Below are 56,392 nucleotides of genomic sequence, written 5' to 3' on the forward strand. Positions count from 1 at the left end.
GCGCCCCGAACCGCAGGGACATGGGATATTGCGCTCCACCTTCGTGGACTGCATGGGTAACGGTGGATTGAGCGCATTCTCAAGGTCAGAAATGTCCTCAAGAGTGCCGAGTTCTTGCTCGCCCTTTTCACGGTCTCGATTCGACGATCGAGAGCGTCAGTCCACTTCTCGGCGATCCACTCCCGTTCGCCTAGGAGCCGCAGCACTTCTTGTATTTGCGCCCCGAACCGCAGGGACATGGGATATTGCGCTCCACCTTCGTGGACTGCATGGGTAACGGTGGATTGAGCGCATTCTCAAGGTCAGAAATGTCCTCTGAACCTTCGAAGCCAATGATGTAATGCCAGCCGTTCTGCTGGCATACTTGCGCCACATAGTGAGCACGATCATCTGACGTCACTCGGACAATGATCGGTCGTTGTTCTGAGCCAATCTTTGGCATGTTCGATCCTGTGATTGCGGTTAAGGGGCGGAGATTAACTCTGACGCCCGTTTCGTGCAGCATATAAGCCTGTACGGTTGGTTAAAACATTCGTAACCTCCCCGGCGCAGTTTTTTCAACTGCCGTTCTTTAGATTTCTAATTTAGTAGTACTATGCGAACCAGTCAATACGAAAGCTCGAAGACTAACGATGACGCTTTGGATGGCTTGGTGGGACGCGATCTGGTTACTGCGCCCGGCGTTCTCGCGCCTGCGCAGCTTCATGTGGTTCGCAACCGTCGTGGCAGGCTTCACGGTGCGCACCGAGTTGTTGGGCGTGACCAGCGTCGTGCGTGCACTCAAGCTGCGACCTGCTCTGTACAACAAGCTGCGTGACAGCTTGCACAGCAACGCCGTGCAACTCGATCAGCTCACGGCGCTGTGGACTCAGGCGGTGTTGCGCCTGTTCCCGGATCCGCTACGCGTCAATGGCCGGCGCGTCCTGGTCGGAGACGGCATCAAGGTGGCCAAGTCCGGCAAGAAGATGCCCGGCGTCAAGCTGCTGCATCAACAGTCCGACTCCAACAGCAAGCCCGAATACATAATGGGACACTCCATGCAGGCGGTCAGCATACTCGTGGAGGCCGCCCAGAGCGTCTTTGCCATACCGCTGGCCGTGCGCATTCACGAAGGTCTCGTGTGGTCCAACCGCGATCGGCGTACCTTGCTCGACAAGATGATTGCGCTGCTGGATATCGTCTCGGTGAAGGAGCCGTTCTACTTCGTCGCCGATGCCTACTACGCTGCTCGCAAGATCGTCAAAGGCCTGCGCGATCAGGACAACCACCTGGTCACACGCGTGAAATCCAATGCAGTCGCCTATGTCCCGTACCTGCAGCAAGGACCGCGCAAACGAGGCCGCCCCAGACTTTACGGTGACAAGGTCAAACTGAAATCGCTCCTGGCTGAACCCCAGTTCTCGAAATCAGCCGCCAGCCCTGTCTATGGCGAGCACGACCTCACCATTCAGTATCGTGTCCGCGATCTACTGTGGCCTGCGTGCGGAGGACGGGTGGTTCGCTTCGTGGCAGTGATTCACCCTTGCAGGGGTTCGTGCCTGTTGATGTGCACCGATCTCAGCCTCGATCCCATCCAGATCATTCGCTTGTACGGGTTGCGCTTCAAGATCGAACACACCTTCAAACAGGCGGTACATCGGATCGGCACTTTCGCCTACCACTTTTGGATGCAAGACATGAAGCCGCTTGGCCGCAAAAACCGCGATCAATACCTTCATCGCGAATCCCTCGAGTACCGCAACGCCATTAAGCGCAAGACACACGCCTACCACGCTTCATCCAGGCCGGCATTATCTGTCAGGGACTGCTTCAGTACCTGGCAGTGGTGTTCCCTTCACTCGTCTGGAGTTCATTTGCATCCTGGCTGCGCACCATCCGCCCCGGCATCCCCCCATCGGAATTGGTCGTAGCCAATGCACTACGCCAATGCCTGCCCGAATTTCTCGTGAATAGCACCAAAACCAATTTCTTTGCGAAATTCATCGCCGAAAGGCAGGACCCTGACAACTTCGAGATGTTCCGCCTGGCCACATAGCATCAAGACCGCGCCGAACGCGGCACTCTCGAGATTTAAAATGGCGAAATGAAATTGATATGTGGATTAGCGGAGCGCACATATTTAGCGGTAAGTAGCTCCGGGGGGATTTCGCCCGGAGGCTCTCACAGCGGCGTTCATTCTCAACAAGAAGAAGCCGCCGAAGAGCTCACTGCGTCTAAATGAGGTCGTGCGCTTGGTCGCCATGCTCGGCGGTTGTCTGGCCCGCGAAGGCGATGGTGAACCCAGCGTCAAAATCATCGGGCAAGCACAGCGTCAAGGATTTCGAACGTTCTCGCGTCGTCGCCCGCCCATGGTCGACCGAGAGACCTCAATCAAGACAGGTATCGAGTACTCGCCGAACGAAGCGATCGCATCACGTGGACCTACCGGCTCTTTCTCGACCAGCAGGCGAAGGCGGCGGAGCGCATTCCCGGCGAGGGCCTGTGGGTCAATCCTGACTGCGGGCTCAGTGCGCGGCAATGGGATGAAGTGATTCCCGCGCTGCGCAACATGGTAGCGGCGGCGCGGACGCTGCGTCAGGGACTCGGTTCATCACTTACGCAGTGAGCTTGTTGCGCCCCGCCACCTTCGCGCGATAAAGCGCGACGTCGGCGCGTTGCAGTGCGTCGTGAAAGCCGTTTTCGTTCGCCCCGATCTGCGATACGCCGATGCTCGTCGTCCATTCGGGCATGCCTTCGGTGACTTTGCGGCACGCCTCGTGGATCTGGTTCGCGCAGGCCTGCGCATTCGCCGCGCGCGACGCGGGCAGAATCGCGACGAACTCATCGCCGCCGAGCCGGCCGAACTCGCCGCCGAGCGATTCGACTTCGTCGCCCGCGAGCCGCGCCAGTTCGATCAACACGTTGTCGCCGGTGAGATGACCGTGGCGATCGTTGATCTCCTTGAAATGATCGATATCGATCGCGAGTACGGTGGCGCCCGGCGCGGCGAGACGCGTCGCGTAACGGCCGAATCCGGCGCGGTTCCAGACGCCCGTCAGCGGATCGCGCAGCGCGGCGTCGCGTAGGCGTTGTTGCGCGCGCTCGGCGGGAATCGCGAGCAGGCCGAGATTGAGCACGCCGAGAAGCAGTTGGTCGGAGAGCGTCGGAATCAGCGCGAGCAGGTTGAGGCGCGGAACCGTGAACAAGTAAGCCGCGAGCGTCACGGCGTAGCCCGGCAGATAGCCGAGCATCGCGAGTCCGGCGATGCGTCTCGCACGGCTCTTCTCGCGCCGCCCGCTCGACCAGAGCGTGATGCCGGTGATGGCCGCGGAAACCGCGACGCTGATCGTGTCGCCCGCATGCGTGATCGTCGATACGATCGATGCGCCCGGACCGTGGCCGCCGAGCGACGCCGGCAAAATATGCATCGCCGCGCAGCCGATGACCGGCGCGAGCATCCACGCGTGAAACGGCGGCTTGCCGTCGAACGATCGCAGGCCGGAGATGATCAGCATGTTGGTGCCGCGAGCGCGCCGAGCAGCAGCCCGACGAGCACGAGATTGCCCCGCGAGTACTCGAACCCGACGAGCACCGCGGCATACAGGAACGCGCTCGCCGACCAATGCACGAATTGCGGCTCGATGCTTCGTCCGAAGCGCACCAGCGCGAAGACGAGCCCGAACGCCGTGCTCGCGAGCACGCTGCAAAGGCGGAGTGTTTTTGTGTCAGGTGTGTGGAACATGGCAAAGCCCGCCACGCGCGGGGCAGGAACCGCCGCCGTCATGGACGGCGGACGGCGGATCGTCGAAACGCACCGAAAACAATACGCCGTTCAACGACATCAATCCGAAAGGTTACGTGCCCGTCCTCGAACTCGACGACGGCAAGCGTCTCACCGAGAACATCGCGATTCTGTGTTGGGTCCCGCAACGGGCGCCATCGCTCGCGCCCTCCGGCGACGACGGCAAGCTGCGCCTGATCGAAATGCTCGCGTTCATATCGACGGAAATCCACAAGCAGTTCGGCCGCGTGTTCAGGCCAGCCGCCGACGCGGAAGCCACGGCGGCGCGCGAGAAAATCGGTCAGCGCTTTGCACTCATCGCGACGATGCTGCGCGGCGATTATCTGTTCGGCAACGAGGTCAGCGCCGCGGACGCGTATCTTTTCACGATGCTGACATGGGCGCGCAAGATGAACGTCGATATGCCCGCCGAGCTGCAGGCGTTCTACCACCGCATGCGCGAGCGGCCCGCCGTCAAGCTCGCATTCGAGCACGAAGGGCTGGAGTGAAAGGATCGGCCCCGGAACGCGGCTTGCGCGATACGAAGCGTGAACCACTGATTTCCGGAGACACGTCATGCAAGCGACCCGCAAACTCGCGATTTCCCTTTTGATGCTCGGGCTCTCGGGCGGCGCATTCGCCGAGGCCGCGCAGACGCAACCCGGCGTGAGCCACGGCCCGTCGAGCGCGCAGAACGCGGCGGGCAACACCGCCGCTTCCCCGTCCGATGGCGGTCCGTCGGGCGGCCAGTCCGGCGTCGGCGGCACGGCGAACGGATCGAACGCGGCCGGGAAAGGTACGAACACCACCACCACCGGCTCCGGCGGCGTGCAGCCGCGCCTGAACGGCAGCGGCAGCACGAACGGCAAGACGAGCCCGTCGACGAATGGCGGCGGCGCGCAAGGCTGGTGAGGCCAAAGAGCGCGCCGAGCGCCGAACCGGGACCGGCATTTGCTCCGCCCGACATAGAGGCGTGCGTTCCGCGCGCCGCTTCATCGCATTCCGGAGGCCATCATGCAGCAGGACAAACCCGTGCCGCACGCCACCGCCGACGACATGGACGAACCCTTAGGCCGCGACGAATCCGCGCCGCCGTCCTCGCAAGACACGAAGCAAGCCGAGCTCGACGCGCGAACGAAGCGCGGCCACGAGGCATCGGAAAACGCATTGCCGTCGTCGCAGGAAAAGAACCCAGTGCCGCCCGGTTCGAACAAACCGTGATTCCGTGGCAGGCCATCGTCGCGGCCGCGCTGATGGGCGCGATCGTCTGCTACACGCACTACGAAATTCCCAATTTCACGCGCGGGACGGGCAAGCGCCGCACCGCGCATTTCGTGCTGATCGTGGTGGCGCTCGCGTTCGGCGCAATGGGCGCGTATACGCTCGAATTGCCGATACCCGCGTGGGTCGTGTTCGTGCTCGGCTTCGGCGCCGTGCATGTGCCCGCCGCCGCGATTCTCGCCCTCAAGCGCCTGCGCGGCGCGGGCATGTCGTGAACCACATCGAGAGGCACATCATGTCGACCGAAACTTACGTTCGCAACGGACATACCGTCGAAATCACCATCGATCACGATCCGACCGGTCAATGCACCTGGGCCTACACGATCGACGCCGACGGCTTCACCGAAATGCGCGACCGCCCCGTCGAAAACTTCGACATGGCGATGGAAGCCGCGAAGACACACGCGAACGCGAAGGCCGACGCGCTGCCGGCCAACGACGTGTCGGAGTGATCGTGGGAATGCTTAGACCCGTTCCGGCGGCGCACGATCAGGCGGATCGCCGATAGGACGCGGCGTACCGTCCGGCGGAATGGAATCGGGATCGCCGTCGGGCGGCGGCGCCGGATCGGGGTCGACGTCGGGAATCGGTCTTTGCATGCCTTGGTGGGCGTCGGGATTCATAGCATCTCCGTGCAGAACAAAGCCCGCATTCCGCGTGCCGCCATCGTTGTCAGGGCACTAACGTCGACGAATCCACGTCGGACAGCTTGCCGAGTTCGTCGCGCCGCGTGTCGCATGCTTCCCGCACGCGCCGTCCATAACCGACCCAGATCGCGAACGATATGACCGACAGGCTTCCGAGCGCCACGAACGCGGCCGAAAAGCCGTACTGATGCGCGATCCAGCCGCCGAGCATCGGGCTAAAACAGGCGCCCGCCACTTCGACGCCCAGCACCGCGCCCTGGCCCAGATCACGCGGCCGCTCCCATGCAGCAGATGCACGACGAGCGCGGGCACCGCGACGCTCTGAAATCCCGCGCCGAGGCCGTCGAACACCTGCACCGGCAGGACGCCCCACATCAGCGGGACGAACGCCGCCGTGACGGCGCGCAGCGGCAGCGTCGAGCGTGGCGAGGATGATCCACCAGAACCCGAAGCGGCGGATCGCGCGGCTCGCGTAGGCCGCCGCGATCAGCATGACGATCTGCGAGATGACGATGTTGGCGGCCGTCACGTGACTCGGATCGGCGGCATGCGTCGATGCGACCGCGAGGCTGTAGAGCGGCAACATCGCGGAATTGCCGAGATTGAACGCCGCGAGCGCCGCCGACAGCACGAGCAGCGACCGGTTGTGCAACAGCACGCGCAGGGCGTCGGGGTGGATATCGGAGGCGTCGTCGGCATCGTCTTTCGCAAAGCCGCGCGCGTAATGCCGATGCACCGAGCCAGGCGGAATCCACAGCGCCGTGAGAATGCAGCCCGCGCCGAACGCCGCGCTCAGCGCGAAGATATACGGCATGCCGAGCCACGCGCCGAGCCAGCCGGAGAGCGCCGCCGCTGCGATATTGCCCGCATGATTCGCCACCTAATTGCGCCCGTATTGACGGTCGAAATTCTGCCGTCCGACGATGCCGAGCGTGAGACCGGCGAGCGCCGGGCCCATCGTCGCGCCCGCGATGGCTGTGGCGATCTGCGAGAGCGTGACGGGCCAGAAGCCGTGGAACAGTCAGATGATGATCGCCGAGACGATCGACAGCGCGCTCCCGGCCGCGACGATGGCGCGCCTGCGCGAGGTCGCATCGACGAGCGCGCCCGCGGGCGTCGTGACCAGCATGCCGACGATGCCGCCAATGGTCAGCACGGTGCCGATGCGGTCCGTCGTCCAGCCGTGCGATTGCAGATAGATGCCGAGAAACGGGCCGACGCCCGCTTCCACGTCCGCTGCGAAGAAGCTCACGGCGAGCAGCGGACGGGTCGCCTTTACGTTGTGTATTTGCATAAGTGCGAGTTAAAGCGCGACCTGCAGGCCGAGTTCCACGACGTCTTCGCTTCGAAGTCCATATACTCCGCGCTCGATGCCGAATGGAACGACATCGAACCGAAGAGGCGCTCGCGCCAGCGCCGCATTTGCCCGTGCGAGCAGCCGGGCGCCGCTTCGTCGCGTGGCAGGAAGTAGGCCGTGTGCTTCGGGTCGAAGCGCCAGTCGCCAAAGTGGCCGTTGAGCGAAGCGAGCAGACGCGGCAGATTCGGCCGCTCGACGAAGCCGTGTCGCGAGATCACTTCGTAGCAGCCCGCGCCCAGATCGCGCACTTCGATGCGCGTGTGCTCGTCGACGCGCGGGGCCGATTCCGAGCGGTTCGCGAAGATCACCGTCGTCTGGTGCAGCACGCGGTTATGGCGCACGTTGCTCGTGAGCGCGGAAGGCGTCGCGTCCGGCGTGCTGCCCGGATAGACCGCGGTGCCCGGCACGCGCGCGGGCGGCTCCGCGCGTTGCAGCGCATCGCGCAGAAAATCCGCGAGCGGCTTCGCGCACGACGCATGATGTCCGGCAAGCTCCAGCCCGCGATGCCATGTCGCCATCAACACGAAGAGCAGCGCGCCGATCGCCACGGGAAACCAGCCGCCCTGCGGAATCTTGTGGACGTTCGCCGCGACGAGCAGCGCATCGATCGCGATGAACGGCACGCTGAGCAGCGCGACCGCGAGCCACGGCCAGCGCCAGATGTTGCGCGAAACGCTCACCATCTGCACCGTCGTGATCAGCATCGTGAGACCGACCGCGATGCCGTATGCCGAGGTCAGCCGGTCCGAGCTGCGAAACACGAGCACGAGAAACATCACCGCGCCGTAGAGCAGCGCGTTCACTGCCGGCACGTACACTTGCCCGCGATGCGATGCCGATGTCTCGATCACGCGCAGGCGCGGCAGAAAGCCGAGCTCGATCGCCTGACTCGTCATCGAGAAAGCGCCTGAAATCACGGCCTGCGATGCGATCACCGTCGCGAGCAGCGCGATCGACACCGTCGGAATCAGCGCCCATGAAGGCGCGGCGTAGAAGAACGGCTGCTTCGCCGCGCCCGGCTGATGAAGAATCGTCGCGGCCTGCCCGAAGTAACCGATGATGATCGCCGGAAACACGACGACGAGCCACGCGATGCGTATCGCGCGCCTGCCGAAGTGACCGATATCGGCGTAGAGCGCTTCGGCGCCGGTCAGCGCGAGAATCACGGCGCCAAGAATCGTGAACGCGAGCCCCGCATGCGCGACCACGAGCGACGCCGCATAAACGGGCGAAAGCGCGCGCAGCACGTCCGGATGCTCCCCGATCCGATAGACGCCCACCGCCGCGAGATACACGAACCATACGAGCATGACCGGCCCGAACGATTTGCCGACGACCGACGTGCCGCGCCGCTGAAACAGAAAGAGCGCGATGAGGATCGCCACCGCGAGCGGCACGATGAACGGCTCGAACTTCGCGCTCACCTGTGCGAGCCCTTCCACTGCCGAAAGCACGGAGACCGCGGGCGTGATCATCGAATCGCCGTAGAACATCGCCGCGCCGAAGAGACCGGCCATCAGCAACAGATGCGGCACGCGCCGCCCCTGCTGCTCGTAGTCCGAGCGCGCGAGCGCCGTCAACGCGACGATGCCGCCCTCGCCTTCGTTGTCCGCGCGCATCACGTAGCACACGTACTTGCCCATCACGACGATGACGACGGCCCATACGATCATCGATAGAATGCCCATCGCGATGGCGGCGTCGACAGTGCCCGCTTCGCTCACGCCCTGGCGCAGCGCATAGATCGGGCTCGTGCCGATATCGCCGAATACGACGCCGAGCGCGCCCCGCATGAGACCCGCCAGCGCCTTTTCGGACGCTGGCGCGGTGCGGGTGACGTCGTGCGTTGCGCGCGATGAGTTCGATGTCGATGTCATCCATGTCCGTATGCTGTGAGCCGTGCCGAAGCCCCAGCAAGAGGTGTTCCGCGCTCGCGTTGGCATCGTCGAACTGGGTCTGAAGCTTGCTGCCATTCGAAACGTCTTGTTTATGGGAAAACATCATGGATGCCTCAGCGCATGCCCGCGAAACGATGGTCGAATTGTGCTGGCGCAGCCATGCGATGAACGCGGCGAACTCCGCATTGCGCCACATCCACGTTGGAAAACGCCTGAACGGACGTGCTTCGGGCCGCGCGCGCGGGCGTCCGCGCACGTGTTCGTCGATGATCGCGGCATCGGGCCAGTCGGCTTCGACCGCGACGAACCGAAAGCCATGCCGCTCGATGAGACGCCGCGTGATCGCGGCGCGCGCTTCGTAGAACTCGGCGGTGCCGTGACTCGCTTCGCCGAGCAGAACCACGCGCTGGTCGGCGAAGCGATCGAACGCGTGTGCGAAATCCGCCGCGTCGAGCGCGGGCAAACGCACCGCCGATGCGCGAATCAGTTCGGGCAACGAACGCGCGGCCGGCTTCGCCGGTTCGGGCCGATCCGCATCGTCGAGAGGCGCTCGCCCTTGTGCCAGTCGGAATATCGCGGCTCGTTGTTACGTCGTAGACGACTGGCGCGGTCATAAGCTGCGCCAGCCGCCGCGCGGATATCAATGGGTAGGCGTCGGCGCGGACTATCTGCTGGTCGCAGTGGCGTCGGGCATCATTGCGCAAGTCGTGATGTCGCAATAACGCCAGCAAGAAAAAGCCCGCCATCAGGCGGGCGATCATGCGCTCGGAGAGGGGAAAACAAGCGCACATTCAAAGCAGGGAAGCGGCGGAAAGAAGCATGCGTTTCAATCAACCGTAGCGGATAACTCTAAGGTTTCCTGCGAATCGATTCGGCAGCGTCGCGCCGTTCCGGGGGCCAAGCCGATTGCTCCGGCACGTTCACCGCCTTGATCGAAGATAAAACCCATCGCGATGTGCACAGTCTCCGTGGAACCGCATGCCGGGCAAGTGTCGTCCTCTCGTGCATCATCGGAGTAAATCAGCTTGTTGCAAGCCACGCACCTTACAGCATTTGCACTCCTGAAGTCACCATCCACGATGGCGTTTAATTTATACGTCAAAGCGCGCTGAGAGCCAATAGTCCATTGCGCTAGCCTTCCGAACATTCAGCGTCTGCATCATCGCACGATGCTCCACTCGGACTCCAAAGCACCCGCTGCCATCGCCGATTCGTTGAACGGCGGCACGCGTCGGACTTCGGGCGGACTGTGCCAGCGCACTTCGAATCGCTCCTCCATACACTTCGCTCCTTTCGCCGATCCCGCCACGCTGGTGAGGCGGCATCCGGCTGCGCGCATCGAATCGGTGAGCGTCTCTCGCGAGAATCCACCTCGCTCATAAGTCACGCGCAGTTCCGCGTGAATCTCGCAGGACAAGCGGGTTTCGACGGCCTTCATCAACCACAGCACGGCGATGCCCAGCACGAGCCCCGCGATGCCGAGCCCGAGCTGACCGGCGCCGAAGCACAAGCCCACGACAGTCACGAACCACAGCGTCGCCGCCGTCGTCAGTCCTTTGACGAGGCCGTCCTTGCGAAGGATCGCTCCCGCGCCGATGAAGCCCACGCCCGACAGTATCCCGAGCGGCAAGCGCATCAGATCCAGTTGAATAAATGAATCGGATGCCTTGCCCGCCTGCCCGAGCAGCGCATTGGTCATCAGCATGGCGAGGCACGCGGCGAGACACACGAGCAAGGTCGTGCGCAATCCGGCGTCCTTGCCCGCTTCGCTCCGGTTATAGCCGATCAGGATGCCGGCGAGCACCGCCAGCGAGATTCGAATGCAGACATCCGGCCATTCGTGAGAGGCATGTGCGCCATCGTCATCGATGTCACGCGCTGCGGCGGCATCACCGGCTTTATGCGCGTGGCCGCATTGTGCGACGCGTTCCTCGTCCCGCTCTCCGCGCATTGCGCGCCCGCGATGCATCTGCACGCCGCATGCGCCGCGCCGCGGTTGCGGCATCAGGAATGGTTTCACGATCACGTTCGCATCGAGCAAATGCTGTTCGACGGCGCGCCGCGTGCGATCGATGGCGCCATTGCGCCGGACTTGTCGCGTCCCGGCTGCGGGCTCGATTTCAGGCATGCGGATGCGCAGCGTTACGCGGTGTAGAGATGAACGACATCAAATCAGGCCATATCGCCATTGCATGCGGCATCGTTGCGGCGGGCGCCGCATTGCTCGGCACGCGAGCGAAACCGCGCGTGACGACGCCGGTGCAGACGCATATCGACACGGCCCGCACCTTCAATCGCAGCGCGGCGCTGCTCGCGCTGTCCGTGCTCGCCGATAGCGCCATGGAGCACTATCGCGGCTCCTTCGACAACCCCGCGATGTACACGCCGCTCGTCGTGTCCGCGTTGTCGCTGCTCGCGGGCGTGCATGGCGGACGCGATCACGAGCCGCAGCGTCATCCGGTGCGCAGCTCGATCTATGCGAGCGCGGCGCTCGCGGGCATCGCGGGCACGGGCTTCCATATCTACAACATCACCAAACGTCCCGGCCGATGGAGCTGGCACAACCTCTTCTATGCCGCGCCGCTCGGCGCACCGATGGCGCTGCTGCTGTCCGGCACACTCGGCGCGGTGGCGGAACGATTGCGCGATGAACCCGCGCACGAGCCGCGTCTTTTCGGCATGCCCGCGGGCCAGGCGCTCGCGCTCGTGACGAGCGCGGGAATCGCCGGCACGCTCGGCGAAGTCGCATTGCTGCATTTTCGCGGCAGTTTCCAGAACCCGGTGATGTACGCGCCCATCGTCATTCCGCCTGTCGCGTCCGCGTTGCTCGTCCACACGGCGATGGCCGCGCCCAGAGCGCGCTGGTTCACGCGGCTCTGGCTGCGCATGACGACGGCGCTCGGTTTCATCGGCGTGGGCTTTCATGCGCGCGGCATTGCGCGCAATCAGGGCGGCTGGCGCAACTGGAGCCAGAATCTCTTCAACGGCCCGCCCTTGCCCGCGCCGCCGAGTTTTTCGGCGCTCGCGCTCGCGGGCCTCGCCGCGCTGCGTTTGCGGGAGACCGAGCGATGACGCTGCCGCGCTATCCAGGCTACGACGTGACGACGAAGCGCGACACGCCATCGTGGGACGACATCACGCGCGAGGTCATCGACGAACGTCTCGCGACGCCGAAAGATCCGCGCTTCTTCGATGCAGTCGAATTGATCGCATTGCGTGCGCTCTGCGCGTGCATCGTGCCGCAGGACGACGAGCGCGAAGCCGCGCCCTTGCCCGCGTTGCTCGACGCCAAGCTCGTGAAAGACATCGGCGACGGCTTTCGCGATGCGCGCCTGCCGCCGATGCGCGAAGCATGGCGCATCGGCCTCGCGGCCCTCGACGCCGAAAGCCGCGCGCGTCATGAATTGCCCTTCGCGAGCATCGAAAGAGACGCGCAACACGCGCTCCTGCATGACATGCAGCAAGGCAGTCTGCACGTCGGCGCATGGCGCGGCATGCCAGCCGCGCTCTTCTTCGCGATGCGCGTGCTGCACGACATTTGCGGCGCGTACTACTCGCATCCGCGCGCGTGGAGCGAGATGGGCTTCGGCGGCCCGGCGAATCCGCGCGGCTACGTACGCATGGTGTTCGACCGGCGCGATCCGTGGGAAGCCGCCGAAGCGAAACCCGGTCACGAAGACAAGGCGAAGAAGGAGAACCGGCGTGTCCGATGATCCGCAACGCGTGCCGCGCGGCAAGCACGGACGCGCGCCGGATGTCTTTCATCATGGCGCGTGGCTGCCGATGCGCGAGTACGAAGAAAGCGATGCCGTCGATTTCGCGATCGTCGGGACGGGCGCGGGCGGCGGCACGCTCGCATGCCGTCTCGCGGAGAAAGGCTTTCGCGTCGTCGCGTTCGATGCGGGCGCTTGGTGGCGGCCGCTCGAAGAGTTCGCATCGGACGAGACGCATCAATCGAAACTCTTCTGGACCGACGAACGCATCTGCGACGGCGACGATCCGCTGAAGCTCGGCAACAACAACAGCGGCAAAGCCGTGGGCGGCAGCACCGTTCACTTCGCGATGGTGTCGCTGCGCTTTCGGCCCGAATGGTTCAAATCGCGAACGCTGCTCGGCTACGGCGCGGACTGGCCGCTCGACTGGCGCGAGATGTGGCGCTACCACGGCGAAGTCGAGAACGCGCTGAAGATTTCGGGGCCGGTCACGTATCCGTGGGGACCGAAGCGTCCGCGTTATCCGTATCGGCCGCATGAGTTGAACGCGGCGGCGCTCGTGCTCGCGCGCGGTTGCGAGGCGCTCGGCATCGACTGGACGCCGACGCCGCTCGCGACCGTTTCCGCGCCGCGCGGCGAGGCGCATCCGTGCGTGTATCGCGGCTTCTGCGTGTCGGGATGCGCGACCAATGCGAAGCAAAGCGCGCTCGTCACATGGATACCGCGTGCGGTGCGCGCGGGCGCTGAGATTCGCGATCTCGCGATAGTCGGGCGCATCGTCATCGGCGACGATGGACGCGCGCAAGGCGTCGAATACTTTCGCGAGGGACGCTGGCGCTTTCAGCGCGCACGCAATGTGGTGGTCGCGGGCTATGCGATCGAAACGCCGCGCCTGTTGCTGATGTCCGCTACCGATCGTTATCCCGATGGACTCGCGAATAGCTCCGGCCTCGTCGGCAAGAATCTGATGGTGCAGTTGAATCAGGCCGTGTGGGGCACGATGGATGAAGAAGTGCGCTGGTACGAGGGACCGCCGTCGCTCTCGATGACCGAGCACTGGAACTACGAAGACAAGGGCAAGGACTTCTTCGGCGGCTATTGCTACATGAGCCAGGGGCCGCTGCCGGTCGCGTGGGCCGCCGTGCAGAACGGACGCGGGCTATGGGGACAGGCGCTCGTCGACGAAATGCGCAAGTACAACCATCAGGCGGGCTTGAAGATCGTCGGCGAGGCGATGCCGCAGGAACGCAATCGCGTGACGCTGGCCGACGAGAAAGATCAGTACGGTCTGCCCGTTGCGCGCGTCACGTATTCGCTGTGCGACAACGACAAGCGCCTCGTCAGGCATTCGCTCGATTACATGAGCATGGCGCTCGACGCAGCCGGCGCACGCGACGTATGGCGTCAGGACGACGATACGTGCCACCTGAACGGCACCGCGCGCATGGGCGACGATCCCGAACGAGCGTCGTGAATCCCGATTGCCGTAGCTGGGACATCGACAATCTGTGGATCTGCGATGGCTCCGTGTTTCCGACGGTGGGCGGCGTGAATCCGTCGCTCACGATTCAGGCGATCGCGCTGCGCACGGCGGACCGCATCGAGGCGCTCGCGGCACGAGGGGAGTTATAGCGATGAGAAAGCCAAAAGTTGCGGTCATCACGGGCGCGAGCGCGGGCGTGGGCCGCGCGACGGCGCTCGAATTCGCGCGGCGCGGCGTGGATGTCGCGATGATCGCGCGCGATGCGCAAGCGCTCGAACAGGCCGCCGCCGACGTGCGCGCGCAGGGCGTGCGGGCGTTGGCCATTGCGCTCGATGTCAGCACAGCCGGCGCGCTCGACGATGCCGCCGTGCGCATCGAAGCCACGCTCGGTCCCATCGACGTATGGATCAACAACGCGATGGTCACGGCCTTCGCCCCGCTTTCCTCGCTGTCGGAGGATGAATTCAGGCGCATTACCGATGTCACGTATCTCGGCTTCGTGTGGGGCACGATGGCCGCGCTCAAGCGCATGACGCCGCGCGATCGCGGCGTCATCGTGCAGGTCGGCTCGGCGCTCGCCTATCGTTCGATTCCGCTGCAATCGGCATATTGCGGCGCGAAACACGCGATACGCGGCTTCACCGATTCATTGCGCTGCGAGCTGCATCACCCGCGCAGCCGCATCCATGTGACGATGGTCCAGATGCCCGCATTGAACACGCCGCAATTCGACTGGGCCAGGAACGCGATGCCGCATGCGCCGCGTCCCGTCGCGCCGATCTACGAGCCCGAGGTCGCGGCACGCGCGATATGGTGGGCGGCGACGCATCGGCGGCGCGAGTTGTGGGTGGGGACATCGTCGGTGAAGGCGATCGTCGCGAATGCCATCGTGCCCGGATTGCTCGATGCGTATCTCGGCCGCAATGGCTATCAGGCGCAACAGGACGCCACGCTGCCCAACGACGGCAGGACCGGCAATCTATGGGAGCCCGTGAGCGCGCTGCATCGCGTGCATGGCCGCTTCGAAAGCGAAGCGAAGCGCACGAGTGCGTCGTTCTTTGTCGATGCGCATCGCGGGGTGCTGCTGGGCGCGGCGCTCGCGCTCGGCGCATGTCTTCTGCGTGGCATGCGCCCGCGCCGCTAGACATGGCAGCGCGCTTCGAAGATTACGCGCTGCTCGGCGATGGCCAGGCCGCGGCGCTCGTCGCGAAAGACGGATCGATCGACTGGCTCTGCTGGCCCGCGTTCGAAGCGCCACCGTGTTTCGCCGCGCTGCTCGGCGATACGTCGAACGGATACTGGCGCGTCGCGCCCGACGAGACCGTGCTGAAGGTGACACGGCGCTATGTCGCTGCGTCGCTCGTGCTCGAAACGACGATGCACACCGCGAGCGGCGTGATCGAATTGACGGACTGCCTCGCATGGGACGAGACGCCCGCGCGCCTCATGCGCCAAGTGCGCTGCGTGTCGGGGCGCGCCGCCTTGACGAGCGAATTGTCGATACGCCTCGCGCGCTTTGGCCGCGACGCGCCCATCGACGACTGGCGGCGCGACGCGGAGGCGATCCGGCAAAGCGTGTTGACGCACGGCTTTCATCGCGATGTCAACGCGTTCACGCAGTCCTACGACAGCGATCGCCTCGATGCGAGCCTTCTGCTGCTGCCGTTGCGCGGCTTCCTGCATGCCGATGATCCGCGCATCGTCGCGACGGTCGACGCCATCGAACGTCACCTGATGCGCGACGGTCTCGTGTTCCGCTTTCTCGACGCACGCGGCGCGCGGCGCGAAGGCGCCTTCATCGCGTGCAGTTGCTGGCTCGCGCAGGTAATGCAGATGCAGGGGCGGGAAGATGAAGCGCGCGCGTTGTTCGAACGCGTCCTATCGCTTCGAAACGATCTTGGCTTGCTGGCCAAAGAATTCGACACGAAACGGCAGCGTCCATGCGGAAACTTTCCGCAAGTGTTTTCGCATGTCGCACTCATCAACACGGCCTCTTTCTTCGATGACGAACAGCACTCGCTTCACGCGCTGTGATCATGCACGCTGATGCCGTAGGAAGAGCCGCCTTTTCGCAGCGCATCTTCGAAGAACGCGAGCGGCATCGGCGCGGGCATATCGTATTGCGGCCCGAGTGCCGCGAGCGCGCGATCGAAGCGCACGAAGGTCGCGAAGTCACGCGGATAACGCCGCTCATCGACGCCGAGAAAGCGCCCTTCGCGCTTCGGCTTCGCGAGCAGCGCACGCCATTCGCGGATGCCCGTCAGACCGACGCTTTCGGTGCCGTGCGAGAACAGCATCATGTCGATGTCATCGAACGATGCGCCGTCCAGAAAGCGGCGCAGCGTTTGAGCCGAAGGGTCGGTGCAGAACACCAGCCAGAACGGAATCGCGCGCAGGCGCAACGTCGTGTACGGGTCCATCAGCAGAAACGAATCGACGACGAGCCGCCTCGACTCGATTCCCATGCTGCGATACCAGTCGCGATAGAGATCCGCCGTCGCGAAGCTGAACGCTTCCGGCTCCGCGAAACGCCATTCGACGACGCGCCAGTTCTTCTCTTTCGCCAGCGCGACGATGGACGCGGTCAGCGCCTCGTCATAGCCCCACTCGGCTTCCGGCGCGCGTTGCGTCGGCGCGGGCGGGTCCCAGTGCGTGCGCTTCACGCCATAACGCGCGAGATAGCGCGCCACACGCGGCCCACCGTTGAAGTATTCATCTTCCGTCGCGCCGCCCAATGCGCCGAACTGGTAGAACGATCTGTCTCCCGTTCGCGTGACGGGCCAGTCGCGCGTGCATCGGCTGATATGAATGGTCGCATTGGGCGCGAGGCTGCGCAGCAGAAACTCGCGATAAGCCAGCGGCAATGCGCGCAGCTTCAGCCGGAAGTAGCTCATCGCGGAGAGCATCAGCCGGTCCTGATTCGGGTCCTGCATATGATGCACGGCGATGCGCGGATCGGCATGAAGCAAGGCATCGACGGAACGCAGGCCGTCATCGAAGCCAGCTCGCGCATCGTCGGGATCGCTGAACGGCGCGCGCACCGGGCACAGAAATGTCTGCGGCAGCCACGGCACGCCGAGCGCCGCCGCGACATGCATCAACGCGCCATTCGACGAGCCGATGAACGCGGCATCGTATTTGCGTTGTGGATAGAGCCCCGCGATCCATCCGCCGATGCCTTCGACATCGAGCCGCCGCGCCTGCCGCGCCGTGATGCCCTCCGACATGCCGCCCACCGTGTACACCCACTCGCGCGGACGCTTCGGCAGCAGATTGATCGGCGGCATCAGACTGTCGAGCAAAGGCGACTGGCTCGGGCTGCTGAAACGCTCGCCGTGCAGAGACGACGCGAGCGCCTGCACCATGCCGGCGGCCGAATCGAAACGGGCGATGCCGCGCGGCGGTCTCGTCATGTCGATGCACCGCCCTGAAGGAGAAACGGACGGATCGCGTGCGCGAAGCTATGCGGATACACGTAGTTGAGCGTGTGCGTGCCGCCGTCGATGGTCAGCAGCGCGCCGTTCGGCAAGCGCGCCGCCACTTCGCCCGCCCACGCGAGCGGCGCGACCGGATCGCGCGAACCCGCGACGACGAGCGTCGGCGCCGCGATGCGCGACAGCTTGCGCTCGATGCGATCGCGCATGAGCGCGCGCATCGTCATGATGGCGCGCAGGATGCCCGCCTTCGCGTAATCGATGCGTCCGATCGCCGCCGACGAGCGCGCTTGCTCCATCCGTCCGTTGCGCCAGTCGCGATGAATCTGAGCGACAAGCCAGCGCGCATCGCGATCGACGGTCGGGCCTTGCAGCACGAGCCGGTCGACCGCTTCGGGATAGCGCGCGGCGAAATCCGCGAGAATCTGACAGCCGTACGAATTGCCGACGAACATGGCGCGCTCGATGCCGCGCGCGCCGAGCCACAGGCGCAGCGCATCGGCGAGCTCGGGGACCGAAAGCGTGTGGCCGTGCAGCGCGCTTTCGCCGAAGCCGGGAAGATCGGGCGCATGCACGTCGAAGTCTTCGCGCAATGCGAGCGCGAGTGGCTCCATGTAGCGGCTCGATATCACGAGGCCATGCACGAGCACGACCGGCAGGCGCTTCGCATGGCCGTCCGCGCATGCCGCGCGGCGCGAGAACATGCGATAAGGCCCGGCCTGCGTGTAGCGCACGGTGATGCCCGCGCCCGCGCTTTCATCGCTCAATGCGGGCGTACGCTTCAGACGCGCCCATTCGACCGCGGCCCACGCCGAGAGCGCGCACACGCCGACGCTGGCGACGATGCGCCATGAAGGCCACGCGACTCTCACGCGGTGTGGTTTCATGCAGACCGCCTCCCGTCCCGTTCAATTCGAAGTCTTAGCAATAAAAGCGCCCGCTTCATTCATCTTCCCAATCGCGCCATTGCACATCGTCGTGCGCCGCGAGATAGCCGCTGACCGCCTCGCCGATGGTCGGAAACAAACGCTCTTCGCCGATCGTTTGCAGCACGCCATAACGCTTCAGGTTGTCTTTCACCGGCCCTTTCAACTCGGCGAAGCACAACGCGATGTCGCGCTCGGCGAGTTCCGTCTGCAAACGCTCCAGCACTTCGACGGCGGTGAGATCGATGTCCGTCACCGGCTCGGCGGCGATCACGGTCCAGCGCGCGGTGTTATCGGCGTCGTCGATTGCGCGCAGTACGTGCTCGCGAAAAATCTCCGAATTCGCGAAGAAAAGCGGCGCGTCCCAGCGGAACAGCACGAGACCGGGCACGCGCCGCGCCTCGGGATGACGCGATACATCGTGATAACCCTTGCGTCCGTCGATGCGTCCGAGCACGGCGTCATAAGGCCGCCACGCGCGCCATAGAAACGACAGCACGGCCAGCAGCAGCGCGAGCGCAATGCCGTTGACGACGCCCAGCAACGCGACGCCGGCAAAGCACGCGAGCGCCTGCACGAACTCGTTCTTGCGCAGGCGATAAAGCCGCATCACGCCGCGCACTTCGAGCATCGAAAGACATGCGGCGATCACGACCGCGGCCAGCGCGGCTTGCGGCGTGCTGGCGAGCGCATGCGGCGCGACCACGAGCAACGCCGCGACGACAATCGCGGCGAACACGCCCGTCAATTGCGTCTTCGCGCCGGCGGCTTCGGCCACGGGCGTGCGCGAGCCGCTCGCGCTTACGGCGAAGCCCTGAAACAGGCCCGCCGCGATGTTCGACAAACCGAGCGCGATGCATTCCTGATTGCGGTCGACCGTTTCCTTCGTGCGCATCTCGTAGGTGCGGGACAGACCACGACATCCGTGAACGAGACGAGCGCGATCGCCGCCGCCGCGCCCGCGAGCTGCCACCATTGATCGAGCGGCATCAGCGGGAATTCGATTGAAGGAAGCCCACGCGGCACGTTGCCCACGGTCGCGACGCCCGCTTGCTTGCCGAGGTCCATCGCTTTTACGAGCGCCGTCGCCACGCCGACCGCGATCAGCACGCCAGGCACTTTCGGCCAGAAGCGTTTGACGAGCAGGATCGACACGAGCGCGCCGATGCCGATGGCGAACGCCGTCATGTTCACTTTCGATGCGGCGAGTCCGCCGATCAGATCGTTCACCTGCGCAATGAACGATTCGCCCTTGCCCTTGAAGCCGAGCAGCTTCGGCATCTGTCCGACGATGATCGTCAGAATGATGCCGTTCAGGAAGCCGTATCGGATGGGCAGCGACAGCAATTCGCTGACGAAGCCGAGCTTCAGCAATCCGACGACGAGGCAGATCGCGCCCGCCAGCACCGCGAGCGCGCTGGCCGCCATGACCGCACGATGCGGGTCGCCCTGACTCAGCGATACGATGCTCGCGGCGATGAGCGCGACCAGCGCCGAATCAGGCCCGACGACGAGCAGGCGGCTCGGGCCGAAGATGGCATAAGCGAGCATCGCGGCGAAGGACGCATACAAGCCGTTCACCGCGGGAAGTCCCGCCGCCTCGGCATAGGCCATGCCCGCCGGGACCAGCACTGCGCTCACCGAAAGTCCCGCGACGAAATCGTAGAAGAGCCAGTGCGCCTCGTACGCGCACAACGCGGCGAACCCTGGGAACCAGCGAAGCGGATCAATCGCACTTCTTCGTGCATGGACGGCATCGACGCCGACGGCATCGATGGCGCGATCGACGCCGACGCCCGCGGTCAGGGCCTTGATCGCTTCGACAGGATCCTCGTTGTCGAAGTTGACCGCTTCTGCCCCTTGCGCGCACGCCATCGCGAGCCGGTCATCGAGCCGATCCACGACGATCACGCGCCCCGCGCCGAGCATGAAGGCGCTTGCCACTGCGAACTGCCCCACCGGACCCGCGCCGAACACGGCCACAGTATCGCCCTGCCTAATCTCCGCGAGTTGCGCGCCAAAGAAGCCAGTCGGGAAGATATCGGACAGCAGGATCGCCCGGTCATCGTCGAGCACCTCGGGCAGCTTCATCAAGCTTGCGTGCGCAAGCGGAACCCGGGCATATTGCGCTTGCAGGCCGTTGATCGGCCCGGTGGGTTTCGGGCCGCCGAAGAACGACGTGCCCGCCGCCGGGCCGTTCGGATTCGCGTTGTCGCATTGTGCCGTGTATCCGGTCCGGCAATAGGCGCACGCGCCGCACGAAATCGTCGACGGAATCAGCACCCGATCGCCGCGCCGGAAATTCCTCACTCCTTTTCCTACTTCCTCGATGATGCCGACGCCCTCGTGTCCGAGGATCGTGCCGGGCACCATGCCGGGAAACGTGCCGCGCACCATGTGCAGATCCGTACCGCAAATTGCGCTCGCAGTCAGGCGCACGATGGCATCCTGGTCATGCTCCATGACCGGGTCCGGCACGTTGTCGAGTGAGATATTGCCTATGTCGTGAAACACCACAGCTTTCATCGAGCGCTCCTGAGACGGGTGAGGCTTCGTTAAGCAATGGATGCGCCTACCTTCCGGCCCATTTCGCCAGTCGGCCAAAACATGTATTGGGATACGCGCTGTATGCATCCCACGTCGCGGCTAATCGGCGCACCGTCAAGAAAAAAGCGGTACGGATACCATATACGGAATTTAGTAATAACTCCGCCGGTCGCAGCCTGCGGAAGCTGGCGAGTTGTTCGTCGCCGTCACCTCGTCAAATGGCCGTTCCTTCGACCGCGAATCGTGATTAGAGGTCGTTCCGACAACGAAGCAGCGGCTGATCTTTCTGATGGCATCCCATTCGCTGAACCTAAACTGTTGTGCGCAGTACCGCACCGGACCGGACGAATCTTCAACTAATATCGAACAGGAAGCCCCCTATGTCGCATCCAACTACCCCGGTAGCGCCCGCGCCGACTCAGTCTCAGCCGAACTCGGATGTGCCTGACCTCGGAACGCCGGAGACAAAGCCCGATCAGCCGCAGGCACCGGAAGAATCCGGGGTGCTGTGATCAAGGGCGCAAGAAGCGACGAGAAAAGACCCGGAAATTGAGTCGTACGGGCAACCTGTCGGAATCAAAGCCAGCCAGGTGCTGTCGGCGGGGCACCGAATGATCGCAACGACGACCGTTGTAGGCTCAGTTCAGCCGAAGGCGAGGCGCACCGTCGAAGGTCAATCAATTCCAGAAACGAGGGAAGCACCCGGCAGTTGAACCGCCCCTACTGGGTATCCCTTGTCAATGATAGGCAGCCCGGTGGAGCGCCCACTGCAATCTGGATGCGCATCGGCCCCTTTTTGCCACACTTAGATCGCTGCGTAGAAGTGTGCGTGCGCGCGATACCGCGCATATTTGCCAGACCCGCGCGGCCTCAGCTACTCGATTTGTTACCAGGCTCACGCACCCGCGTCGAGTAGGTGCCGTTGCCGCACTTCGGGCACTTCGGGATCTCGTGGCCTTCGGTGACGTGCGTCGAATGGTGGCATTTTTCGCAACGAAAGTCGCCGGTCTTTTGCGCTTTCTCGCCTGTCTGTGCTGACATAGCCGTCTCCAATATGTGAATTTATGAGGATCTGCACGACCCCCATCCAATGCCAGCAACGAGCATTCCGACGGGGCGTCGACGACACTTGCGACCGCTCGGAACAGGCCTTAGACCGTGTACGAGCATCCGGGCGTATGAGACAAGGACTCACGTTTAGGGACAACGGCTTCACAACAAGACTTCGTCCGTTCGACAAGACATCCGCCGCGGGATCGCGGACAGACAGCAATCGACTCGTCACCGGTACAGCATTGCTTTATACCGGTGACCACCATCGCTGCGACCTCGCCATCGCGGATGCTGCGGAGCGAAGACCGATATCCCGACGTTGTGAAACCGAAAACGAACGGAAAAGCTGATGGCTGTCTGTCGCCAGCATTACAAAGGGGCCAGCTATGCCGCTAAAGAAAGGAACCTCGCGCGATTACTGCTTCGAAGAATATAAAGACAGAAATGAAACATGGGAAGCCGCAGAAACAAACGGTGGCCATCGCGCTCAACGAGGCTCGCAAGCCTGGCAATAAACGCTCAATAAGGGCAAGTAGGCCTAAAAGCCCAAGCAGGCCTAACTAGGCGCGCCTCTCCCGGCCGAAGTTCTTGTCGCCGTCACGCCTCACAAGAGAATCAGGCGGACCCGCGCGCGCGAGGCCGCGAGTCGCCGGACGCACTGCACCGGTCCTCTACGACGGACCGTAGCCGGCTCACGTCAGGATTGCCGGATCGGCTGTGCCAATCTTTTGACGCCTTCGGTGAAAACCAGTGGCCTGCCGATTGCTTTTTATCTGGCCTGTCGCCGACGCACAAGGCTTAAACGCATGATATCGCGCTCACTGAAGGCCACTCTTGCTGCCTCTATCAATGCGCTCACGTTTTCGCCAGACGAAACGGTCTCGCTTGTTGACGTCATCCGTCACCGGCAGACGTTTGCGCAAATGATCGACGCCTGGCACAGCGATACGGATGCGTCGATCGAGGCAATCCTCGCTGCGGCAGCCCGGTGCGCCGCGCTCGGCTGCAACGCCCCAATGGCAAAGGTCCTTGAAGTACGGCGCTCCGACAATGTTCTTGTTGTTAAAGCGCAGTTCGGCCTAAGTGAAGAGGCGCTTGGCCGGTCAGCAGGAAATGTGGACCCGGTCAACCCAGCGGGGGAAGCGCTAGCCAACGCCGAGCCTGTGATCGAGCCAACCGTTCGTCGATGACCGCAAGAAAAGCTGCCGCAGATCCTTCTTGACTACGGCGTCGTGACGTCAGTGAGCTTACCGTTGATCAACCACATTGGGCCCTACGGCATTCTCGAGGTGGATTATCGTGAACCCACTGAATTCGGTGCGTTCGAATTGTCGTTCCTTGCATCCGTCGCCGGCGCGCTCGCCGAAAGCATCGAGAAGTACCACGCGCGATCATCGCTAGCGGCCGATCGTGACGCCAAGGTGGATTTATTGCGGGAACAGCAGCACCGTATTCGCAATAACTTCCAGCTCATCGTCGCTATGCTTCAACGCAATGCGAGGCAAGCGGACGATCCCCAGGTCCGCAGCAGCTTCAGGGACGTCGAGCGCCGGGTCTTTGCAATGGCGTCGCTCTACGATCATCTCCTCGGTCTCGGTCAACACGGCGAACAGATCGACCTTGGCCGGTACCTTGGTTCCATGGCCGACAGCTTCCACGAGTTTTACGGACTGCGGGAAAACCGAATCACGCTGCAGGTAGACCTCGAGTCTGGCGTCCTGTTGTCGCCCGACATCTGCACCACCATCGGGACGGTGGTGAACGAACTTGTCGCAAACGCCGTTGAACATGCCTTTGGTGGGGAACGTGGGCGAATCAAGATAAGTTTGAGGCAGCAGGCCGAACTTGCGATCTGCGTGGTAGACGACGGCAAAGGGTTTGACGCGAGCGCATCGGAGAACGTAGGGTTACGGACAATTCGGCGGATAGCTATGAGCATCGGTGCAAAATTGGAGCACCGTTCGGAAGCCGGCCACGGCACAGCATGCGAGTTGACACTTCCTGGGCACGCTTTCAACTGAGAGTCTTATCGCTAATCTAAATACTATCCCTATGATGGGCAATCGTACAACGCGCCGATATGTTCAACGTGAGCAATGTGAAGAAGAAACTGGCTTACGGAGCGGATGTTGACCATTGAAGCCATTTGGTTTTTGATAGTCGGGGCCTTGATGGTCGTCATGGCTATCGGTCGGAAGATCGTCGAGCGGTTGCCAATGACCGGCGCGATGATCTATCTCGTCGTCGGGTTCTTGCTTGGTCCAGCATTCGTCGGATTGCTGAGAATCGACATCGAGCGCGACGTTGTGCTATTGCGCACGCTCACCGAGGCAGGCCTTGTCGTTTCGCTGTTCGCGATCGGGATGTATCTTCGCGTTGAGCTTTCGAATCCGCTTTGGAGATTGACCTTGCGGCTGGCCGGTCCTGCCATGCTCATCACCATCGCCGTTATGTTCTTCGCGGGGCATTGGGGTCTGGGACTTGCCGCAGGGCCTGCCTTGCTGTTGGCATCTGCATTAGCGCCGACCGACCCTGTCCTCGCCAACGAACTGCGCGTTGAAGAGGCCGGCGACGATGAGCCTCTGCGCTTCGCCTTGTCATCCGAGGGCGGGCTCAACGACGGCGCGGCGTCGCCGATGGTCTATATCGGGCTAGCGATTTGCGGCGTCGGAAGCCTCGGCAGCAGCAATCCGTGGACGTTCTCACTTGCGATCCTATGGGGACTGACAAGCGCCGTCGTCATCGGATGGGCGTTGGGCACAGGCATCGTCGTGCTCGTGACTTGGCTGCGCACGCGTTACGACCATGCGCTCGGCTTAGAGGGCTTTCTTGCACTCGGCCTCGTTGCTTTGGCGTACGGGGCGACGCTCATTGTTGACGGCTACGCCTTTATCGCAGTGTTCGTCGCAGGCGTTGCGCTGCGGCGCCGGGAGATGAAGGCGACCGGTGAGAAGCCGCCGAGCGAGGCGCTCGAGTCGGTGGAACGCGGCAATCGCGATGAGGCTGCAAAAGACCCCGAATTGGCTCACGCCTACATTGCGGAAAAGATGATGGGCTTTTCTGTGGAGATCGAGCGATTCATTGAGCTTGGGCTGATGGTTGTTATCGGTAGCGTCGTGTCCGCGCATTGGCGCGAATTGCTGCACTGGTCCGCGGTCTGGCCCGTTTTGTTCTTGTTCGTCGTCGCCCGTCCGCTGGGCAGCAGTCTTTCGCTGCTCGGCTCATCGATGGACCGCCATCAGCGGGTGTTATCGGCATGGCTCGGGTTGCGCGGTGTCGGCGCCTTTTACTACCTGTTGTTTTCCTGGGAAAGGGCTGGAGGCAGCACCGTCGCTGCAATTGCGCCGATCATCCTTTCAGCTATCGTCCTATCGGTTCTCCTGCACGGAACGTCGGCCACGGTGCTGCTTGATCGTTATATGCGCCGAAAGTAGAGAACCCGAGGTTGCGGAATGTGCCTTGCTTTTCACCGATGGAGTAACCCGGAGGATGACATGGGTGGACGACACAGTCCCGGGAACGAGTGCAGACATCGGGCACCTACAAAGTTTGCATACACGGCGATGCCAAGTCAGGCTTCGAAGTCGGATGCGTCTAAGGCGAACATTTTCCGCCGATCCCCGGCGGGGCCAGCGCCCACTACAAGCTGCTGTACTTGGCCGCGGGCTCGAAAGAGGAAAGCAAACTCGGCACCGATCGTAATTGATATCGTCGAAGCCGCTGGAAGCGCGCTATCTGAGGAGCCGAATTCTCACCAGAATTGGCTCGAGATCGGCCAGACACTGCTGCGCAAGGTGAGCCAAACCTTTCAGTACACCGGCCCGCGAGCGCCCAGACGGGCAGAGGACTCTTGCGCCGCTAATTTTTATCCGAATTGCGCGTGAGTTCGGCAAAGACCGGTTATGACCGCACCGCAGCCCGTTGACCGTTCCTTGTTTCAGCATTCCGAGTGACTCAAAGTGGCCGATCGGGTGAGGTCACCAACGGCCGCTTACCGGCATTGCAATCCGCAAATCTGAAACTGGCCTCCCGACCGGTTTGGAGCGTAGTCTGGCCGGAATGGGGTGAGTCGTCTAGTCGTCTGGCGCCGCGCGCTCGGCGCTCCGCGCGGTGACTCGGGTAAGACGCCGGCACTGCGAAGCGGCAACGACCGTCCTGCGAGCCGCGCCTGACGTGATAAATAACCCTATCTGTCCAGCGCTGTTTTTGGTTCAAACTGGGAAGCATGAAAACGCGTGATGATCAGCTCTGCACCCCGCGCCGGAGATGTGCCGCCAACGGAAAGGTGCATGGCTGTGGATTCGCGTCCAGGGATCGATAGTCGCCGTCTCGCCACTGCTGCGGGCGCTAGCGGCCCGCGAATAATTGCCCTCGCAGGTGGGCCAGTTCGCCCAAACGCTGCCAAGCTCGCGCCCACCTCATGGCCTGTTCGCGATCTGCCTGCGTTTTAGCTTGAATAAAGCGGTCCACCGCGCGCCCAAAGCGGGCTATCGCATAGGAATGACATCCGTGCGGCTCCCAAGCGCGCATGCCCGTCTCCAGTGTCCGTTCTTCATTTCTTCGACGCTCGTTCGTTGCCTAGGCAATGCGCCGTTCTATCAGCCGATAGGCAGATCGATCCCGATTGCTGCGCCGCACACTACTTTGTAACTGTCTATCCGTCCCGACGACCTGCTCGTTGTCTTTGCTTACTTACCGCCCTGGGCCTACGCTGCTTATGCGTGCCCTCTCTCACAGAGGGCAATAAAGGAAAGCCCACTGACAGGTGGTTAGACGCGCAGCGCATCAGCGGGGAGTCCCCATTATGGGTGAGTTTTCCCGGGAAGGAGGCGCATCTCAGCGGGCTACCGAAAGTGAAGCGATAAACGGCATAACGGCCTTGGAGGCGCCGCCCCGTTCGCGGACTGCCCGAACAAGTCATTAGAAGCCCTTCACTGCCAGGCGCAGCGAGAGAGAAATGGGATGTCGAAACAGCGGGCGAAAGGTTGCGTGCAACCCTTGTCGACGAAACTGCTCATCGCTCGGACGCCAGCGCACCACGGAGAAGCAAAGGTCGGTGTTTATGGGGCAAACGCTACTCGACGGCGCACTGTCCGTGATGCGCCTAGCCGAAAGCGTTTCGCGTCCGTACTCTAAGCCCGGGGACCTCAGCGGACAGAACGCGGCAAGATTAGCCATTCTAATCCTGATAATTCGTATTAACAGGCTTGGCATTTTCAATAGTTATCGTTAATGATGAAAGTGAAATGTCCTGCGTTTCTACGGACGGCTCTTCAATCAGGTCCGATCTGGCGGGGAAGGCCGATACCGGTGTCACACGGATAGTCCTATGCGAGGACAAGCCGGTACGCGCAGTCACGAAGAAAGGATTTGTCGCGCTCGTTCGGCGTGGCATATCGCTTGCCAAGAGACACATAGCACCCGAACACGCCACGACTCACAGTGAGAGAGTTGCCATGAAGCCCAACATTATGAACGCATGCGTTTGCACACTGATGCTCGGACTGTGCGGTGCGGTTTACGCGGCAGGAACTGGGACGACCGGCGTCGCAAGTGCAAGCGAAGGAACGCCAGTCGACACGGGACAGGGAAGCGGACGCGTCAGCGGTCAAGGATCGGCCGGCGGAATGCAGCCTCGCACGCCGGGCGGCGGCGCCGGCGGTGTAGCGGGTAGCGCTGGCGCCACTCAGCAGAAATCGTCTGGCGGCAGTCAGCCGGTCACTCCGGGCGACGCCACCCGGAGTGGCGCGGGCAAACAAGGAGCGCCCGCAACGGAATAGCAAGTCTTCGATGCGTGAGAAGCGTCGCTTTCCGCCCGCAGAAAGCGGGGCGCGAGCGTGACGCTGAACGGCACGTGCGGCGACACCGTCTGCGAGGTGGCGAGCGTTTGCGCGGGAAACCTCTAAGCGCAGGGCCGCGCGGCCGCGCCCTCGGCGTCACCGATGATGACGTCGACGCAGCGGGAAGCCGAAATATTGAAGGCTTTGGCCAGCTCCGGACGCGGAGCGGCTCGCGTCAATCTACGAGCTGACCTGCACGATCGCGCCGCGACGAATACGCCTAGATCGAAGTATCGGCATTCGGTTCGGTTTGGCGTCGGCAGCAACACACCACTTCCGGCGATAACCCTCGATTTCCGGAAATAAGTTATAGATCGCCCCGAAGAAACGTGGCGAGGTCTGTCAGTCATCCTTGCGCTTTTGCCGAACCTCATCCAGACCACGATCAATTTCATCGTGCGTACCGTCCGTCGGAGCCAGCTCGCCAGCGCGCTCGACTTTTTCAGAGGCGAGACGCAAGTAGGCAGCGGCGAGGTTTCTCAGCTCTTCTTCGGAGGCATCTTCAATACCGATAAGCTGGTTGCTTGCGTCGCGCTGTGAAGCCAGCAGTTCGTTTAGTTTGAGGTGCAAAGCAACGCTGTCTTTGTTGGCGCTTTGCTGGATCAAGAAGACCATGAGGAAAGTGATGATGGTCGTGCCGGTGTTAATGACGAGCTGCCAACCATCCGAGTAATGAAAAAACGGTCCGGTGACGAGCCATGCGGCAACGGTCAGCACGGAGAGCCCGAATGCGATCGGCGACCCAGCCCACCGGGTCACCGCACTAGCGAAGAGGTCGAACGCGCGTGTCAACGCGTTCGCTTTTGCGTAGCCGGGGCTTGACGTCAAGGGCACGGTTGCCATTGGATCGGCTAGGAAGGTTTTCAAATGCTTGTTCATTTCAATTGTTCGGCGCAAGGACAAGAACCAATCTACCCTGTCAGCCTTTCGTGACGCCTACATAGCGAAAGGCGCATCACGCGGAGTCTGTTGAAAGCCCGGCCAACGTTATATGCGTCGGGTTCGATCGCTAGGCCCGTTTGCGCTCTGCCAGGCAAATGCGTTGCGTTTGGAGTAAGGGCGGCCATATGGTCTCCGAGCTATCGCTTTTTGAGGCTCTTTTGAAAATGAAGTGGGTAACGGCTCTCAGCGGGCATGCGAGTTGAATGCAGAGAAGTCGAGTTTGCCAGCGATAAGAAACAGCACTGTCCGCATGGTTGCGAAGCGCGTGTAGCCACGAGCCTTGCGCTTGGCGGCCTGAAACAAGCCGTTGATGGCTTCGATAAAGCCGTTGGTCTGTCGGGTCTGGGTCCACGCAACGATGCCGTCAAAGTGTCGGCGAATCAATCGTGCGACCTCTTTCATCGGTTCGACTTTCGAACGCATGACGTTGGTGCACCACTGCCGCAACAATTCGGAGACGACATGAATTTGCTTGCGTTCGAGAATCTTGCGCAACTGCTCGCGATACAACCAGGCGCGGGCCGTTCGCTTGGTGGTGTACTGCCTGAGAAGGGCTTCGAGGTCCGTCAATTGCGCAAGGTTCAGCTTGTTGGCGTCCTTAAGCAGTGTCCAGCGCATCCCTTTAAGTTCTGGGTCGGCTTTCTGTTGTTGGCGCCGGACCGTATCAAGCGCCTTGGAGGCATGGGCGACGACGTGAAACTTGTCGAACGTCACTCGCGCATTGGGCAGATGTTCGCCGACGCCTTTGATGAACGCGGGCGACATGTCGATGCTCACGGAGCTTACTTGCTCCGGCGTGCCGTGATGTTGGCTAAGGTAGGCCGCAAAGCTCTCAATCGTCTTCGCGTCACGGCCGGGCGTGACGAATACGACGCGCCGAGCCTGCATATCGGCGACCAGCGTCAGATACTCGTGGCCTCGCCGGTACGAGGTTTCGTCGATGGCCACCGAGTTGACGTCCGACAGATTCGCCGACGCCAGCGCGAGTTCCACATAGCGCGAGCAGATGGCATGCACCCGATGCCACGACAGATTGACGATGCGCGCCACTGCGGCAAACGACATCTGCTGCGCCAGCATCAGCACCAGCGCCTCGAACAGCAACGTGAAACCGTCGAGTTGGCCGACCCATTCCGGCTCGACCAGCCGCACCGAACCATCGGGCAAGCGCACGCGCGGCACCCGCACTTCAAGATAGCACTCGTGCTGGAAGAAATTAAGGTGGCGCAACCGCTTGATTTGCGTGTCGTGAACTGGGTGCTCACCGGCGAGCCCGGGGTAGGCGAAGCGACTTCCTGCGACAAAGTCCACAGCAATCGTCAGCTGTCGTTTGGCCGTATCAAAGTCGACACCTTGCACGTACCACGGTGCCTTGATTCCCAAGGCGGCTTCAAAAAGTTGATTCGTCATTGTTCGCTTTGTCTTGCATGGCTGGTTGCCGCATTCTGCCGCAACCAGCCATGTCCCAGCTTGTCGATTCAAAGCGCCTCAAGGGTTCGCTGCGCCGGGCTCACGCCCGCCCTTGACCCGCACAACCACCCACTCTGACTTCAAAAGAGGCCTTTTTGACGATAATGCTGATCTGGCCATTGCGCTCGAGAATGGCGGCCTCGACATCGTGCAAGTCGAGGGCGTGCAATTCTTGTCGTACAGTCTCGAAGACATCGGTCGGCGTGGTCAGGCCCGCGGACAACTGCGCCTGATCAAAGTGGCCATTGCGATACACGATTCTCGTCCCGCCAACGAGAAATGACTCAAGCCTTGGGTAGCGCACACACAGCCACCCTAGCATGCGGTGAATCAAGACGATAACCAGTGAGGCGGCAAGCGTGGGGATCGCCGGCGAAGCACCGACTATCGCCCGGCTCAGTGTGGCGCCGAGCAGAATGGCGACGACATAATCAAACGGCGAGCGTTGCCCGAAAGAGCGGCGGCCGGAAATTCGGATCAAAATGAGCGCAGCAAAAAATATGGCAAGCGCTCGGGCGCCCATTTGCCACGGATTAAGGTCCTTTCCTTCTCCAAATACTGCGACGAGTGCATCCATTTTTTGTCTCCTTGAGACCGCACCTCGATGATGCAGGTTCAAGGCCCGCCGCGTGTGTTTCCAGAGTGAATCGAAGCACTGCGGCCCGTCGCACAATGGCAGAGAATGCTCCCCTCTGAACAAACAGTGCGCGATGTTGCGAGCGGACGCGAGAAATCAGGCCCGCACCGGCTTGTCGAGCAGCGGTCCATACCGCCCGTGCCCGTGGAAAGACAGTTCTTCACCGTCGATTCACGGATTCACGCAGCGCTGCAGAACACACGACGGTTGCCCCTCACGCCGCTCAGACGGACGGACATGAATCCCTCAGCGGCGAGCGTCTGCGAGAAAGCGCGCCAGCCACTCCGGCGCATTCCGTAGATCGTAGGTTGGCGGCCCCGTTCACGAAGAAGGAATGAAACCATCGTCAAAGCGATCTTCGGCCTGGGAGAAACGTAGGGATACCGATGTCTGAAGCGGTATATCGTCAGGGAACTATACCCGCTCATCCTCGCCGATTTGGCCGACTCGATGCGCGCGCTTGGCATAGGAGCGTCAACGCGCCGACCGAGAGCTTGTGGGGGTCGCTCAAGCGTGCCCGCATCCTCGGGTCATCGCTTTTCAACGCTTCGGGAAGCGATGGATGAGGTAGTCGACTGGTTGAGCTTCTACAATCAAGCGCGCTTGCACTCGACGTTGGGCTATGTCAGCCCGATGCAATTCGAGCAGGACTGGTACGCCACCCTGAACAAACGGGTGGCATAATCTCCGCTCAGTTAAGGGATCCGAACATTCGCGGGCAATGTCAATGAGCCTGACGCTTATGTGAACGCCTCGCGGGTTGTAAGGCAAAGTGGGTATGACATCCGACAGGCTTTGGCTGCAGGCTTTGACTATTCCAATCCATCAGTGTGCTGGAGCGCGTCCTTACGCGCTTCAGCTCGGCGGACGATCGCTCGCATGCGACGCACGTCGGCGGGGATGACGCGGCGTCGCGCCAGAGCCCACGGAAGTGCTGTGAACAACGCCAGCGCGTCGCCGCTAAAGGCGCCCTCGCGACGCATGACGGCAAGCGCGCGGAGTGTCGTGCGACATGCTTCGGGTAACGGTAACCGCAGCCAGGCGACCCACGCGGCATTGCGCGCAAGCAGACAACGACGCCTTGCGCTGTCGCGCAACGTTGAGGGGTGGTGGTGGACAACGAGGTCCTCCGCATAAACGATCGCATGTCCGCGCGTGAGCACGTCGAGCGCGACGAGCTCTTCCTCACCACCGATAAAGAGCCGCGGCTCATAGCCGCCCACGCGCCGGAACACCGCTGTGCGGAAGACGCTCGCGCCCGCCATGTACCCGATCAGCGAAGGCCCGGGCAAGTCCTGCACGCCCAGCGCGCTTGCCTTCATCAGCAGACACGTCTCATCGTACGCTTGCTCTTGGTCTACGAGCACGCGGGCGGTCAATACCGCAACCTTTGGCGCTGCATCGAGTATCGATATGGCACGCACGAGCGAGCCGGCCGTCCACCACGTATCGTCATCACAAAAGGCGACATACTCGGTTCGAACGCATTCGACGCCGAGGTTGCGGCCGGCCGCTCCAAGATTGACCCGGGACTTGATGACCTGTACGGACGGAAAGCGTTGTGACACTCGTTCGGCGGTGCCGTCTGCCGAAGCGTTGTCGACGAGCACGATACGCGGCTGATCGGGCAGCGCGATGAGCTTCGCGAGAGTGTCGAGTACCTGAGAGACGCGGTTGTACGTCAGCACCACGACGGTAATTCGCGTCGCGGCCGGCTGCCCGTAAAGGGCCGTCGTACGGGGGCGCGCGGTCATAATCCGTGAGGCCGAGCCACCAGCGGCGTTCCCGCGCGAAGATATCGTCATCATAGTGAGGGCCAAACGACTTCAACTGGCTTTCATAGCGGGCCACCGCTTCGCGCTTGAGAGGCACGCAGCGCCCGTCGATTGATCGCGATGTCGCCGCGCTTATCGGCGTCCCGGCAACATGGTCCGCCAACCGGTCCGCAAGACGCTGCTGTACGAAGCCATCCATGTGGCGATAGAGCGCGGCCTTGTAAGCGATGCACTCGAGCGGCGTCGCATCGGCCCCCGCGTTGCGGTAAGCCATATGACCGAGCGCGTGATCGGAGTGACAGAAGCCGAGCGGGACGACGACGGCATCGTCGAGCGGCGAAACGACGAGAACGTGTGACCGCGTTTTGGACATAGGCTTATTCGGAGAGCTACGACGTCGCTTACAAAGGCGATAGCCAGGCCCGGGTAATACATGTCCGCTCTTGGTAAACGCGCCCGCAGGAAACTATGGCCTCTTCAATCGCAGGTATCGAACAGGTCATGATTTGTCTCCAGCGCCATCCTCACGGTGGGTCTCTGAAAGATCGTCTTTTCGAACCTCGGCTTCGCGAACTGTAGTGCCTTCGTCATCGGTCTCCGAAATGTCGGTCTCGAACGTTTCGTCGCGGCCGGGCGATTCTTCCGGCGTGGGCTTCTGGGATGAGGTGCTCATGATCGATGCTCCTTTAAAAATTGATGACGGGCCTTGCAATGCGATATTACGTCGAGTGTCGGACGTCGAACCAGGCCTGCGCTCGCCTCCTGTGCTGCCTGTACGAGCGAGCGGGCTCGGTTTGCGTCGGTGGATTTTTCTTCCTGCAGCGTTTGAAACAACAGCATCAGCATTATCCTTGCGCAATAGGCTTGCAAGAGTCGCGAGGATGGCGCCGGTCGGATCTCGTAATGCTCGACCTTCTGCGCGGCGTCGATCATCGCGGCGTCGGCGACGGGTCCAGCAATTGGACGATCGGGTCCGGCGCTTTACCGACGTTGCGCAACGTTTGTTCCCTCACAACAAATGGATCAATGATTGATCGCTATGGAAGCATGCGCTCGAGGCACGCGCCAACTCGACTCGAACAGCGCGCATCGACCGGAGGCCGGCGGCTCCGTGCGCTTGTGGGCACCCGTACCAAAGAAGCGCGCGCCGGGCACTGAGATCAAGTAGCGCGCCGGCGTGCTGTTCCGTCGGGCCGTCGCTTTGGTCCGACTCGCGCTCCGTTTGGCCGGATAACCGTTCGCGGCATTGAACGACGTCGCGATTTAAGGCTGTGCTGAAGAAGCGGGGGTTTCACGGGATCGTCGTTGCTGATTCCACGATGCGAGAATGGCGACGCGCTCGCATCGATTTTTGGCCTTCAGAGGCTCGCTTTTGACCTTTCTCGTCCCGCTTTGATATGACCTTTCCGAATCCCCACAGTCGCTTCACGACCGCAAACACATGCTCCACGAAGCTCGTATCTTCGACTTATTGCGGTTCTTCAAGCGCTTGGCTTCATCGATTTCTCCACTGCGGTTACGCACACGCTCATTGGTGAAATCCTTGCTTTCGGGGCTTTGCTGGCAATCAGGTCCTTCTGGTTTGCGTACGCGCTGTCACCGTACACACGCTGCTCGTCGCCTGCAGCAGATCAGGGAGCGCATGCTTGTCGTGCACGTTCGCTGCTAGTCACCACGGCGCTGTGTGTCAGCCCCGTTTGGCTGTCCACCCCGATATGAATTTTCATCCCGAAGTACCACTGCTTTCCTTTTCGTGTCTGATGCATCTCGGGGTCTCGCGCCTTGTCTTTGTTCTTCGTCGAACTCGGCGCACCGATAATGGTGGCATGCACGATGGTGCCGGTGCCGATCTTCAAGCCGCGACCTTGCAGTATCTCGCCTACCTTGGCAAACAATTGTTCGCCGAGCTCGTTATGCTCGAGCAGGCGGCGAAACTTCAACAGCGTGGTGCCGTCCGGAACGCGCTCGCGGCCCAAGTCGATTCCAACGAAGCGACGCAATGCCGTGCTGTCCAGCAAGGCTTCCTCGCAGGCTACGTCCGCGAGATTGAACCAGTGCTGCACAAAATACATCCGTAGCATGCGCTCGAGTCCAACGGGCGGCCTTCCGCCCACGCCCTTTGGACGGCTCGACAACCTCGCACAAATGCGACCACGGAACGATCTTCTCCATGGTCTCTAGAAACACATCGCGCTTAGTCGGCCGACGGTACTGTTCGAAGCCGGCGCCTTGATCTGCTGCCATCGCTAGGGTCTTTTGTCTCATTCAAACTAAACGGCTTGCTACCCTGATGCGTTGCCATTTTTCAGCATTGCCTTAATTGATTCAGTCGCCCCATCCCATGTGGCTTTCGAATTTCGGTATATAGGTACACGCGTTCGCTTAAACGAAATTTGGTTCGTTGGTCGACGGACCGCAGATCGTTTCTGAATCCCCGCGTGACTTGCAACGAGTGGCACAACGAATGCTCAACTCCCGTCAATGCTCCAGTCGGCTATCCACCGTGGACACGCCGAAGGATCGTACGGGAGATCCTCGTGAAGATCGCTTTGATCAGTGAACACGCTTCGCCACTCGGCATAGCGGGGGGCGTCGACAGCGGCGGACAGAACATCTATGTGGCGAATGTCGCGCGCCAGCTCGTACGCATCGGTCACGATGTCGATGTTTTTACGCGCTGTGATCGCTCGCTGCTGCCCATCGTCTCGCGCTTCGAGAATATCCGTGTAATCAATGTGCCGGCGGGCCCGCCTGTGCAACTGCCGAAAGAGCAGCTGCTGCCGTACATGGAAGCGTTCGCTGTTTTCATGATCGACTTCATGAAGAAGGAAGCCCAGCCGTATGCCATCGTGCATGCAAACTTCTTCATGTCGGGCCTGGTCGGCCTGCGTATCAAGGACGCGCTTGGCGTGCCGCTAGTGACGACCTTTCATGCGCTCGGGCGGGTGAGGCGGCTGCATCAGGGCGAGTCGGACGGCTTTCCCGATGCGCGCTTCGAGATCGAAGAGGAACTCGTAAAGCGCTCCGACTCGGTGATCGCCGAGTGCCCGCAGGACGAAAACGATCTGATCCATCTCTACGATGCCGACGCCTCGCGCATTGATCTCGTGCCATGCGGCTTCGACCACGCGGAGTTTCATCCGCTCGACAAGGCGCGCGCGAGAGAGCGGCTCGGCTGGCCGCAAGCTCGCTTCAACATTTTGCAACTGGGGCGCATGGTGCCGCGCAAGGGCGTCGACAATGTCGTGCGCGCGCTGAGCATCTGCCGCAAGAAATATGGCGAAAGCGCCGAGCTTTATGTGGCGGGCGGGAACTCCGACGAGGCCAACGAGATCGCGACGCCCGAAATCGGCCGGTTGCGCGGCATCGCGCGTGAATGCGGCATCGCGGAGCATGTGCATTTCGTTGGCCGTCGTGGACGAGCCGAACTCAAGCACTTCTATAACGCCGCCGATGTCTTTGTGACGACACCGTGGTACGAGCCGTTCGGCATCACGCCGCTGGAGGCAATGGCATGCGGTACGCCTGTCATCGGCGCCGATGTCGGCGGCATTCGCTACTCGATCGCGCACGGCGAAACCGGCTTGCTGGTGCCGCCCAGAGATCCTTCCGCGCTGGCGCATGCGCTCGCCACGCTCAAGCGCGATCCCCCGCTCGCGCGCAGGATGGGCGAAGCAGGCCTCGTGCGCGCGAACGCTATGTTCACGTGGGCCAGCGTCGCGCAGGCACTGGCGCAGGTCTACGCGCGCGTGAGCGGAGACGAAGCACAGAGCACCGCGCGCGTGGCCATCGGCGGAGCCTCTCGATGACGAACGTTCATACGCCTCGTCCGGCGATCTGCTTCGACAAGGACGGCACTCTGCTCGACGATGTCCCATGGAACGTCGACAGGAGTAGGATGCGTGTCCGGCCCGGCGCGTTCGAGGCGTGGCGCATGCTGGCGTGGCTCGCCGTGCCGCTGTTCGTGATCAGCAAGCGGAACAGCGTCGCGCTCGGCAGCTTCGCGCGGAAGGCGCTCAATTCGCTCGAAGCGCGTCTTCATGCACCCACGCGCATCGGGGAGGGTTTGGCATGAAGCGCGACCCTGTCAATCCCGCGACACTGCCGCCCGTCGTCGAGGCGCACGCGCGTCAGAGCGCGGCGAACCGGCCGCACGAGTGGGGCGCGGACGTGAAGCGCATTCTCTGCATCCGTCTCGACAATCTCGGCGATGTGCTGATGACGACGCCCGCGCTGCATGCGCTGAGCGCGGCACAGCCTGGACGGCATCTAACCTTGCTGGCGTCGCGTGCGGGCAAGGCGGCAGCGCCCTTCATCGATGTGATCGACGACGTGATCGAATACGACGCGCCTTGGGTCAAGCAGGACGCGCCCATCGATGCCCTCACCGATCTGGCCATGCGCGCGCGGCTCGCTGCGGGGAAGTTCGACGCCGCCGTGATCTTCAGCGTCTACAGCCAGAATCCCCTGCCCGCCGCGATGCTCTGCCATCTCGCGCACGTGCCGCTGCGGCTCGCGCATTGCCGCGAGAATCCTTATGGCCTGTTGACCGACTGGGTGCAGGAAACCGAGCCGCAGCACGGCACGCGGCACGAAGTCGAACGACAGCTCGCGCTAGTCGCGCAGGTCGGCGCGAAAGCTCTCGACACGCGCATGCGTTTTACCGTGCGCGCCGACGATGCGGCGGCGCTCGCGCACAAGCTGCTCGCCCAGGATGTCGATGTGAACGCACCGTTCATCGTGGTGCATCCGGGCGCGAGCGCCGAATCACGCCGCTATCCCGCTGACCGGTTTGCGCAGGCGGTCCAGCATCTGGGCGAGCGGCTTCAATGGCCGATGCTGGTGACCGGCTCGCGCGGCGAGAGCGCATTATGCCGTGAAGCGTGCGGCTCGAGCCCTCACGCGGTCGATCTGTCCGGCGCACTCGAACTCGGCGAGCTCGCGGCGCTTATTCAGTGCGCCCGCGTGCTGATCTCGAACAACAGCGGACCGGTGCATCTTGCCTCGGCGCTCGGCACATCCGTCGTGGATCTGTACGCGCTCACAAATCCGCAACACATGCCGTGGCAGACGCCGCATCGCGTGCTTTATCACGATGTGCCATGCCGCTGGTGTTATCGCAGCGTATGCCCCGAGGGCCATCATGCATGCCTCGCCGGCGTCGGCGTGGACGAGGTCGTTTCGGCTGTGCTCGAACTCATGGAAGCCAGCCCTTCGCACATCAACCGGACAACGCAGGCTAGTTAGATCATGTACACATTGGGAATCAACGCGGTCTATCACGATAGCGCGGCGGCGCTCGTCAAGGACGGCGTCGTCATCGCGGCGGCGGAAGACGAGCGCTTCACGCACGTCAAGCATGCGAAGCGCCCCGTGCCGTTCTCGACCTGGCAGCTTCCGTTCGATGCGATCGACTATTGCCTGAAGGAAGCGGGCATCGAACTGGCCGATATCGATCACATTGCGTATTCATACGATCCGCAGCTCTTTTCGGGCATGCCGAAGGATCAGAACGAGAGCATCGTGCTGCCGCTCGTGCCGTCGGCGCACCCGAGCCGCAATCCATCGGAATCGCCGTGGGATCCGCTGTTCCTAAGTTATATCGTCAACGCAAAACGACAGTTGCTCGACGGCGCGCCGCATCATCTAAAACGGCGCTTCGTGAGCCGCGGGCGCGCACAGCGTTTCGCATGGCATAACGTCGATCATCATCTGTGTCACGAAGCAAGTGCGTTTCTCGCTGCACCCTTCGACGACACCGCCGTGCTCACGATGGACGGACGCGGCGAAGGTATCACGACGAGCCTCGGGCAGTTCGTGAACGGCGAATACACGCGGCTCAAGCAGGTGGAACTGCCGCATTCGCTCGGCCTGCTCTATGAAGCCGTGACGGACTATCTAGGCTTCCTGCACTCGTCGGATGAGTACAAGGTGATGGCGCTCGCCTCGTTCGGCAAGCCGACCTATGTGGATCATTTCCGGGAGGTCGTCAAGTACCGTCGCGACGGCAGTTATACCGTGGACGCGCCGCGTCTCGTCGAGCGCTTCGGCCCGGCGCGCGAACGCGGCGGTCCGCTCACGCAGCATCACTTCGATATCGCGCATTCGCTGCAAGTGGTGCTCGAAGAGACCGCGCTCGAACTCGCGAAGTGGCTGCATGAACGCACCGGGCTTCCGAATCTCGCGATGGCCGGCGGCGTCGCGCTCAACTGCGTGATGAACGCGCGGCTGCGCGATCGCGGACCGTTCAAGGAAGTCTGGGTCCAGCCCGCCGCGGGCGATGCCGGCACGGCGCTCGGCGCCGCGTTGTGGACGGACTATCGCGAGCGCGCGAAAGCAGGCGATCGCAGCCGCAAGTGGCGCATGGATCACGCGTATCTCGGGCCCGAGTTCGGCGACGAAGAGATCGAAGCGTTCCTCAAATGGACGCGCGCGCCTTATCGCAAGCTCACGAATATCGCCGAGGAAACGGCGGAGATCCTTGCGCAGAACCGCGTGATCGGCTGGTATCAGGGTCGAACGGAATTCGGGCCCCGTGCACTGGGCGCGCGCTCGATCCTTGCGTCACCGATCGATGCGTCGATGCAGGCGCGTCTGAACGAGATCAAGGACCGCGAGGACTTTCGTCCGGTTGCGCCCGTCGTGATGGAAGAGCATGCGGCCGACTGGTTCGTCGATGCGCACCTCGCGCCGTTCATGCTGTTCGTGTTCGATGTACGTCCCGAGATGAAAGCGCGCATTCCGGCGGTCACGCATATCGACGGCACTGCGCGCGTGCAGACCGTCAATCGCGCGCAACATGCGCTCTACTACGATCTGATCGCCGCGTTCAAGGCGCGCACGGGCGTGCCAGTGCTCGTCAACACATCGTTCAATACGCGCGGCGAGCCGATGGTGAACTCGCCGCGGGATGCGCTCGAATCGTTCTGGACCTCGCCGCTCGATGCGCTTGTAATTGGACCCTTCCTCGTCGAAAAGCCGGGGGCGTGCCCATGAGCACATATGCGGGTTTTTTCGAAGATGACGAGATGAGCGCGACCGATGCGCCCTCGCTTGCGCTCGACGATTTCATTCCGAATGTATCGGTCGTCGTGCCAACGTATCGCCGCCCCGCGATGCTCGAACGCTGCATGGGCGCGCTGGCGACGCAAGCGTATGATCCCGCTCGGTATGAAATCATTGTGTGCGATGACGGTCCCGACGATGCGACGAAGGCATGCGTGCAGCGTCTCGCCGCATCGCATGCGCAGAACGGACCGAGGATCCGCTACGTGCCGGTCACGGCGACGCAGGGTCCGGCGGGCGCGCGCAACGCGGGTTGGCGCGCGTCGCTCGCAAGAAACATCGCCTTCACCGACGACGACACCATCCCCGATGCGCAATGGCTCGCGAATGGCGTGCGCTCGCTCGATCATGGCGCGGACGCGGTATCGGGCCGCATCGTCGTGCCGCTGCCCGATCGTCCGACCGACTACGAGCTCGACGCCGCCGGACTCGCGCACGCGGAGTTCGCCACCGCGAATGCATTCGCGACACGCGCCGCGCTTGAACGCACCGGCGGATTCGATGCGCGCTTCACATCCGCATGGCGCGAGGACTCCGATCTGCAGTTCACGTTGATGAAGGCGGGATTCCTCATCGAGCGCGCCGAGGATGCGACGGTGCTGCATCCCGTGCGCCCAGCGCGCTGGGGCGTGTGCATTTCGCAGCAGAAAAAGAGTCAATTCGATGCACTGCTTTACGAGAAGCATCCTGAGCTGTTTCGCGCGCGCATCCGGCGCACTCCGCCGCTGCTCTACTATGCGATGCTCGCAGCGCTCGTCGTGGCGCTCGTGTCGTTCGTCGCGGGTGCGCCGCGCATCGCAGCCGTTGCGGCGCTCGCATGGGCCGCGATGACCCTATGGTTCTGCACGCAGCGATTGAAGACGACCGCGCACACGCCCGCCCATATCGCGGAGATGTTGTGGACATCGGCGATCATCCCCTACCTGTCGATTTATTGGCGCCTTCGCGGCGCGTTCAGATTCAGGGTGTTCTTCCTATGAACATCGGGCCGATCGAACGCATCGTGATCTTTCGCGCGCTGCAACTGGGCGACATGCTGTGCGCCGTGCCCGCATTGCGCTCGTTGCGACGCGCGTATCCGCAGGCGCACATCGCGCTCGTGGGCTTGCCTTGGGCCAGGAGTTTCGTCGATCGATACGCGCATCTGCTCGATGAACTCATCGTGTTTCCCGGCGCAATCGGTTTTCCCGAACAGCAAGAAACCGATGTGCATCTGCCAAGCTTTCTGCGCGTGATGCGCGAGCGGCGCTTCGATCTCGCGATCCAGTTGCACGGAAGCGGCGGCGTCGCGAACGACATCGTCGAAGGCATGGGCGCACGCTCGAACGCCGGTTTTCTTAAGCCAGGCGGATCCGCGCGCCGGGGCGTCTTCGTGCCGTGGCCCGACGACTTACCCGAACCCGCACGCTATACCGCGCTGATGGAGCACCTCGGCATCGAAGCGCATGATCTCTCACTCGAAATTCCATTGACCGCGAACGACGAGCGCGACTGCGATACGTTGATCGACGCCTGCGCGATCGAATGCGGGCGGTTGGTGCTCATTCATCCGGGTGCGCAACTGCCTTCGCGCCGCTGGCCCGTCGAGCGCTTCGGCGCGGTCGCGCGCGCGCTCTCGGATGCAGGCTGCCAAATCGCCGCCACCGGCAGCGTGAGCGAAGCGCCGCTCACCGCCCGCGTTGCGAACGATGCGGGCCCGCAAGCCATCGATCTCGCGGGACGCACGTCGCTCGGCGCGCTGGCGGCGCTGGTCGCGCGGGCGAGGTTGATCGTCTGCAACGACACGGGGCTCTCGCACGTCGCGGCGGCCATGCGTACGCCGAGCGTCGTGATCGCATCGGGCAGCGACACGCGCCGCTGGGCGCCGCTCGACCATGCGCGCCATCGCGTACTGGCGGACTGGCCCGCGTGCCGTCCCTGCGCGTTTCGCGAATGTCCTTATGGCCACGAATGCGCGCTCAATGTGAGCGTGCAGGCCGTGCTCGACGCGGCCTTCGTTCAGCTTGGGCCGATTGTCGCAGAGGAGACGCTTCACCATGCCCGCGACTAGTTCCCGGCGCCGCCTGCGCGTGCTCACGTGGCATGTTCACGGCAACTATCTGTACTACCTGAGCCAGGCGCCGCACGATTTCTATCTGGTCACGCGTCCCGGCTATCCGCCCGGATACGCGGGCACGGCGGGTGCGCTGCCGTTCGGCGCGAACGTGCATGAAGTGCCGGCGAGCGAAGTCCCGTCGGAAGGGTTCGATGTCGTGCTGTTTCAGCATAAACTCCAATGGGACGATGACCGCCTGGACCTCCTCACCGATGCGCAACGCCGCTTGCCACGCGTCTATATCGAGCACGATCCGCCCCAGGAAAACCCGTTCGACCAGCAGCACTGGGTGCGGGAGCGCGACACCCTGCTCGTGCACGTCACGCACTTCAACCGCCTGATGTGGGACAGCGGCGAGACGCCTACGCGCGTGATCGAACATGGCGTGGTCGTGCCAGATGGCGTGTGCTACAGCGGCGAACTCGAACGTGGCATCGCGGTGATCAATCGTCTGCGCCAGCGCGGCAGGCGACTCGGCAACGACGTCTATGAGGAAGCCGCCGCGCGCGTGCCGCTCGATCTCGTCGGCATGGATGCGCAGTCGGCAGGCGGCCTTGGCGAGGTCGCCAATCCGGACCTCGCGGCTTTCACCGCGCGCTATCGCTTCTTCTTCAACCCGATCCGTTGGACGAGTCTTGGGCTCGCCGTCGTCGAGGCGATGACAATCGGCATGCCGATCGTCGGCCTTGCCACCACCGAGCTCGCCGCCGTCATTCGCAACGGCGAGAATGGCTACGTCGATACCGATTTGCAGGCGCTTATCGACGCGATGCAGCACCTGCTGCACGATCCCGCGGAAGCCCGGCGTCTCGGCGAAGGCGCACGACGCACCGCGCTCGAACGATTCCACATTGCGCGCTTCGCCCGCGATTGGGACGAAACCTTGCGCTACGTGTGCAGCTGACCATCATCGACCATCATCACTGACAAGCATCATTCAGGGGACGCAAGTATATGAAAGAAACCTTCAGAAAACGGATTCTGGTGACGGGCGGTGCGGGCTTTCTCGGCTCACATCTGTGCGAGCGACTGCTCGCGCAGGGTCACGACGTACTATGCGTCGACAACTTCTATACCGGCACGAAGGACAACATCGCGCATCTGCTCGACAGCTCGAACTTCGAGCTGATGCGTCACGACATCACCTTTGCGTTGTACGTGGAGGTCGACGAGATCTACAACCTCGCCTGCCCGGCCTCGCCGATTCACTATCAGCACGATCCTGTGCAGACCACCAAGACGAGCGTGCACGGCGCGATCAACATGCTCGGGCTCGCCAAGCGCGTGCAGGCGCGCATTTTCCAGGCATCGACGAGCGAAGTGTATGGGGACGCGCGCGTGCATCCGCAGCACGAAGCGTACTGGGGCAACGTGAACCCGATCGGTCCGCGCTCCTGCTACGACGAAGGCAAGCGCTGCGCCGAAACGCTCTTCATGGATTATCGGCGGCAGCACGGCCTGTCGATCAAGGTCGCGCGCATCTTCAACACCTATGGGCCGCGCATGCATCCATCCGACGGCCGCGTGATTTCGAACTTCATGATGCAGGCGCTGTCCGGGCAGCCCATCACCGTCTATGGCGACGGCTCGCAGACGCGCTCCTTCTGCTATGTCGACGACATGGTGGACGCCTTCATCCGTCTCATGGACTCGCCCGATGAGTTCACGGGCCCGGTGAATCTGGGTAATCCGCAGGAGCTGTCGATGCTGGAGATCGCGCGGCGCATCATCGATTTGACAGGCTCGTCATCGGAGATCGTGTTCAAGCCCTTGCCGCTCGACGATCCATGGCATCGTCAGCCGGACATCTCGCTCGCGCGCGATACGCTCGGCTGGGCGCCCACCACGCCTCTCGACGACGGATTGCGGCGCACGGCGCAACATTTCCGGGGCATCCTCAAAGCTGCGGTGTCACGCGCCACGCACAGCGTCTAACGGCACTGATCGGAAGCGATGCCCCCGTTTCTTGGCCGGCCTAGGCCTTGGGGATTGCAGAATCAGCGAACTAAGGTTCATCTAGCATTTCTACACTTGGGTCGCGATCGGCCTTCTCGCAACGGTCCGGCGGTTAGAAATTAACCGAAAAGCGCCGCACGGACCGATCATTCAGTTTCACTCTCAAGGATAGAAGCAGGCATCCAATACCCAAGGCAATGCGACTAACCTCGCCACGATTTCCCGCAGTTGAGAGGAACTGGTAGCGGCAAGGCTCACTGTCATCTCCTCATAGCCATTCCGGCGGTCAAACGAGAAGACCACCTCTTCAACGCTCGACGGGTAGGACTGGAGTAGTTGCCAGACAGCGACCACTCGCAGTTGGCCGGTGGCGGTCCGCACTTTCAGTCGACGAACGTTTTTGGACGGGACACGCAACGCCCCCGCTGTCGCGTGGGAACTGGGCGTTCCGCTGACGGGAGGCACCCCAATCACCCCAATCAGAGCGCTGGTGGAAGACTTGCGGTTGTGCATGGTTGGCGAACTGCGACATGGAACGACTGCGACGCTGCTTGCGCTGCATCAGTCCTTGGGCGGCGGTCCGCCCGGCCGACCTGGCGGGGGGCCCGGCTCGGGCGTGCCGGGTGAATCCGGGACCTCGGGCGACGGTTCACCCGGTGGCGTTGCGGGCTGTTCATGAAAAGCAGGATCGGACATCGATCGCTCCGAAAGGAAAATGCCGTTTAAACAGGTTACGCCCCATGGACTCTCAGGTTAGAGATCGTCACCCGAGGGCGTCGATCCTGCTTTTCGTGTAGACAACGTCGCAGCATCGTCGTCTATTGCAATGTCACCGAGAGCGACAACGCCGACGAAACGCATTTCGCGATCAACCACCGGCAAGCGTCGAGTCTGTTCACGGGCCATCCTTTCCCGCACTTCAATCGCATCCTCGTCTCCGTAGCACCATCGCGGCGCTTCGCTTAGCAGGTATTCGACCGACGATTCAATACCGATTCCAGCAGAGACGCCCTTCAACACAATGTCCCGGTCGGTTAGCATGCCGACAAGCTTTTTGCCGTCGCAGACCGGCAAGACGCCGACGTTCAGTTCGCCCATGATTTTGGCGGCTTGGCGAATCCTTTCCATCGGGCTGATCGTCACGGGATCCCGGGTCATCACTTCCCTTATTGTCGTCACTTCCTCCTCCACGATGCGGGTTGGAGAGCCAACAAGGAAGCATTCGCTGTGCCGTTGCTCCACGTTCGAACCGATAACGGCTCCTGATCGCCGGCCGTCGTTCAGGCGGTTCATTGAAGGCGTAGCGATCGATCTCCGACGATGTACCGGATAGCGAATTGAGGCACGCTGAGATGCGGCCAGTCCTTCATGCACCTTCAGGGCCCGCGTCGCGCATGCCGTTCACGAACATGTCCTGCTAGATTCGCCGCTCGGCGCTATCGACGTCGGTTGGAGGCAGGTGCGTCGCGAGTCGGACAGCCGCCGCGGCATCCTAACGCGCGGCTTTCATCTACGTCGGAAGCCGTTGGGAACGAAAGATGCTTTATCGTGCACATCCGCGGTCGGAGCGATAAGGTGAAAAAGCTGCTCGAGATCTCTTTGGGCGTCGTCACGAGCGTCGGCGGCTTTCTCGAGATGGGATCGCTGTCGACGGCCGCGCAAGGTGGCGCTGCGTTCCGCTTCCAATTGGGCTGGTCGATCGTTGTCGGGACCGTATGCATCATCTTTCTCGCCGAAATGGCGGGCCGCTTCGCCGCGGTGAGCCAGCACACGATTGCTGACGGTATCCGGGACCGCTTCGGCATCAAGTTCTTCCTGTTGCCGTTCACCGCGACCTTTTGGTGAACACGCTGGTGCTGTCTGCGGAAATCGGAGGCGTCAGTGTGGCGCTCGAGATGATCACCGGGATCAAGCATCCGTGGTGGGCGCTGCCCGTCGCGCTGCTCGCATGGCTGGTGCTATGGCGCAGCACGTTCGGGCTGATCGAGAAAGGCATGTCGCTACTCGGCCTCGTCACGTTGGGTTTCGTTGCCGCAGCTGTCAAGCTCAAGCCCGACTGGCATCAGGTGGTGTCGGGTATGCTGCCCAGCGTGCCGCATCACAATCCGGCGAACTACTGGTTCACCGTGGTCAGCATCCTCGGCGCGTCGATAACGCCGTCACTGTTTCTCTTCTATTCGTCGGGGGCCGTCGAGGATCGCTGGGATCGCGGCTACCTCGGCGCAAACAGAGCGATCGCCAGTCTGGGCATGGCGTTTGGAGGCGGCATTTCGCTCTCCGTACTGATTGCCGCCGCCTGTGTGTTTCCCGCTTCTGGCATTACGCGGATCGACGACTATCAGCACTTACCGCTAATCCTCGTGGCGGTCTTTGGCTCCTGGGGCTTTGTGCTGTTTGTCGCGTCGCTGGCCTTCGCGTGCTTTGGCGCTGTCTTGGAGATCGCTCTGGAACAAGCATACTTCTGTGCGCAAGGGTTCGGCTGGAACTGGGGCAAGAACCGCAAGCCGCAAGAAGATCCGGCCTTCTGCCTCGTCTACACCTGCGCACTCGCGGTCAGTACAGTCCCGATTGCAGCCGGTATCGACCCGCTCAAGCTGACCGTATTCTCGATGGCGCTGACCGCGCTGACTCTACCGCTCACGGTCGTTCCGTTCCTGGTGCTGATGAACGACGAAACTTATGTCGGCCGTCACCGCAACGGCGCAATTTCTAATGCTGTGGTTATCGCGATCATTGCACTCAGCTTCGTGCTGGCAACCGTCACGCTGCCGCTGCAACTTCTCGGAGGCTCATGATGGAGCTCGTGCGAGATGTACTCGATAAGCAATTGGTCGATCGACACGGCGCGAAGATGGGCCGGGTCGACGGTATTGTCGCCGAACTTCGGCCGGGCCTGCCGCCTGAAGTGATCGCAATCGAAACCGGATCGGTAGCGATGGCGCGGCGCATCGGCGAGCGGGCCGGGAGTTGGGTCACACGGCTCGCCGTCACAATCGGCGGGCAGCAATACGCTCGGCCGTACCGGATTCCCTGGCTGCGTATTCGGAGCATCGAAGTCGATATCGAAGTGGACGTCGACGCAGGCGATACTCCGCTGGCCCATTGGCAGCGGTGGCTGCGCGACCACATCGTCGGGCGCATTCCCGGGGCATCCTGATGACGGAGATCAACCTCGACCTTGTGCTCGGCCGGCCGGTACTCACGCGAAACGGCGTCTTACTTGGACGCATAGAAGCGATTAACGTAGTGCCCCACGGGGACGCTTGGGTGATCAGAGAATTTCACATCGGTCCGGATGCACTGCTCGAGCGCCTTGCGGTAAGGTTGCTTCCGCGACTGCTGCGTGAAGCGGTGCAGCGCCGGGGCCGCGGGCGGCGCCATCGGATCGCGTGGCATCAGATCGACATCACCGATCCGCGAAACCCGCGGCTGACCTGCGATGAAGCGCAAGTCAGCCTGCACAACGGTGCGAACAATCGCGAAACCGCGCACCCGGGAAACATCAAGAATCGGCCCTAGCAGGGAACAAGCCTGCGTTACGCATCCGCTTCATCGGCAGGCCACCTTTTTCGGCCCCGGGTTTCCGCTCGTGTGACCGAACTAGGTCCCACCGTGCTGTGTCTCCGGCAGCATCTGGATTGCATTGGCGCAGATGCGCAAGAACGGATAAGTGTGGCCGATCGGTAAAATGACTGCAGCGCTCAGACGCGCGTGACGCGCTCATGGCCAGGAGGTCTCTCGGATTGGCAGCACCATTACTTCGGGGACCACGGTTTCCCCTGGTAACGTCAAAATGAAGTGAATCACTTCGGCAACGTTGGCTGGGTCTTGCAGGGTTGTAGGGTCGATATCCGGAAAGCGGTCGAGCAAAAAGGGCGTGCGCATGCCACCTGCGACGATAGCCGAGACCTTGATTCCAAACGGGCGGAGTTCGGCGTGCATGCTATGCGAAAGGCCGAGCAACCCCCACTTACTGGCGTGATATGCCGCCGCATTTGGCCATGCGCGCTTAGAGGCGGTCGACACGATGTTGACGATGTGGCCAGCGCCGGCAGCTTTCATATGGGGTACCGCATATCGGGAGACGAGATATGGGCCCCGCAGGTTTGTCGACAATACACGGTCCCAGTCGGCAACCGATAGCGTATCGAGCGCTTCTGTCACGTCAATGGCCGCACTGTTGATCACTACGTCGAGACTTCCGTATTGGCGCACAATACTGTGTATCGCCGACTCGGTAGCCGCTGCGTCGGTCACATCTAGTTCAAGCGGATGACACCGACCTTTAGTAGGGACGATCCCAGCTGCTGCGTCTTCTGCACGCTTGCGGCTGAGGTCGGCGGCTACAAGAGTCGCTCCTTCGCTCGCCAGCCGCCTGCAAAGCGCAGCGCCAAGACCGCTCCCGCCGCCCGTTACCAGAATTACCCAGTTCTGCAGGCCGTTCTCCGATCGAGTCAAACATTGCTGCGTCATCGTAGCCTCTCTTCGTTGGAACTTGAAATGCGAACCGACAACCGGGCTGCGGATTTTTCAGACCAGCAACCGGGCGATTACCGGCAGGCCCCCACTGCTGAACGATGGCCAGTGCCGGTCCGTCGACCGTCAAGCTCAAAGGCAGGCATGGCCGCCACCAATGGATGATCATCCCGATCGGATATCCCGGCCCCACCTGCCTTCCAAAGTTGCGAAATCGCGAGGGCTGAGGCAGGACGCCGTTCATTAGATGAGGCCGCGATGCCGAGCAGGACTTTCAGTGCGAAACGTACGCTCAAAGCTCTGGACGTGCGAGATCGCCACTGACAATTTCGTCACCGCGTCGACGCGCTGCGCCGAGCGCGTCTGCTGAGGTCTGAAATGGACCGATGTCATCGGCGCCGTCGAACGGATAGAGCAGTCGGCCATCCGTCGCTCTTACAACCTTCAATATCCCGTAAAATCCTGTCGCCCTGCTTCCGCGATACGAAGCATAGATGCGGAAGTCGTCCTGGCTGACGCCGGGCGCTGGTGTAATTGCTCGCGTAGAGAACAAAACCAGCTTTGGACGTCTTCCGGTGATATAGCTCATGCGGCTACCTCAATGTCTTTCGATCGGGGGAAGACCCGATGTGTGCTCGCATCCGGAACCCGCAGATCGTTTGAATTGGCTTTATCTCGGATCGCCCTGAAAACCATGGACCCTTCAAGCCGAGCATACTTTGTGCCGCACTCGTCTGCCTTGGGTGAATCCGTTACAAGGCTGAATGCTGTAGCGGTGCAGATCGTCTTTTGTCGTGGGTGGCGACCGACTGCCAGTCCCGTCTTCGGCTCCGGCCGGGACGGTGTCGCGGGTGCGAACCGCTCAGGGCCAAATGACACGCGCATTCGTGCGGCAGGTGCTGCCGGTGGCATCCCATTCCTACGTAATCTGGCGCACGCCTTCATTGCGCTTTCGTGTGCCAATTAGGATGGCGTAAGCGTCCCGGCAGGGACCGTACCACTGGGACGAAACGTCGCTGATGGTCCCGTGGGAAGCCGATGTATCCGACATGCTGGAGCCGGATCCACGGATGAGCCAAGCCGGCGAACCTCATTACTGTTGCCGCGAGCCAGCTCGGCGTGGCGCGCAAGACTGGCACAACGACTGCTGCGAGAAAGGAAGTCAACCGACTGTCAAGGAGGCAAGGATCATGGTCACCGACAAGTCTTCCGGCGGCCACGGCCCCGTGTTCATCGAAATTCAGAAAGCGTTGAAAGGCATCGCCTATCCGGCCGATAAGCAGACAGTCGTTGAAACCGCCCGCAAGGCCGGCGCAGACGAGGCCGTGATGTCGGCGCTCGAATCACTGCAGGAACGGCAGTTCGTGACGCCAGCGGACATTTCGAAGGCGGTCGGTCAAGAAGAAGATTGACGCGTTCTTCGCGCCGTCACGAGAGGAGCGTCGGTCGTTTCGTGACGTTAAGCGAGTGCACGCCGTCTGCACGCGTTCGTCATCTCGTGCGCGGCTCGCATGCCCCGCCCCGTCGGACGGCGCGAAGATGATTTGGCTGGGGTGGGCTCGTTGCTACAGAGCGACCCACGTACCAGCTTCGAAGACCCGCTCTAATTGGAAGGAGGATGCGATGAATATAGGCAACCAAGATGTCAGCGGACAAGGCGCAAATATCGTCGGCGGCGGCGTTGGCGAAGGCCCAGGTCCGCAGGTCATGGCGGCAGCGACGCTGGACGGCAATGAGGTTCGGTCTTCAGACGGCGAAGACATCGGAAAGATTTCGGACATCATGCTCGACGTCAGAAGCGGGCGGATCGCCTATGCGGTCCTTTCCGAAGGTGGCTTTCTCGGGATGGGAACGAAGCTGCACGCCATTCCCTGGAGCGCGCTCACGCTGGATACTGCCGAGAAGTGCTTCATCTCGATATGACCGCGCAGCAAATGAAGGACGAGCCGGGTTTCGACAAGGACCATTGGCCGGCAATGGCGGATGAGAAGTGGGGAACGGAGATTCATCGGTACTACAACCGTGACCCTTACTGGGGCCGTCGCGTTGGCGATGTAAGCGACACTCTATAGCGTCGCGCGGTTGCGCCGCGTTGCGCAGGCTCAGACGGCCCGGCATGACGGCCGGGCTGTCGGGCCGCTTCCTCGATGTCTTCTCCTGCCGCGCGTCAAACAAGATGAGAGCCGTGCGACACCCACTCGCCCGCGTCAATCAATGCCGCGCGTCAATCAATAAACGCTTGCCAGCGTCAATCAACATCGGCATCATCATTTCTGCCGCGACATCCTCAACTTGATTGTCGCGCGTCTCTCATCCGGATTGTCGCGCCACAGCGCGGCCTGAATGGAGCAGCACTGGCGAATCCATGTGGATGCGACTCTCGAAATTCTCGCTCTACAATCGGCTGCCCGTTCACTCGCTGGCGCGCTTGATTGCCGCGCGTCCTGACGAAGCGCTGGCCGATGGCGTGGACCTTCGGCGCGCCGATAGGTTTGTGATCGACAAACTCGCCGACGTACTGGAGACTTCCGATGGTTCGGCCCGCACGGGGTTTTGCTGCGCCACTGCCCGTCCCACACTTGGCTGGGCGAGTACTGAACTACGCTATTGCCCCACGTGCCTCGAGCAGGGCTTTCATGCCGCGTGGTTTCAGTGGCGATTCATCGAACGCTGCCCGGTGCACCGGCGCCGCCTGCGCCGCGGATGTCGCCAATGCACAGCCGCCATTCCCTACGTCCTCGCTCGTGACATGGCCGCGCATCCGTTGTCGTGCGCCCGCTGCAACTCGTGCTGGGTACCCGGATTGGATCGACCGGCCGGACGGTGTACGCCGATCACGGGTCAAGCTGCCCCGGTCTTACAGAGGTGGCAGCGTTTTGTTGCCGGCACCGTCGTAACACTGACTGCTCCGGCGGCCCGGCGCCGCGATCCGAACACGGGAAGATTTATTGTCCAACCCGCACCCTGGCTCGACGGGCGTACGGCCTATCTGGCCGAATAGACGAGAATACTGAACCGGCTCTATGACGTGCCGCCGCCGTCATCAATCGAGGTGCTCCGCAGGCAACCCGCCTTCGCGCCCGCCGGGTCCACTCGCCGTGTCATGGTGGCCGACGACGGTGACTGGCAAACGGATGCAGCTCTGCACTACTCACAAATCGACTGTTGTGCGCGGTGGGCTATAACCTACGCTGGTTGTTGCGAGCCATTGTCCGTCTGGGGCTTGGCCCCTATTGCTTGCACTTGGGTGGCTGCGCTGCCTGCCGGAGATATGGCAGGAGACCTTGCACGCACCTCCCGCAACTGCCTGAGTCGGCGGAGTGCGCCGGAACTCGGTCGACCGCAGGAAAACGTCTGCGATGGAAATCGAATTTTGCAGGTCGGACTACTTACGCTTGGTCGGAAACGCTAGCGGCGTTCCTGGGGCGTTTGCGTAGCAGTGCCGCCACCCTTGATGTTCAGGGCCGTCAGCGCATCACAAGACTGCTCGTCAAGGAGGTGGTGGTTGCCGATGACAGCATCGCCATTCGCCATTCGATTCCCACCGCCACCCGATCAGCCGGCGGAAATGGAGGCCCTCCTCGCCTGCCTGGACCTCCGCACGGCGCTCACGCCGACCAAAGTTACCTTTTGCGTCCATGGCGTGAAGACACCACCCTGAGGAACGCCTTCACTTGCGGCACGAAACAGATCGCGATCGACGCACCCGGCCTTGATGAACTTCCAGAGCAAGGCAAGGAAGCGCTGATCGGCAATCCGCTTGCGGATTCCCTTCAGAAGAAGACGATGATGAACGGTGTCGAAGTAGCTGGCGAGGTCACCCTCGATAACCCAGCGACCTGAGACACTGTGTTCGGCACCGTCTTGTAGTTGAAGCTTCACCGTGCGAATCGCGTGATGAACACTACGCGCCACTATCACCGCCCCGTGCAACGCTCTTCGACCCACCGTAGGGATATTGTTTCGCCGTCCATAGCGCCTAGCGTTTCGTTTTAACTTGTCTTCGGTAATGCCGCTTCTGTCCCCGCGAGTGCCTTCAAAAAGGTCTCCGACCACCAATGTACATCCTGTTTGCGCACTCGGTTCAAGAGCGCTGAATGTCGACTGATGCGCTCAGTGAGCGGCATGGTCAATGCCCGATGAATGGCCTCTGCGGTGCCTTGAGTATCGTAAGGGTTCACGAGCAGCGCTTCCTTTAGCTGCTCGGCGGCACCGGCGAAACGTGAAAGTACGAGCATGCCCGGATCGGCCGGATCCTGCGCGGCGATGAACTCCTTGGCCACCAGGTTCATGCCGTCGCGCAAGGGTGTCACCAGCGCGACGCGACCGGCGCGATAAAGCCCCGGTAGCCGCTTGCGAGCCACATTGCGATGGATATAACGGACGGGCATCCAATCTAACTCCCCAAAGTCGCCATTGATCGCTCCGCATAGACTGTCCATCTCGCGGCGCAAATCATCGTACGCGCCGACATCCTCCCGGCTCGGCGATGCGATCTGGATCAGTGTCGCGCTGTCGCGATTTTCCGGATGGCGCTCCAGCAATTGCCGAAAAGCGTGAATCCGTTGCGGCAGCCCTTTCGAGTAATCGAGTCGGTCCACGCCAAGAAGCAAGCGCCGCCGCGAATATTCTCCACGCATTCGCGCAAACATGTCGCGCCCATCCTGCGCTTCAGCGAGGCTGACAAACTCCTCCACGTCGATGCCGATTGGATATGCCCCAACTTGCAGCGTGCGGTCAAACGCGCGGAGGTGATTGGGCCCCCACCGCACGGCTCCTGCCTCCGCTTCGACGTAGTGCGAGAAGTGCGTGACATCGGACTGCGCCTGGAAGCCGACGAGATCGTATGCGAAGAGTGAGCGCATGAGCCATTCGTGCTCGGGAATCGCTGCCATGATCAGCGGCGGCGGCATCGGAATGTGCAGAAAAAAGCCGATTCGATTCTTGCAGCCCGCCGCACGCAACTCTGCAGCCAGCGGAATCAGGTGATAGTCATGCACCCAAATAATGTCATCCGGCTTTAATAAGGTCAGCAATTTGCGCGCGAACAACTGGTTCACCCGCCGGTAACCTTTTGCAAAGCGCGTATCGAACTTCGCGAGGTCCAGGCGGTAGTGGCACACCGGCCACAGAACGCCGTTGGAATAGCCGAGGTAGTAGGTGTCGTGATCCTCACGGGTCAGATCGAACGTCGCCAGCGTTACATTTCCGGTCGTGCGAACCCTCATATCGCTCTGCTCGGCCGCTTCGCGGTCAACCGTTTCGCCAAGTTTGCCGCTCCAGCCGAACCACACGCCGCCCGTCCGTTCAAGGCTTTCCCGGAGGGCAACTGCGAGGCCTCCCGCCGCAGGCTTGCGGGGATCGGCAGTACGGTTTGATACGACGACCAGACGGTTCATAACAGGCTCGGAATTGGCATTCGGAGCGATAGTCTTGCACGGTTGTCTGGCGTCAACTACAACCGCCGCCGTGTTGCCTCGATCGAGCTGCTCGCTGATCTCCGCGCCGATCTCGACGAGCGCGTGCCCATCGTTCGTGCAAAAGCGTTCGGCTTCGGGCAATTCGTGCCGCACGACCTCGCGCGGCAGCTTGGGATCAAGCGGCTTGCGGTGACCGCGCTTCTTGCGCTTGTGCGCGGCAACCGTTCGTCTCCGGCGTGTCCTCTTGGGCAGGCGCGCTGTTCGCGCCGAGCACCTCGGCTTCGTTGAACCAAGCCAAGTTGATCAGAATCTCGTGCTTCGCTCTTGGCGCCGAACAGTTAGCGACGGTAGGCTCGGAGTCGCTCCTCGGCAAGATCGCGCTCTGCCGTCACAAGCTGCAAGGCGCCGCGTAACGCCTCCTGTTCTTCTCGCAATGCACGAGCAGCATCGCGCTCGGCGAGCAACGCCTTCAATTCCTCGGCGGTGATCGTGACGTTGATCGGCATGGCGGGTTAGACCAGCGCACGGACTGTTCAGCTCCCGCGGCGATATTCCTGCTTCGGATGCCGTCGAATCGCGGTTCGAGCAATGGCAGCAACGCCCGCTCGAGGCCATGCATCCGATCGTGTACTTCGACGCGCTGCGGCTGAAGATTCCGAGTGCGCGCCGAGCGGCGTGAATTGATCTTCCCAGTTTGGTTCACTCTCTTGTCGAGCGAGATATCCCCTATTCCATGAAACACTACCGCTTTCATCCCACACTCCTTGTGTGGCCGGGTCCGTGCGGGATTTAGCAATGGCCGCGCCCGCCTCACCCGCCGGTTTCATCATCTTTTCCAGTCGCGCCACTGCACATCGTGCGCTGCGAGATAGCCACTGACCGCTGCGCCGACGGTTGGAAACAAATGCACTTCGCCGATGATCCGCAGCACGTCATAGCGTCTCAGACGGTCCTTCACCGGCCCTTTCAGCTCCGCGAAGCACAGCGTGATGTCCCGTCCGGCGAGCTCTCTGTGCAAGCGCTCCAGCACTTCGACCGCGGTCAGATCGATGTCCGTCACGGGCTCTGCCGCGATCACGGCCCAGCGCACGTTTTCACCGGCATCGTCGATTGCGCGCAAGATGTGTTCGCGGAAGATTTCCGCGTTGGCGAAGAAGAGCGGCGCATCCCAGCGAAACAGCACGAGGCCGGGCACACGCCGCGCCTCGGGATGACGCGATATGTCGTGATAGCCCTTGCGCCCGTCGATACGCCCGAGCACCGCATCGTACGGACGCCATGCGCGCCAGAGAAATGACAACATCGTGAGCAGCAGCGCGAGCGCAATGCCGTTGACGACGCCCAGCACCGCGACGCCCACGAAGCACGCAAGCGCCTGCACGAACTCGCTCTTGCGCAGACGATAGAGCCGTATCACCCCGCGCACTTCGAGCAGGCCGAGACAAGCGGCGATCACCACAGCGGCAAGCGCCGATTGCGGGGTGTCCGCGAGCGCGTGAGGCGCAAGCACGAGCAAGGCCGCTACGACCAGGGCGGCGAACACGCCGGTCAATTGCGTCTTCGCGCCCGCCGCCTCGGCCACCGGTGTGCGCGAGCCGCTCGCACTCACGGCAAAGCCCTGAAACAATCCGGCCGCGATATTCGACAAACCGAGCGCGATGCATTCCTGATTGCGATCGACGGACTCTTTGTTGCGGACCTCATACGTGCGCGACAGCACGACTACGTCCGTGAGCGAGACGAGCGCGATCGCTGCCGCAGCGCCAGCGAGTTGCCACCATTGCTCGGGCGGCATCATCGGCCATACCAAGGACGGCAGCCCGCGCGGCACGTTGCCGACCGTTGCGACGCTCGCGCACCTGCCGAGATCCATCGCCTTGACGAGTACTGTCGCCGCGCCGACCGCGATGAGTACGCCCGGCACCTTCGGCCAGAATCGTTTGACGAGCAGGATCAAGACGAGCGTGCCGATGCCGATGACAACCGACGTCATGTTCAGTTTCGATGCCGCGAGACCATCGAACAAATCATCGATCTGCGCGAAGAACGACTCGCCCTTGATCCGGAAGCCGAGCAGCTTCGGCATTTGCCCGACGATGATCGTCAGAATGATGCCGTTCAGAAAGCCATATCGGATAGGCAGCGACAGCAGCTCGGTGACGAAGCCGAGCTTCAGCAACCCGATCACGAGACAGATCGCGCCCGCCAGCAGCGCGAGCGCGCCGGCCGCGACGAGCGCGCGATGTGGATCGCCCTGGCTCAAGGGCATGACGCTCGCGGCGATGAGCGCAACGAGCGCGGAGTCCGGACCGACGATCAGGAAGCGGCTCGGGCCGAAGGTCGCATTGACGAGCATCGCGGCGAAGGATGCGTACAGGCCGTTCACCGCAGGGAGGTCTGCGGCTTCGGCATACGCCATGCACGCCGGCACCAGCACCGCACTGACCGATAAACCTGCGACGAGATCATGCATGAGCCAACGCGCCTTGTACGCGCGCAGCATCGCGAGTCCGTTGATCGAGCGAAGTGGATTCGTCGCGCGCTTGCCTGACGGTTGGCCGCGATGCCCGGTTTTCATGCCCATCGTTGCGCCCTTTTCCTGCCGGAAGCAAGAG

General features: G+C 62.2%; 47 protein-coding genes and 15 pseudogenes. 35 read left to right on the plus strand and 27 right to left on the minus strand.

The genetic code is table 11. The annotated features are described in order from the left end of the window. Positions 1-190 precede the first annotated feature (190 nt). Positions 191-505 (minus strand): PBPRA1643 family SWIM/SEC-C metal-binding motif protein, encoded by a 315-nt coding sequence (locus QCE63_RS17280; protein ID WP_309834660.1) that lies wholly within the window; start codon positions 503-505, stop codon positions 191-193. 127 nt (positions 506-632) lie between these two features. Between QCE63_RS17280 and QCE63_RS17285 the strand changes: the two are divergent. The 3 pseudogenes from QCE63_RS17285 to QCE63_RS17295 all read left to right on the plus strand — a co-directional run. Beyond that, a pseudogene (locus QCE63_RS17285) lies at positions 633-2,035 on the plus strand (transposase). A gap of 121 nt (positions 2,036-2,156) precedes the next feature. Continuing rightward, positions 2,157-2,282 (plus strand): annotated as a pseudogene (locus QCE63_RS17290) (IS4 family transposase); the annotation flags it as partial. Between the two features lie 167 nt (positions 2,283-2,449). Then, a pseudogene (locus QCE63_RS17295) lies at positions 2,450-2,605 on the plus strand (hypothetical protein); the annotation flags it as partial. Here QCE63_RS17295 and QCE63_RS17300 read toward each other — a convergent pair. Together QCE63_RS17300 and QCE63_RS17305 are read right to left on the minus strand one after the other, a co-directional pair. Continuing rightward, a complete protein-coding gene (locus tag QCE63_RS17300; RefSeq protein WP_309834662.1) occupies positions 2,595-3,494 on the minus strand; it encodes a GGDEF domain-containing protein in 900 nt (299 codons plus the stop codon). The pseudogene QCE63_RS17295 and the gene QCE63_RS17300 overlap by 11 nt on opposite strands. After that, positions 3,488-3,721, minus strand: coding sequence for a hypothetical protein (locus tag QCE63_RS17305; protein WP_309834663.1), 234 nt, complete (start codon positions 3,719-3,721; stop codon positions 3,488-3,490). The genes QCE63_RS17300 and QCE63_RS17305 overlap by 7 nt, the downstream gene beginning before the upstream one ends. 62 nt (positions 3,722-3,783) lie before the next feature. Between QCE63_RS17305 and QCE63_RS17310 the strand changes: the two are divergent. The 5 genes and pseudogenes from QCE63_RS17310 to QCE63_RS17330 all read left to right on the plus strand — a co-directional run. Continuing rightward, a pseudogene (locus QCE63_RS17310) lies at positions 3,784-4,269 on the plus strand (glutathione binding-like protein); the annotation flags it as partial. 67 nt (positions 4,270-4,336) lie between these two features. Beyond that, a complete protein-coding gene (locus QCE63_RS17315; RefSeq protein ID WP_309834665.1) occupies positions 4,337-4,672 on the plus strand; it encodes a hypothetical protein in 336 nt (111 codons plus the stop codon). Between the two features lie 102 nt (positions 4,673-4,774). After that, positions 4,775-4,981: a hypothetical protein gene (locus QCE63_RS17320; RefSeq protein WP_309834667.1), complete on the plus strand. Its 207-nt coding sequence runs from the start codon at positions 4,775-4,777 to the stop codon at positions 4,979-4,981. Then, a complete protein-coding gene (locus tag QCE63_RS17325; RefSeq protein WP_309834669.1) occupies positions 4,978-5,256 on the plus strand; it encodes a hypothetical protein in 279 nt (92 codons plus the stop codon). Before QCE63_RS17320 ends, QCE63_RS17325 begins: the two co-directional genes overlap by 4 nt. A gap of 20 nt (positions 5,257-5,276) precedes the next feature. Beyond that, positions 5,277-5,495: a hypothetical protein gene (locus QCE63_RS17330; protein ID WP_309834671.1), complete on the plus strand. Its 219-nt coding sequence runs from the start codon at positions 5,277-5,279 to the stop codon at positions 5,493-5,495. A gap of 12 nt (positions 5,496-5,507) precedes the next feature. On the opposite strand, the gene QCE63_RS17335 is transcribed toward QCE63_RS17330, so the two are convergent. From QCE63_RS17335 to QCE63_RS17355, 5 genes and pseudogenes are all read right to left on the minus strand, one after another. After that, a complete protein-coding gene (locus tag QCE63_RS17335; RefSeq protein WP_309834672.1) occupies positions 5,508-5,666 on the minus strand; it encodes a hypothetical protein in 159 nt (52 codons plus the stop codon). Between the two features lie 49 nt (positions 5,667-5,715). Next, positions 5,716-6,570, minus strand: coding sequence for an MFS transporter (locus tag QCE63_RS17340; protein ID WP_309834673.1), 855 nt, complete (start codon positions 6,568-6,570; stop codon positions 5,716-5,718). A gap of 141 nt (positions 6,571-6,711) precedes the next feature. Further along, a complete protein-coding gene (locus QCE63_RS17345) occupies positions 6,712-6,984 on the minus strand; it encodes an MFS transporter (protein ID WP_309834675.1) in 273 nt (90 codons plus the stop codon). Continuing rightward, complete coding sequence (locus QCE63_RS17350) at positions 6,966-8,924, minus strand: KUP/HAK/KT family potassium transporter (RefSeq protein ID WP_309834677.1); 1,959 nt, start codon at positions 8,922-8,924, stop codon at positions 6,966-6,968. The genes QCE63_RS17345 and QCE63_RS17350 overlap by 19 nt, the downstream gene beginning before the upstream one ends. 220 nt (positions 8,925-9,144) lie before the next feature. Next, positions 9,145-9,414: pseudogene (locus QCE63_RS17355) on the minus strand (erythromycin esterase family protein); the annotation flags it as partial. A 148-nt stretch (positions 9,415-9,562) separates the two neighbouring features. Between QCE63_RS17355 and QCE63_RS17360 the strand changes: the two are divergent. After that, positions 9,563-9,667, plus strand: coding sequence for an RcnB family protein (locus QCE63_RS17360; RefSeq protein WP_404990152.1), 105 nt, complete (start codon positions 9,563-9,565; stop codon positions 9,665-9,667). Positions 9,668-10,104: 437 nt separating this feature from the next. Here the strand turns inward: QCE63_RS17360 and QCE63_RS17365 are convergent, their stop codons facing one another. Continuing rightward, entirely contained in the window at positions 10,105-10,749 is a 645-nt protein-coding gene (locus QCE63_RS17365; RefSeq protein WP_309834679.1) for an MgtC/SapB family protein, read from the minus strand. A gap of 63 nt (positions 10,750-10,812) precedes the next feature. Here QCE63_RS17365 and QCE63_RS17370 point away from each other — a divergent pair. The 6 genes and pseudogenes from QCE63_RS17370 to QCE63_RS17395 form a co-directional block, all read left to right on the plus strand. Then, positions 10,813-11,100, plus strand: a pseudogene (locus QCE63_RS17370) (enolase C-terminal domain-like protein); the annotation flags it as partial. Positions 11,101-11,102: 2 nt separating this feature from the next. Further along, positions 11,103-12,017, plus strand: coding sequence for a hypothetical protein (locus QCE63_RS17375; protein ID WP_309834680.1), 915 nt, complete (start codon positions 11,103-11,105; stop codon positions 12,015-12,017). Then, a complete protein-coding gene (locus tag QCE63_RS17380; protein WP_309834683.1) occupies positions 12,014-12,658 on the plus strand; it encodes a gluconate 2-dehydrogenase subunit 3 family protein in 645 nt (214 codons plus the stop codon). The genes QCE63_RS17375 and QCE63_RS17380 overlap by 4 nt, the downstream gene beginning before the upstream one ends. Beyond that, a pseudogene (locus tag QCE63_RS17385) lies at positions 12,648-14,290 on the plus strand (GMC family oxidoreductase). Before QCE63_RS17380 ends, QCE63_RS17385 begins: the two are co-directional and overlap by 11 nt. A 2-nt stretch (positions 14,291-14,292) precedes the next feature. Next, positions 14,293-15,285, plus strand: a complete 993-nt coding sequence (locus QCE63_RS17390; RefSeq protein ID WP_309834685.1) for an SDR family oxidoreductase — start codon at positions 14,293-14,295, stop codon at positions 15,283-15,285. Positions 15,286-15,287: 2 nt separating this feature from the next. Continuing rightward, on the plus strand, positions 15,288-16,175 hold the full coding sequence (locus QCE63_RS17395) for a glycoside hydrolase family 15 protein (protein WP_309834687.1): 888 nt from the start codon (positions 15,288-15,290) through the stop codon (positions 16,173-16,175). Here QCE63_RS17395 and QCE63_RS17400 read toward each other — a convergent pair. The 5 genes and pseudogenes from QCE63_RS17400 to QCE63_RS17420 all read right to left on the minus strand — a co-directional run bounded on the left by QCE63_RS17400 (position 16,163) and on the right by QCE63_RS17420 (position 22,089). Beyond that, positions 16,163-17,554, minus strand: coding sequence for a hypothetical protein (locus QCE63_RS17400; RefSeq protein ID WP_309834688.1), 1,392 nt, complete (start codon positions 17,552-17,554; stop codon positions 16,163-16,165). The genes QCE63_RS17395 and QCE63_RS17400 overlap by 13 nt on opposite strands. Beyond that, entirely contained in the window at positions 17,551-18,462 is a 912-nt protein-coding gene (locus QCE63_RS17405; RefSeq protein ID WP_309834689.1) for an alpha/beta hydrolase, read from the minus strand. The genes QCE63_RS17400 and QCE63_RS17405 overlap by 4 nt, the downstream gene beginning before the upstream one ends. A 55-nt stretch (positions 18,463-18,517) precedes the next feature. Next, positions 18,518-20,232: pseudogene (locus QCE63_RS17410) on the minus strand (SulP family inorganic anion transporter). After that, a pseudogene (locus QCE63_RS17415) lies at positions 20,224-21,027 on the minus strand (alcohol dehydrogenase catalytic domain-containing protein); the annotation flags it as partial. The pseudogenes QCE63_RS17410 and QCE63_RS17415, both read right to left, overlap by 9 nt. 891 nt (positions 21,028-21,918) lie before the next feature. After that, positions 21,919-22,089 (minus strand): zinc ribbon-containing protein, encoded by a 171-nt coding sequence (locus tag QCE63_RS17420; RefSeq protein ID WP_309834692.1) that lies wholly within the window; start codon positions 22,087-22,089, stop codon positions 21,919-21,921. A gap of 752 nt (positions 22,090-22,841) precedes the next feature. Between QCE63_RS17420 and QCE63_RS17425 the strand changes: the two genes are divergently transcribed. The 3 genes from QCE63_RS17425 to QCE63_RS17435 all read left to right on the plus strand — a co-directional run bounded on the left by QCE63_RS17425 (position 22,842) and on the right by QCE63_RS17435 (position 25,535). Next, a complete protein-coding gene (locus QCE63_RS17425; RefSeq protein WP_309834693.1) occupies positions 22,842-23,291 on the plus strand; it encodes a hypothetical protein in 450 nt (149 codons plus the stop codon). A gap of 63 nt (positions 23,292-23,354) precedes the next feature. Next, positions 23,355-24,122 (plus strand): sensor histidine kinase, encoded by a 768-nt coding sequence (locus QCE63_RS17430; RefSeq protein ID WP_309834695.1) that lies wholly within the window; start codon positions 23,355-23,357, stop codon positions 24,120-24,122. Between the two features lie 105 nt (positions 24,123-24,227). Continuing rightward, positions 24,228-25,535 (plus strand): cation:proton antiporter, encoded by a 1,308-nt coding sequence (locus QCE63_RS17435; RefSeq protein WP_309834697.1) that lies wholly within the window; start codon positions 24,228-24,230, stop codon positions 25,533-25,535. A 2,748-nt stretch (positions 25,536-28,283) separates the two neighbouring features. On the opposite strand, the gene QCE63_RS17440 is transcribed toward QCE63_RS17435, so the two are convergent. From QCE63_RS17440 to QCE63_RS17450, 3 genes are all read right to left on the minus strand, one after another. After that, a complete protein-coding gene (locus QCE63_RS17440; protein ID WP_309834699.1) occupies positions 28,284-28,820 on the minus strand; it encodes a low affinity iron permease family protein in 537 nt (178 codons plus the stop codon). Between the two features lie 246 nt (positions 28,821-29,066). Then, the gene (locus tag QCE63_RS17445; protein ID WP_309834701.1) at positions 29,067-30,293 is read right to left on the minus strand and encodes an ISL3 family transposase; all 1,227 of its coding nucleotides are present in this window, start codon (positions 30,291-30,293) and stop codon (positions 29,067-29,069) included. 100 nt (positions 30,294-30,393) lie between these two features. Next, a complete protein-coding gene (locus tag QCE63_RS17450; RefSeq protein ID WP_309834703.1) occupies positions 30,394-30,930 on the minus strand; it encodes a YetF domain-containing protein in 537 nt (178 codons plus the stop codon). 536 nt (positions 30,931-31,466) lie between these two features. Here QCE63_RS17450 and QCE63_RS17455 point away from each other — a divergent pair. Continuing rightward, positions 31,467-31,674, plus strand: a pseudogene (locus QCE63_RS17455) (IS3 family transposase); the annotation flags it as partial. Positions 31,675-31,802: 128 nt separating this feature from the next. Here QCE63_RS17455 and QCE63_RS17460 read toward each other — a convergent pair. After that, entirely contained in the window at positions 31,803-32,681 is an 879-nt protein-coding gene (locus QCE63_RS17460) for a glycosyltransferase (protein ID WP_309834705.1), read from the minus strand. 235 nt (positions 32,682-32,916) lie between these two features. On the opposite strand from QCE63_RS17460, the gene QCE63_RS17465 reads away from it, so the two are divergent. Next, on the plus strand, positions 32,917-33,123 hold the full coding sequence (locus tag QCE63_RS17465) for a hypothetical protein (RefSeq protein WP_309834706.1): 207 nt from the start codon (positions 32,917-32,919) through the stop codon (positions 33,121-33,123). Positions 33,124-33,264: 141 nt separating this feature from the next. Here QCE63_RS17465 and QCE63_RS17470 read toward each other — a convergent pair whose 3' ends face one another. Continuing rightward, the gene (locus QCE63_RS17470; protein WP_309834707.1) at positions 33,265-33,438 is read right to left on the minus strand and encodes a hypothetical protein; all 174 of its coding nucleotides are present in this window, start codon (positions 33,436-33,438) and stop codon (positions 33,265-33,267) included. A 618-nt stretch (positions 33,439-34,056) separates the two neighbouring features. Next, positions 34,057-35,030 (minus strand): annotated as a pseudogene (locus QCE63_RS17475) (IS5 family transposase). Between the two features lie 272 nt (positions 35,031-35,302). Here QCE63_RS17475 and QCE63_RS17480 point away from each other — a divergent pair. The 8 genes from QCE63_RS17480 to QCE63_RS17515 are packed head-to-tail and all read left to right on the plus strand — an operon-like array spanning position 35,303 to position 43,860. Continuing rightward, complete coding sequence (locus QCE63_RS17480; protein ID WP_309834709.1) at positions 35,303-36,574, plus strand: glycosyltransferase family 1 protein; 1,272 nt, start codon at positions 35,303-35,305, stop codon at positions 36,572-36,574. Then, positions 36,571-36,840 carry a hypothetical protein gene (locus QCE63_RS17485; protein WP_309834710.1) on the plus strand — a complete coding sequence of 90 codons (270 nt, stop codon included), beginning with the start codon at positions 36,571-36,573 and terminating at the stop codon, positions 36,838-36,840. Before QCE63_RS17480 ends, QCE63_RS17485 begins: the two co-directional genes overlap by 4 nt. Beyond that, positions 36,837-38,012: a glycosyltransferase family 9 protein gene (locus QCE63_RS17490; RefSeq protein ID WP_309834711.1), complete on the plus strand. Its 1,176-nt coding sequence runs from the start codon at positions 36,837-36,839 to the stop codon at positions 38,010-38,012. Before QCE63_RS17485 ends, QCE63_RS17490 begins: the two co-directional genes overlap by 4 nt. 3 nt (positions 38,013-38,015) lie before the next feature. After that, complete coding sequence (locus tag QCE63_RS17495; protein ID WP_309834713.1) at positions 38,016-39,761, plus strand: carbamoyltransferase C-terminal domain-containing protein; 1,746 nt, start codon at positions 38,016-38,018, stop codon at positions 39,759-39,761. A 32-nt stretch (positions 39,762-39,793) separates the two neighbouring features. Beyond that, positions 39,794-40,810, plus strand: a complete 1,017-nt coding sequence (locus tag QCE63_RS17500) for a glycosyltransferase (RefSeq protein WP_309834715.1) — start codon at positions 39,794-39,796, stop codon at positions 40,808-40,810. After that, positions 40,807-41,880 (plus strand): glycosyltransferase family 9 protein, encoded by a 1,074-nt coding sequence (locus QCE63_RS17505; RefSeq protein ID WP_309834717.1) that lies wholly within the window; start codon positions 40,807-40,809, stop codon positions 41,878-41,880. Before QCE63_RS17500 ends, QCE63_RS17505 begins: the two co-directional genes overlap by 4 nt. Then, complete coding sequence (locus QCE63_RS17510) at positions 41,867-42,829, plus strand: glycosyltransferase family 4 protein (protein ID WP_309834718.1); 963 nt, start codon at positions 41,867-41,869, stop codon at positions 42,827-42,829. Before QCE63_RS17505 ends, QCE63_RS17510 begins: the two co-directional genes overlap by 14 nt. 50 nt (positions 42,830-42,879) lie before the next feature. Further along, positions 42,880-43,860 carry an SDR family oxidoreductase gene (locus QCE63_RS17515; RefSeq protein WP_309834719.1) on the plus strand — a complete coding sequence of 327 codons (981 nt, stop codon included), beginning with the start codon at positions 42,880-42,882 and terminating at the stop codon, positions 43,858-43,860. Between the two features lie 774 nt (positions 43,861-44,634). Here the strand turns inward: QCE63_RS17515 and QCE63_RS17520 are convergent. Next, complete coding sequence (locus tag QCE63_RS17520; RefSeq protein WP_309834721.1) at positions 44,635-45,174, minus strand: CBS domain-containing protein; 540 nt, start codon at positions 45,172-45,174, stop codon at positions 44,635-44,637. 255 nt (positions 45,175-45,429) lie between these two features. Here QCE63_RS17520 and QCE63_RS17525 point away from each other — a divergent pair, with 255 nt between their 5' ends. Genes QCE63_RS17525 through QCE63_RS17540 form a run of 4 tightly spaced genes read left to right on the plus strand, consistent with a single transcriptional unit; the run spans position 45,430 to position 47,400 of the window. Then, positions 45,430-45,726 carry a divalent metal cation transporter gene (locus tag QCE63_RS17525; protein WP_309834722.1) on the plus strand — a complete coding sequence of 99 codons (297 nt, stop codon included), beginning with the start codon at positions 45,430-45,432 and terminating at the stop codon, positions 45,724-45,726. Beyond that, entirely contained in the window at positions 45,723-46,676 is a 954-nt protein-coding gene (locus QCE63_RS17530) for a divalent metal cation transporter (RefSeq protein ID WP_309834724.1), read from the plus strand. Before QCE63_RS17525 ends, QCE63_RS17530 begins: the two co-directional genes overlap by 4 nt. After that, positions 46,673-47,038, plus strand: a complete 366-nt coding sequence (locus QCE63_RS17535; protein ID WP_309834726.1) for a hypothetical protein — start codon at positions 46,673-46,675, stop codon at positions 47,036-47,038. The genes QCE63_RS17530 and QCE63_RS17535 overlap by 4 nt, the downstream gene beginning before the upstream one ends. Next, positions 47,038-47,400 (plus strand): hypothetical protein, encoded by a 363-nt coding sequence (locus QCE63_RS17540; protein WP_309834728.1) that lies wholly within the window; start codon positions 47,038-47,040, stop codon positions 47,398-47,400. The genes QCE63_RS17535 and QCE63_RS17540 overlap by 1 nt, the downstream gene beginning before the upstream one ends. A 201-nt stretch (positions 47,401-47,601) precedes the next feature. Here QCE63_RS17540 and QCE63_RS17545 read toward each other — a convergent pair whose 3' ends face one another. Both QCE63_RS17545 and QCE63_RS17550 read right to left on the minus strand, forming a co-directional pair. Beyond that, positions 47,602-48,354 carry an SDR family oxidoreductase gene (locus tag QCE63_RS17545; RefSeq protein ID WP_309834730.1) on the minus strand — a complete coding sequence of 251 codons (753 nt, stop codon included), beginning with the start codon at positions 48,352-48,354 and terminating at the stop codon, positions 47,602-47,604. Positions 48,355-48,649: 295 nt separating this feature from the next. Then, the gene (locus QCE63_RS17550) at positions 48,650-48,946 is read right to left on the minus strand and encodes a DUF6723 family protein (RefSeq protein WP_309834731.1); all 297 of its coding nucleotides are present in this window, start codon (positions 48,944-48,946) and stop codon (positions 48,650-48,652) included. Between the two features lie 601 nt (positions 48,947-49,547). Between QCE63_RS17550 and QCE63_RS17555 the strand changes: the two genes are divergently transcribed. Together QCE63_RS17555 and QCE63_RS17560 are read left to right on the plus strand one after the other, a co-directional pair. After that, the gene (locus tag QCE63_RS17555; protein WP_309834733.1) at positions 49,548-49,769 is read left to right on the plus strand and encodes a DUF2795 domain-containing protein; all 222 of its coding nucleotides are present in this window, start codon (positions 49,548-49,550) and stop codon (positions 49,767-49,769) included. Between the two features lie 211 nt (positions 49,770-49,980). Continuing rightward, positions 49,981-50,429 (plus strand): annotated as a pseudogene (locus tag QCE63_RS17560) (PRC-barrel domain-containing protein). 1,546 nt (positions 50,430-51,975) lie between these two features. Here QCE63_RS17560 and QCE63_RS17565 read toward each other — a convergent pair. From QCE63_RS17565 to QCE63_RS17575, 3 genes and pseudogenes are all read right to left on the minus strand, one after another. Further along, positions 51,976-52,266 (minus strand): annotated as a pseudogene (locus QCE63_RS17565) (group II intron reverse transcriptase/maturase); the annotation flags it as partial. 83 nt (positions 52,267-52,349) lie between these two features. Continuing rightward, entirely contained in the window at positions 52,350-53,756 is a 1,407-nt protein-coding gene (gene otsA, locus QCE63_RS17570; RefSeq protein ID WP_309835477.1) for an alpha,alpha-trehalose-phosphate synthase (UDP-forming), read from the minus strand. An 81-nt stretch (positions 53,757-53,837) separates the two neighbouring features. Further along, positions 53,838-54,283: pseudogene (locus tag QCE63_RS17575) on the minus strand (IS66 family transposase); the annotation flags it as partial. 53 nt (positions 54,284-54,336) lie between these two features. Here QCE63_RS17575 and QCE63_RS36865 point away from each other — a divergent pair. Continuing rightward, positions 54,337-54,432 (plus strand): annotated as a pseudogene (locus tag QCE63_RS36865) (transposase); the annotation flags it as partial. 171 nt (positions 54,433-54,603) lie between these two features. Here QCE63_RS36865 and QCE63_RS17580 read toward each other — a convergent pair. Beyond that, positions 54,604-56,361, minus strand: coding sequence for a sulfate permease (locus QCE63_RS17580; protein WP_309835478.1), 1,758 nt, complete (start codon positions 56,359-56,361; stop codon positions 54,604-54,606). Positions 56,362-56,392: the final 31 nt, after the last annotated feature.

This window comes from Caballeronia sp. LZ065 (genome assembly GCF_031450975.1).
In the GTDB taxonomy this organism is placed as follows: domain Bacteria; phylum Pseudomonadota; class Gammaproteobacteria; order Burkholderiales; family Burkholderiaceae; genus Caballeronia.

What these genes read in the sequence shown, in the direction of transcription:
- QCE63_RS17280 (WP_309834660.1), bottom strand. Translation starts at nt 505, where the DNA reads ATGCTGCACGAAACGGGCGTCAGAGTTAATCTCCGCCCCTTAACCGCA.
- QCE63_RS17300 (WP_309834662.1), bottom strand. Translation starts at nt 3,494, where the DNA reads ATGCTGATCATCTCCGGCCTGCGATCGTTCGACGGCAAGCCGCCGTTT.
- QCE63_RS17305 (WP_309834663.1), bottom strand. Translation starts at nt 3,721, where the DNA reads ATGTTCCACACACCTGACACAAAAACACTCCGCCTTTGCAGCGTGCTC.
- QCE63_RS17315 (WP_309834665.1), top strand. Translation starts at nt 4,337, where the DNA reads ATGCAAGCGACCCGCAAACTCGCGATTTCCCTTTTGATGCTCGGGCTC.
- QCE63_RS17320 (WP_309834667.1), top strand. Translation starts at nt 4,775, where the DNA reads ATGCAGCAGGACAAACCCGTGCCGCACGCCACCGCCGACGACATGGAC.
- QCE63_RS17330 (WP_309834671.1), top strand. Translation starts at nt 5,277, where the DNA reads ATGTCGACCGAAACTTACGTTCGCAACGGACATACCGTCGAAATCACC.
- QCE63_RS17335 (WP_309834672.1), bottom strand. Translation starts at nt 5,666, where the DNA reads ATGAATCCCGACGCCCACCAAGGCATGCAAAGACCGATTCCCGACGTC.
- QCE63_RS17345 (WP_309834675.1), bottom strand. Translation starts at nt 6,984, where the DNA reads ATGCAAATACACAACGTAAAGGCGACCCGTCCGCTGCTCGCCGTGAGC.
- QCE63_RS17350 (WP_309834677.1), bottom strand. Translation starts at nt 8,924, where the DNA reads ATGACATCGACATCGAACTCATCGCGCGCAACGCACGACGTCACCCGC.
- QCE63_RS17375 (WP_309834680.1), top strand. Translation starts at nt 11,103, where the DNA reads ATGAACGACATCAAATCAGGCCATATCGCCATTGCATGCGGCATCGTT.
- QCE63_RS17380 (WP_309834683.1), top strand. Translation starts at nt 12,014, where the DNA reads ATGACGCTGCCGCGCTATCCAGGCTACGACGTGACGACGAAGCGCGAC.
- QCE63_RS17390 (WP_309834685.1), top strand. Translation starts at nt 14,293, where the DNA reads ATGAGAAAGCCAAAAGTTGCGGTCATCACGGGCGCGAGCGCGGGCGTG.
- QCE63_RS17395 (WP_309834687.1), top strand. Translation starts at nt 15,288, where the DNA reads ATGGCAGCGCGCTTCGAAGATTACGCGCTGCTCGGCGATGGCCAGGCC.
- QCE63_RS17400 (WP_309834688.1), bottom strand. Translation starts at nt 17,554, where the DNA reads ATGACGAGACCGCCGCGCGGCATCGCCCGTTTCGATTCGGCCGCCGGC.
- QCE63_RS17405 (WP_309834689.1), bottom strand. Translation starts at nt 18,462, where the DNA reads ATGAAACCACACCGCGTGAGAGTCGCGTGGCCTTCATGGCGCATCGTC.
- QCE63_RS17420 (WP_309834692.1), bottom strand. Translation starts at nt 22,089, where the DNA reads ATGTCAGCACAGACAGGCGAGAAAGCGCAAAAGACCGGCGACTTTCGT.
- QCE63_RS17435 (WP_309834697.1), top strand. Translation starts at nt 24,228, where the DNA reads ATGTTGACCATTGAAGCCATTTGGTTTTTGATAGTCGGGGCCTTGATG.
- QCE63_RS17440 (WP_309834699.1), bottom strand. Translation starts at nt 28,820, where the DNA reads ATGAACAAGCATTTGAAAACCTTCCTAGCCGATCCAATGGCAACCGTG.
- QCE63_RS17445 (WP_309834701.1), bottom strand. Translation starts at nt 30,293, where the DNA reads ATGACGAATCAACTTTTTGAAGCCGCCTTGGGAATCAAGGCACCGTGG.
- QCE63_RS17450 (WP_309834703.1), bottom strand. Translation starts at nt 30,930, where the DNA reads ATGGATGCACTCGTCGCAGTATTTGGAGAAGGAAAGGACCTTAATCCG.
- QCE63_RS17465 (WP_309834706.1), top strand. Translation starts at nt 32,917, where the DNA reads ATGGTCCGCCAACCGGTCCGCAAGACGCTGCTGTACGAAGCCATCCAT.
- QCE63_RS17470 (WP_309834707.1), bottom strand. Translation starts at nt 33,438, where the DNA reads ATGAGCACCTCATCCCAGAAGCCCACGCCGGAAGAATCGCCCGGCCGC.
- QCE63_RS17485 (WP_309834710.1), top strand. Translation starts at nt 36,571, where the DNA reads ATGACGAACGTTCATACGCCTCGTCCGGCGATCTGCTTCGACAAGGAC.
- QCE63_RS17490 (WP_309834711.1), top strand. Translation starts at nt 36,837, where the DNA reads ATGAAGCGCGACCCTGTCAATCCCGCGACACTGCCGCCCGTCGTCGAG.
- QCE63_RS17495 (WP_309834713.1), top strand. Translation starts at nt 38,016, where the DNA reads ATGTACACATTGGGAATCAACGCGGTCTATCACGATAGCGCGGCGGCG.
- QCE63_RS17500 (WP_309834715.1), top strand. Translation starts at nt 39,794, where the DNA reads ATGAGCGCGACCGATGCGCCCTCGCTTGCGCTCGACGATTTCATTCCG.
- QCE63_RS17505 (WP_309834717.1), top strand. Translation starts at nt 40,807, where the DNA reads ATGAACATCGGGCCGATCGAACGCATCGTGATCTTTCGCGCGCTGCAA.
- QCE63_RS17510 (WP_309834718.1), top strand. Translation starts at nt 41,867, where the DNA reads ATGCCCGCGACTAGTTCCCGGCGCCGCCTGCGCGTGCTCACGTGGCAT.
- QCE63_RS17515 (WP_309834719.1), top strand. Translation starts at nt 42,880, where the DNA reads ATGAAAGAAACCTTCAGAAAACGGATTCTGGTGACGGGCGGTGCGGGC.
- QCE63_RS17520 (WP_309834721.1), bottom strand. Translation starts at nt 45,174, where the DNA reads ATGAACCGCCTGAACGACGGCCGGCGATCAGGAGCCGTTATCGGTTCG.
- QCE63_RS17535 (WP_309834726.1), top strand. Translation starts at nt 46,673, where the DNA reads ATGATGGAGCTCGTGCGAGATGTACTCGATAAGCAATTGGTCGATCGA.
- QCE63_RS17540 (WP_309834728.1), top strand. Translation starts at nt 47,038, where the DNA reads ATGACGGAGATCAACCTCGACCTTGTGCTCGGCCGGCCGGTACTCACG.
- QCE63_RS17545 (WP_309834730.1), bottom strand. Translation starts at nt 48,354, where the DNA reads ATGACGCAGCAATGTTTGACTCGATCGGAGAACGGCCTGCAGAACTGG.
- QCE63_RS17550 (WP_309834731.1), bottom strand. Translation starts at nt 48,946, where the DNA reads ATGAGCTATATCACCGGAAGACGTCCAAAGCTGGTTTTGTTCTCTACG.
- QCE63_RS17555 (WP_309834733.1), top strand. Translation starts at nt 49,548, where the DNA reads ATGGTCACCGACAAGTCTTCCGGCGGCCACGGCCCCGTGTTCATCGAA.
- otsA (WP_309835477.1), bottom strand. Translation starts at nt 53,756, where the DNA reads ATGAACCGTCTGGTCGTCGTATCAAACCGTACTGCCGATCCCCGCAAG.
- QCE63_RS17580 (WP_309835478.1), bottom strand. Translation starts at nt 56,361, where the DNA reads ATGGGCATGAAAACCGGGCATCGCGGCCAACCGTCAGGCAAGCGCGCG.